At 38.2% G+C, this 57671-nt stretch carries 37 protein-coding genes (1 of these 37 cut by a window edge); 16 read left to right on the forward strand and 21 right to left on the reverse strand.

From position 1 onward, the window contains the following. From WG904_RS04925 to WG904_RS04960, 8 genes are all read left to right on the forward strand, one after another. Positions 1–134, forward strand: partial view of a glycoside hydrolase family 88 protein gene (locus WG904_RS04925; RefSeq protein ID WP_339578178.1) — the final stretch only. It extends 1057 nt beyond the left edge of the window; 134 of the gene's 1191 nt are visible here — the last part of the coding sequence; its start codon lies beyond the left edge, outside the window; the stop codon is at positions 132–134. A 10-nt stretch (positions 135–144) separates the two neighbouring features. Beyond that, positions 145–1710, forward strand: a complete 1566-nt coding sequence (locus WG904_RS04930; protein WP_339578179.1) for a GH39 family glycosyl hydrolase — start codon at positions 145–147, stop codon at positions 1708–1710. Positions 1711–1832: 122 nt separating this feature from the next. Then, complete coding sequence (locus tag WG904_RS04935; RefSeq protein WP_339578180.1) at positions 1833–4637, forward strand: SusC/RagA family TonB-linked outer membrane protein; 2805 nt, start codon at positions 1833–1835, stop codon at positions 4635–4637. 10 nt (positions 4638–4647) lie between these two features. Beyond that, positions 4648–6345: a RagB/SusD family nutrient uptake outer membrane protein gene (locus WG904_RS04940; RefSeq protein WP_339578181.1), complete on the forward strand. Its 1698-nt coding sequence runs from the start codon at positions 4648–4650 to the stop codon at positions 6343–6345. Positions 6346–6386: 41 nt separating this feature from the next. Further along, positions 6387–9461: a SusC/RagA family TonB-linked outer membrane protein gene (locus WG904_RS04945; RefSeq protein ID WP_339578182.1), complete on the forward strand. Its 3075-nt coding sequence runs from the start codon at positions 6387–6389 to the stop codon at positions 9459–9461. Between the two features lie 10 nt (positions 9462–9471). Then, positions 9472–11178, forward strand: a complete 1707-nt coding sequence (locus WG904_RS04950) for a RagB/SusD family nutrient uptake outer membrane protein (RefSeq protein ID WP_339578183.1) — start codon at positions 9472–9474, stop codon at positions 11176–11178. A gap of 107 nt (positions 11179–11285) precedes the next feature. Next, positions 11286–12767 carry a hypothetical protein gene (locus WG904_RS04955; protein ID WP_339578184.1) on the forward strand — a complete coding sequence of 494 codons (1482 nt, stop codon included), beginning with the start codon at positions 11286–11288 and terminating at the stop codon, positions 12765–12767. Between the two features lie 12 nt (positions 12768–12779). Further along, entirely contained in the window at positions 12780–14270 is a 1491-nt protein-coding gene (locus WG904_RS04960) for a hypothetical protein (protein WP_339578185.1), read from the forward strand. A 174-nt stretch (positions 14271–14444) separates the two neighbouring features. Here WG904_RS04960 and WG904_RS04965 read toward each other — a convergent pair whose 3' ends face one another. From WG904_RS04965 to fucP, 13 genes are all read right to left on the reverse strand, one after another. Continuing rightward, positions 14445–16859: a glycoside hydrolase family 3 N-terminal domain-containing protein gene (locus WG904_RS04965; RefSeq protein ID WP_339578186.1), complete on the reverse strand. Its 2415-nt coding sequence runs from the start codon at positions 16857–16859 to the stop codon at positions 14445–14447. A gap of 19 nt (positions 16860–16878) precedes the next feature. Continuing rightward, positions 16879–17952 (reverse strand): glycoside hydrolase family protein, encoded by a 1074-nt coding sequence (locus WG904_RS04970; protein ID WP_339578187.1) that lies wholly within the window; start codon positions 17950–17952, stop codon positions 16879–16881. Positions 17953–18064: 112 nt separating this feature from the next. Beyond that, positions 18065–19528, reverse strand: coding sequence for a glycosyl hydrolase family 28 protein (locus WG904_RS04975; protein ID WP_339578188.1), 1464 nt, complete (start codon positions 19526–19528; stop codon positions 18065–18067). 44 nt (positions 19529–19572) lie between these two features. Next, positions 19573–21627: a right-handed parallel beta-helix repeat-containing protein gene (locus WG904_RS04980; RefSeq protein ID WP_339578189.1), complete on the reverse strand. Its 2055-nt coding sequence runs from the start codon at positions 21625–21627 to the stop codon at positions 19573–19575. 115 nt (positions 21628–21742) lie between these two features. After that, positions 21743–23014, reverse strand: a complete 1272-nt coding sequence (locus WG904_RS04985; RefSeq protein ID WP_339578190.1) for an SGNH/GDSL hydrolase family protein — start codon at positions 23012–23014, stop codon at positions 21743–21745. 291 nt (positions 23015–23305) lie between these two features. After that, positions 23306–24850, reverse strand: a complete 1545-nt coding sequence (locus tag WG904_RS04990; protein WP_339578191.1) for a RagB/SusD family nutrient uptake outer membrane protein — start codon at positions 24848–24850, stop codon at positions 23306–23308. Positions 24851–24854: 4 nt separating this feature from the next. Next, a complete protein-coding gene (locus WG904_RS04995; RefSeq protein WP_339578192.1) occupies positions 24855–28214 on the reverse strand; it encodes a SusC/RagA family TonB-linked outer membrane protein in 3360 nt (1119 codons plus the stop codon). A gap of 184 nt (positions 28215–28398) precedes the next feature. After that, positions 28399–29517 (reverse strand): FecR family protein, encoded by a 1119-nt coding sequence (locus WG904_RS05000; RefSeq protein ID WP_339578193.1) that lies wholly within the window; start codon positions 29515–29517, stop codon positions 28399–28401. Positions 29518–29640: 123 nt separating this feature from the next. Then, positions 29641–30216: an RNA polymerase sigma-70 factor gene (locus WG904_RS05005; protein WP_339578194.1), complete on the reverse strand. Its 576-nt coding sequence runs from the start codon at positions 30214–30216 to the stop codon at positions 29641–29643. Between the two features lie 176 nt (positions 30217–30392). Continuing rightward, on the reverse strand, positions 30393–31181 hold the full coding sequence (locus tag WG904_RS05010) for an SDR family oxidoreductase (protein ID WP_339578195.1): 789 nt from the start codon (positions 31179–31181) through the stop codon (positions 30393–30395). Between the two features lie 175 nt (positions 31182–31356). Next, complete coding sequence (locus WG904_RS05015; protein WP_339578196.1) at positions 31357–32214, reverse strand: fumarylacetoacetate hydrolase family protein; 858 nt, start codon at positions 32212–32214, stop codon at positions 31357–31359. A gap of 14 nt (positions 32215–32228) precedes the next feature. Next, positions 32229–32990 carry an SDR family NAD(P)-dependent oxidoreductase gene (locus WG904_RS05020; RefSeq protein ID WP_339578197.1) on the reverse strand — a complete coding sequence of 254 codons (762 nt, stop codon included), beginning with the start codon at positions 32988–32990 and terminating at the stop codon, positions 32229–32231. A gap of 107 nt (positions 32991–33097) precedes the next feature. Then, positions 33098–34348 (reverse strand): L-fucose:H+ symporter permease, encoded by a 1251-nt coding sequence (gene fucP, locus WG904_RS05025; protein ID WP_339578198.1) that lies wholly within the window; start codon positions 34346–34348, stop codon positions 33098–33100. A 100-nt stretch (positions 34349–34448) separates the two neighbouring features. On the opposite strand from fucP, the gene WG904_RS05030 reads away from it, so the two are divergent. Beyond that, entirely contained in the window at positions 34449–35174 is a 726-nt protein-coding gene (locus WG904_RS05030; protein WP_339578199.1) for an IclR family transcriptional regulator, read from the forward strand. 124 nt (positions 35175–35298) lie between these two features. On the opposite strand, the gene WG904_RS05035 is transcribed toward WG904_RS05030, so the two are convergent. Both WG904_RS05035 and WG904_RS05040 read right to left on the reverse strand, forming a co-directional pair. Further along, complete coding sequence (locus WG904_RS05035) at positions 35299–37515, reverse strand: glycosyl hydrolase 115 family protein (RefSeq protein WP_339578200.1); 2217 nt, start codon at positions 37513–37515, stop codon at positions 35299–35301. Between the two features lie 2 nt (positions 37516–37517). Beyond that, a complete protein-coding gene (locus WG904_RS05040; protein WP_339578201.1) occupies positions 37518–38882 on the reverse strand; it encodes a polysaccharide lyase domain-containing protein in 1365 nt (454 codons plus the stop codon). A 143-nt stretch (positions 38883–39025) separates the two neighbouring features. On the opposite strand from WG904_RS05040, the gene uxuA reads away from it, so the two are divergent. Then, positions 39026–40210: a mannonate dehydratase gene (gene uxuA, locus WG904_RS05045; protein ID WP_339578202.1), complete on the forward strand. Its 1185-nt coding sequence runs from the start codon at positions 39026–39028 to the stop codon at positions 40208–40210. Continuing rightward, a complete protein-coding gene (locus WG904_RS05050; protein ID WP_339578203.1) occupies positions 40210–42354 on the forward strand; it encodes a glycosyl hydrolase 115 family protein in 2145 nt (714 codons plus the stop codon). Before uxuA ends, WG904_RS05050 begins: the two co-directional genes overlap by 1 nt. Before the next feature lie 55 nt (positions 42355–42409). On the opposite strand, the gene WG904_RS05055 is transcribed toward WG904_RS05050, so the two are convergent. Then, positions 42410–46591, reverse strand: a complete 4182-nt coding sequence (locus WG904_RS05055) for a hybrid sensor histidine kinase/response regulator transcription factor (RefSeq protein ID WP_339578204.1) — start codon at positions 46589–46591, stop codon at positions 42410–42412. A gap of 146 nt (positions 46592–46737) precedes the next feature. On the opposite strand from WG904_RS05055, the gene WG904_RS05060 reads away from it, so the two are divergent. Continuing rightward, on the forward strand, positions 46738–48177 hold the full coding sequence (locus WG904_RS05060; RefSeq protein ID WP_339578205.1) for a sialate O-acetylesterase: 1440 nt from the start codon (positions 46738–46740) through the stop codon (positions 48175–48177). A 91-nt stretch (positions 48178–48268) separates the two neighbouring features. After that, positions 48269–49084 (forward strand): SDR family oxidoreductase, encoded by an 816-nt coding sequence (locus tag WG904_RS05065; protein ID WP_339578206.1) that lies wholly within the window; start codon positions 48269–48271, stop codon positions 49082–49084. A 3-nt stretch (positions 49085–49087) separates the two neighbouring features. Here WG904_RS05065 and WG904_RS05070 read toward each other — a convergent pair whose 3' ends face one another. After that, the gene (locus tag WG904_RS05070) at positions 49088–49627 is read right to left on the reverse strand and encodes a DinB family protein (protein ID WP_339578207.1); all 540 of its coding nucleotides are present in this window, start codon (positions 49625–49627) and stop codon (positions 49088–49090) included. Between the two features lie 18 nt (positions 49628–49645). Next, a complete protein-coding gene (locus tag WG904_RS05075; protein WP_339578208.1) occupies positions 49646–51214 on the reverse strand; it encodes a hypothetical protein in 1569 nt (522 codons plus the stop codon). Positions 51215–51332: 118 nt separating this feature from the next. On the opposite strand from WG904_RS05075, the gene WG904_RS05080 reads away from it, so the two are divergent. Both WG904_RS05080 and WG904_RS05085 read left to right on the forward strand, forming a co-directional pair. Further along, the gene (locus WG904_RS05080) at positions 51333–52349 is read left to right on the forward strand and encodes a c-type cytochrome (RefSeq protein ID WP_339578209.1); all 1017 of its coding nucleotides are present in this window, start codon (positions 51333–51335) and stop codon (positions 52347–52349) included. A gap of 15 nt (positions 52350–52364) precedes the next feature. Then, on the forward strand, positions 52365–52814 hold the full coding sequence (locus tag WG904_RS05085; RefSeq protein WP_339578210.1) for a DsrE family protein: 450 nt from the start codon (positions 52365–52367) through the stop codon (positions 52812–52814). A gap of 10 nt (positions 52815–52824) precedes the next feature. On the opposite strand, the gene WG904_RS05090 is transcribed toward WG904_RS05085, so the two are convergent. From WG904_RS05090 to WG904_RS05100, 3 genes are all read right to left on the reverse strand, one after another. Beyond that, positions 52825–53235, reverse strand: a complete 411-nt coding sequence (locus WG904_RS05090) for a hypothetical protein (protein ID WP_339578211.1) — start codon at positions 53233–53235, stop codon at positions 52825–52827. Between the two features lie 138 nt (positions 53236–53373). Next, positions 53374–55509 (reverse strand): cation:proton antiporter, encoded by a 2136-nt coding sequence (locus WG904_RS05095; RefSeq protein ID WP_339578212.1) that lies wholly within the window; start codon positions 55507–55509, stop codon positions 53374–53376. Positions 55510–55515: 6 nt separating this feature from the next. After that, on the reverse strand, positions 55516–56100 hold the full coding sequence (locus WG904_RS05100) for a hypothetical protein (RefSeq protein WP_339578213.1): 585 nt from the start codon (positions 56098–56100) through the stop codon (positions 55516–55518). Positions 56101–56377: 277 nt separating this feature from the next. Here WG904_RS05100 and WG904_RS05105 point away from each other — a divergent pair, with 277 nt between their 5' ends. Next, positions 56378–57016 (forward strand): 3-keto-alpha-glucoside-1,2-lyase-like domain-containing protein, encoded by a 639-nt coding sequence (locus WG904_RS05105; protein ID WP_339578214.1) that lies wholly within the window; start codon positions 56378–56380, stop codon positions 57014–57016. Positions 57017–57671: the final 655 nt, after the last annotated feature.

The following is a 57671-nucleotide window of genomic DNA, read 5'->3' on the forward strand; positions in this document are numbered from 1 at the left end:
AAAATGGAGGCTTTATTTTAAAACATGGCGTTGGGCATTTACCACGTCCTGCTTTAGTAGATGTGCCTTTAACGTATGGCGATTATTACTTTGTAGAAGCCATGTTGAGGTATAAAAATTTAGGGAAAAAATAAATCAGCAGCCATGAAAATAATATCCATCATAAAAATAAGTTTAACCTACTCATTTTTGTTGGCCTCCGTATGGGTTCAGGCACAAAATATTCGGAACATTACTGCCAATGTAAACCTAATTGCGGGCAACAAAAGCAATGTTTACAACGAATGTATTGGAGCTGGCAGAGCAAATGAAGGATTACGTGCCGATTGGCAACAACAATTGGCCGCTATTCAAAAAGATGTGCATTTTAAATACATCCGATTTCATGGGTTATTGCACGACGATATGCGCGTATATGCTGAGGATAAAAAAACGGGGGCACCGATTTATAATTGGCAAAATATAGATCGCTTATATGATTACCTATTAAGCATTAAAATTAAGCCCTTTGTAGAATTCGGATTTATGCCAAGTGATTTAGCGGCGGGTACAAAAACCATTTTTTGGTGGAAAGCCAATGTGAGTAAGCCAAAATCTTACGAAAAATGGGATGCCCTCATCACCAAATTAGTACAACACTGGAAAGAGCGCTATGGCGAGGAGGAAGTAAAAACATGGTATTTCGAGGTTTGGAATGAACCCGATTTAAAGGGGTTTTTCGACGGCACACAGGCCGATTATTTCGAATTATATAATCATACGGCTAAAGCTGTAAAAAGCGTTTCGCCAGCCTATAGAGTGGGCGGTCCAGCTACTTCGGCCACAAAGTGGATAGGAGATTTTCTTGGTTATTGCGAAGCAAACAAATTACCCGTTGACTTTGTAACTACGCATGATTATGGAACCACATCGGTTTTAGACGAAATGGGCACCAAAAAACAACAATTAAAAAATATTAGGGATACTATTGCCAGGGATGTAACAAGTGTGCGAGGAATAATCAATGCCTCGGCCTATAAAAAAGCGGAACTTCACTTTACTGAATGGAATACCTCGCCATCGTCTCGCGACCCTATACACGATACCTATCAAAATGCCGCCTATATTTTGCATGTACTAAAGAAAGCATCGGCCTATAGCAACTCCATGTCGTATTGGACCTTTACCGATATTTTTGAAGAAGCTGGGCCAGGCCAAACCCCTTTTCATGGAGGTTTCGGATTAATGAATCTTCAAGACATTAAGAAGCCTAGTTATTATGCCTATAAGTTTATGGACGAACTGGGCAAAACCGAGTTAAAGAATGCCGACGAAAGCTCTTATGTGTGCAAATCTGCAAATGGTGTTCAAGCCTTAATTTGGGATTGGACACATCCCTATCAAAACTCGTACAACCAAGATTATTTTAGCAAAGAACAACCTTCTGTTCTAAAAGAAACCGTAAAGTTGAAAGTGGCAAATATTGCCAAAGGAAAATATAGCGTAGAGGTTTATAAGGTGGGCTATAAGCAAAATGATCCGTATTCTACATACTTAACGATGGGCAAACCTTCTCAAATTACAAAGGCCGAAGTTGAGAAATTTAAGATGCTTTCTTCGGGTTTACCGATTAGTAAAGCACTTGTAACTATTACCAATGGCACCTTTGAATACGAGTTGCCTCTACGGCAAAATGATGTGGTTTTTTTAAAGCTGATCAAGACAAACTAGAATAAAGACAAAAAGTGCTACTTAAGCCTAAAATTTATCGTGTAACGGGTACTTATGAACGATTAGACCTGTTAAAATAATAGGATTAAAGCATAATATTGAATATTGATAACCAAATATTTATGTGTAATTACTACTTAAAAAAGAAAATAGTAAGATCGCTTTTATTGCTCGGATTAGTTTCTGGAGCGAGCACTTCCTTTTCGCAAACCGTTAAGAAAGATCCGGTAGATAGTTTGGCTGGCAGAATATTTTTGTTGAATAAAACCCAACAAAAAAGCAACTTACTGCAATCAACAGCCACTGTTTATAACGATCAATTAATTAAAACTCCTGCCCCATCATTTTTGCAGGCTTTGCCCGGGAAATTATCTGGTTTATATACGCGTCAGCGTAGTGGGGTTCAAGACAACGACGACCCTTCTGGGGTGGTCGATTTTAGAATACGTGGTCAGGTTCCTTTAATCTTAATCGATGGTGTACCGAGAGATTTCAGTTCTATCGAACCCGAGTCTATCCAATCGATTACCGTAATGAAAGATGCGCTATCGTCTGTTATGTTCGGCCAACAGTCGTCAAATAACATCATTCAAGTCATCACCCGAAGGCCGCAGGAAAGCCCACTTCAACTATCCTTTACTGCACAACACGGTTTACAAGACCAGCTCGATAAAACGAAGACCGTTTCGGCAGCAGATTATGCAATTTTATACAATGAAGCACGAAATAATGACGGTTTAGCTCCGGTTTATACCGCCGCTGATATATTAGCCTATCAAAATGGCTCAGATCCTTTATTTCATCCAGATAACGACTATAAAAAGCTGTTCCTAAATAAGAATGCAACCCTCGATCGGTATAACATCAATATCAATAGCGGAAATCAAATCGCACGATTCTATGTAGCATTAGATTATCAAACCGAAGGCGGCTTCTTAAATACCGCCGATTTAAACCCATATAGCACTAATTCTGGAGTAGATAGGTATATTGTACGCTCTAACGTAAGTATCGATTTAACCAAAAATCTAAACGTAGGCTTAAATATTTTCGGTCGCATCCAAAATGCGAACCAACCCGGAACATCGACCGCCGACGTTTACCAATCCATTGCATACACCCCAAATAACGCCTACAGCATTTTTAATCCTAATGGATCATTAGGAGGTAACACAACATTCTCAGACAATATTTATGGCATGCTTAACAATGCCGGTTATTCGAAATCTACAGCAAGAGATTTAGCAGCAGACATAGAAATTACGCAAAAGTTAAATGCACTTACCCCTGGATTATGGATAAAAGGAAATATTTCTTACAACAATACGGTTGTGCAAACGGTAAACCGATCTAAATCATTTGCGGTATACGGTTTAAATATAGGTAGCGGAGCAGCGGTTTACTCGCAGATTGGAACCAACACCAATCAACCTAACACCTTAAACTTTAATGCTCGTAGAACCTATACCTATAGTAAATTAAGTTTAGGTTACGATAAAGCGTTTGGAGACCATACCCTAAACGTAGTGGCATTGGCCGACAACCAGGCCACAACTTTAGATTTAACCTTACCTTCTCAATACACCAACATTGCGGGTAATGCAACCTATAATTATCAAGAAAAATACTTCATAGAAGCAGCATTAAGCTATGGTGGCTATAATCGTTTTGCCCCAGGAAACAGGTATGGTCTATTTTATGGTGCAGGTTTAGGCTGGAATTTAGCAAAGGAAGATTTCCTAAAAGAATCGAGCTGGCTTAATGTGTTAAAGCCACGAGTAAGTTATGGCAAAACGGGTAATGCAAATGTAGGCTATTATGTTTACGATCAATATTATACCTATGGCGGAACCTCAGCCGCTTATTATTTTGGCGCAACACCAACCCTAGCCAGGTCGTATGCAGAACAAGCCTTGGCAAACCCGAACGCTACCTGGGAAAAAGCAAATAAGCTAAATGTAGGGTTCGACCTCGAAATCCTTGCGAATCGTTTAAAGATTACTTCAGAATACTTTAACGATACCTATTCAGATTTGATGCAAACGCGGGGAACATCAACCGCAATTATTGGCCAAACCTATCCAACCGAAAACGTTGGAAAAAATAGATATACCGGATTTGAGAATAACATTTCATGGAACGGAAAATCGGGTGCTGTTGGGTATTTTGTTTCGGGAAATGCATCACTATTAAAGTCTAAAGTACTTTATTCGGACGAGATTTTTCGTCAGTACAGCTATCAAAAAAGAACAGGCTTGCCCGTAGGTCAGGTATTTGGCTATGTGGCAGATGGATTTTTCCAATCGCAAGCTGATATTAATGCGAGTGCAAAAGTTGATGGATACACCCCTGTTCCTGGAGACATTAAATACAAAGATTTAAATGGCGATAACATTATCGATCAGTTTGATGCCACCGCATTAGGCACACAAAAGCCGATGATTTATTATGGATTAACTGCCGGATTTAATGTTAAAGGTTTCGATTTAAGTGTTTCCATTCAAGGAGTGGCGAATAAAGATATTGTGATTGGAAGTGGGGCGAATAACGTAGCCGACGGATTAATATACGAATTCCAAAGTAGTGGAAATGCGCAAGCATACGAACAAAATCTAAACCGGTGGACACCTTCGAATGCTGCAAAGGCAACCTATCCGCGTCTTTCTATCGGCGCCAATGCCAACAACCAAAGAGCATCGTCTTTTTGGGTGCAGCCGATGGATTATCTACGCTTACAAAATGTTGATTTAGGATATACCATTCCTGAAAAATTAACAGAAAAAATCAAATTAAGGGGTATTCGAATATTTGCAAATGCATTTAACCTCTATTCTTTTGATCAACTTAATTATAGCGATCCAGAAGGATATAATTCTATTTTTCCTATTCGCAGAACCTTTAATGTAGGTGTGAATGTTAAATTATAAAGCTAAGAACATGAGAAAATATAACTATTCATTACTCATACTTTTTTCTGCATCGCTACTTGTTTTTAGCTGCCAGAAAGCAGAAGATAGACCTTTCGAGAAAATTACGGAAGAGTACCTGTGGGATTCGAAAGACTCGCTAGGCACAAATGCCAGTTATTTTCTAAATAATATTTATGGCGACATCCCAACAGGCTATAATAGAATTGATGGCAATCTTTTAGATGCCGCAACCGACGATGCTGTGCCATCGGCTGATAATACAGCCATTGCTAGATTTACAAATGGCGGGTACTCTGCCACTACCAATGGCGACAATTCTTGGACAGACAACTATGCTAGCATAAGAAAATGCAATCTTTTTGTACAGAATTTCCCTAAAGTAAACCTAAAAGCAAGTCTGGTACAAGAGGGGGAATACTGGAAGGCCGAAAATCGTTTTCTGCGAGCATTATTTTATTTTGAATTAATTAAACGTTATGGCGGTGTGCCTTTATTAGGCGATAGGGTTTTAACCATTAACGACGATTTAAAGCTTCCTCGCAATAGCTACGACGAATGTGTTAACTATATCGTAAATGAATGCGATGCGATAAAAGACGAGCTAAGGGCAGATCCTGTAGCCTCGGGCGATTATGGTAGGATAACCAAAATGGTTGCACTAACCTTAAAAGCAAAAACATTGCTTTATGCAGCAAGCCCACTAAATAATCCAAGCAACGATATTGCAAAATGGAGAAAAGCTAAAAATGCTTTAGCCGATGTGATTAGACAAGCAGCCGTGGGTGGTTTTGGCTTAGAGCCTGTATTTGCGAATGTTTTTCTTACGCGCAAAAATACGGAAGTTATTTTTGCATACCAAAGAGCCGTAACGTTCGATGTAGAAACGAACAATGCTCCAATTGGCTATTTAAGTGGCAGTACCGCAAGTAGAGGTAGAACCAGCCCTACACAAGAATTGGTTGATGCCTTTACCACAAGCAAAGGATTGCCTATTACTACCGACCTAAAATCTACAGCCAACCCAATCGGTTACGACCCAAATAACCCTTACGCAAATAGAGATCCTCGCTTAGATAAAACGGTTTTTTATAATGGTGTAAGCTGGTTGAGCAGAGGTGTAGAAACTTTTAATGGCGGCAAAGACAGACCAGGCGGTTCGATAGTGCAAACTAAAACAGGGTACTACATGAGTAAGTTTATGGGGAATTTTGCTACAGGTACGGCTTACTCTAACCAGACGCACAACTTTCCTATTTTTCGATTTGCCGATGTACTGTTAATGTTTGCCGAAGCGAAAAATGAGGTAGATGGCCCAGGCGCACCTACCGATTCAGTATACAATTATATAAGAGCAGTACGAGCGCGAGGGGGAATTATTGAAGGTACAGCTCCAGATACCTACGGGGTATCGAGTACGTTAACCACAGCCCAGATGAGAAATTTAATTCGTGCCGACCGTAGAGTAGAAATGGCTTTCGAGGAACAACGTTTCTGGGATGTAAGACGATGGAAAATTGCAGAAACCATTTATAATAAACCATTACATGGCATGCGGATTACGAAAGTTGGTTCGGCTTTAAACTATCAAGTTGAAGAATTGGGCACACCATTTCAGTTTATTGCGCCACGCATGTATAGATATGCCATTCCATACAGTGAAATTTCAAAAAACACTAACCTAACACAAAACGAAGGATATCAATAATAAGCCTTAAATGGGTTATTAAAACTCTAAATGATACAGATATGAAGAAATTAATACAGCTTATCCTACTAACATGTTGTTTGATTCCAAGCATTGCTTTTGCACAAACAATTATTCGTGGTACGGTTAAAGATAATATGGGTCCCCTTCCGGGAGTAGGTGTGCAAGAAAAGGATGTTAAAGGAAACGGAAGTACGACGAACGAGAAAGGTGAGTTTCAGCTTACGCTAAGAGGAACATCCAATACCCTCATCCTTACCTCAATTGGTTTCATTACACAAGAGGTTAACGTAGCTGGAAAAACAAATATCATCGTTACGCTCAAAGAAGATCTGAAAGGTTTAGATCAAGTGGTGATTGTTGGTTTTGGAACCACAAAAAAGATTACGAATACCGGAGCAATTAGCACCATCTCAGCAGCAGACATACGATCTACACCTACTCCCAATATCCAAAATACATTAGCGGGTAGAGCACCTGGCTTTATCTCTCAACAACGCTCCGGTCAGCCCGGAAAAACAGGAGCAGAATTTTACATACGTGGTGTTAACTCATTATCTGCAGAATCGCAAAAGCCCTTAATTATAGTCGACGATGTTGAATATACCTACGATCAGGTAGCGCAAATAGATGCCAATGAAATTGAATCGTTTACCATTTTAAAAGATGCTTCTACTACATCTGTTTATGGTATTAAAGGCGCAAACGGTGTTTTAGTAATCACCACTAGAAGAGGGAAAATTGGCAAGCCACAAGTAAATTTTAATACCGAATCGGGCTTACAATCGGCAGTTCATGAACCAAATTTTTTAAATGCCTATCAAGTGGCTACGTTAAGGAACGAAGCGCTAAAAAATGATGGCCTTGCACCAGATTTCACAGAAGCTGATTTAGAACATTGGCGCACTGGCGATGATCCATATGGCCACCCCGATGTAGACTGGTACCATACCATATTCAGAAAACACGCGTATCAACTCAGAAACAATGTAGATATTTCTGGTGGAAGCGAGAAAATAAAATATTTTGTATCGGCAGGTCAATTTTATCAAACGGGTTCACTAAATAATTTTAGCACTGGCGGATACGAGGCGCCAAATAATAACTATGCCTATCAGCGCTATACCTTCCGCTCTAACTTAGATATGCAGGCTACCAAAGACTTAAAATTGCGGTTAGATGTAACAGGAAGAATTGGCAATACGACCGAGCCACATATTGCCACATCCCCTTTGAGTACGGTATACAGTTTTCAGCGACTTCCACCGTATGCCGAGCCCATTTCCAATCCAGATGGCAGTTATCCTTGGGCATTTAGATCTAGAAATACGTTTTATGAAACCAGTTTAATTGGTCGTTTAGCGCTACAGGGATATGATAAAACCTACAGAAATGAATTTAATATTTTATTTGGCGCTGATCATCGATTAGATTTCATTACCAAAGGATTGTCGATTTCTGGACGAATTGCCTATGCAGGCGATATTACATACGACAGAAGTTTATCTCGTAATAACATTCCTGCTTTTTATTATAACCCTGTAACAAATACGTACACTATTCATAGCAATGGCTTATATCGATTAGAACCCCTTACCTTATCCAGTACCGCTGCAAATAGCATTTCCAATAAAACCATAAATAGTTTAGCAAAAATAGATTTCGACAGAACATTTGGCAGTCACCATACCTATGGCTTTGTACTTTACAATTTAAACAAAGCCATTATTGCGAACGCACCTTCGTCTTCTTCTCCCTTTCAAGAGTATGCTCCCGTATCGTCACAAGGCTATACATTTAAAGCAGGATATGATTACAAGCAGCGTTATCTCATCGACTTTAGCGGAGCCTACAATGGCACCAGTCAATTCGTTGGCAAAAAAACCAAAGGATTTTTCCCTGCCGTATCTGCCGGATGGAACATTGCTGAAGAACCTTTTATAAAAGACAACTTCAAATTTATAGATCTTTTAAAATTACGAGGGTCGTGGGGGATGACCGGTTCAGATGTAACCAGAGGGAACACCTATAAAACCGAACAAGTGTATACCTCGAGTACAGGTTATAATTTCGGAGAAACCAGTAATTCATTTACGGGCATAGCGGAGGGAAGTTTAGGAAACTTAGACATTACCTGGGAGAAATCGCGTAAAACAGATATTGGTATCGATGCTCAGTTATTTAGTGGTAAATTAAGTTTAACTGCAGATTATTTTAACGATTATCGGTATGATCAGCTTTTTGTTAAAGACGATGTGTTAAAGATTATTGGTGTTACCCTACCCACCACAAATACTGCAATTACGAGAAACAAAGGTTATGATGGGCAGATTTCTTACCGAAACAAAATTGGCTCATTTAATTACAATGGTGGATTTACATTTTCGGTTGCTAAAAATAAAATCCTTTTTCAAGGAGAAGCAACGCCTAGGTATCCCTATTTAGCAAAAACTGGCTTACCAATAGGACAAGGTTTTGGTTACAATGTGCTAGGCTTCTTCCAAAATCAAGCAGAGGTAGACAGTTACCCTCACTTAGCCAATGTAAAACCTGGCGATTTAAAATACGAAGATATCAATGGCGATGGTGCTATAGATCAGCAAGATTACAGAGCCATTGGTAAACCAAATTTACCCCAAACGGTATTGGGTGCTACCGCTGGCTTCGAATTCAAAGGTTTTAGTTTAAGCGTTTTATTTCAAGGTAGTTTTGATTATAGCTATCGTATTGCCGTAGCGGGTGTTATTCCTTTCCAAGGCAATTTACAAGAATCGGCATTGGGCCGATGGACACCAGATAATCCTGTAAATGCAACTTTCCCACGTTTAAGCAGTGATTTAGCTGGCCCGAGCAGTCCATCAAACTTATCTAACTTTTGGCTAATTGATGCAAAATACGTAAGGCTTAAATCGGTCGATCTGGGATACCGAATACCTAAAAAATGGCTTAATGGTTTAAAAATAGCGAGTGCTAGAGTATATTTAAGTGGTTATGATTTATATACATGGTCTAACTTCAGTTTATATTCTCAAGACCCAGAGATCGCCAGTTTGGGCAGTGCAGGTACGTATCCGGTACAAAAAGTATATAATTTAGGGCTACAGGTTGGATTTTAATTTAATGATGATGAAAAATAAACTATTTTTTGCCGCAATTTTTACCATTGTAATGCTGGCGGCATGCGAAAAGGGAGGGGTGTTAGACCAGGTAAAAACCACAGATTTAAATGAAGAAACTACCTTCGCTGATAGTGCTCGAACGATGCAATTTTTAACTCGAATATATGCTGATATTGGTTTTAGTGCTGATCCGAAGCGATTTGCAGATTTAGGAAGTAGCGTGGGTATTTATGCCCTAGGCGATGAAGTTGAATATTCATTACAGAGTGCCAGTGCTTTTAATGTTATCTTCCAAACGGGAGCAGTAAGTGCGCTGAATATACCAACCGATGCGTGGAATACCAGCTATGCCAATATTAGGCGCGTAAATGTATATTTAAGTCACCTGCCAACCACTCCTCTTTCGGCAGCTTTACGTGCAAGAACGGCTGGCGAAGCACGATTTTTAAGAGCTTGGTATTATTTCATTTTATTAAAGCATTATGGTGGCATTCCCATTGTTGGCGATGTGGTTTACACGGCTACCGATATTGTACCTGGCAAACGTGCCACATTTGAAGAATGTGTAAATTACATCGAATCAGAATGTGACAAGGCGGCTGCAGCGCTTCCTTTAGCACATACCACATTAGATTATGGTCGCATTACCAAAGGGGCGGCAATGGCCTTAAAATCGAGATTATTGTTATATGCAGCAAGTCCGTTATTTAATGGGAGAACAGATAATATGGAAGGAGTTTTGGCCTATCCAACGGCTGATCCGAGTAGATGGGCTAAAGCAGCGCAGGCAGCGAAAGATGTAATGGACATCAACCAATATCAACTTTTGGATTTAACCACAAAACCAGGATACGGCTTTCAACGCGTATTTGTAACCCGTAAAAATTCGGAATACATTTTAGCCGTTATGGCAGCCAACAATAGAACCTTAGAAGCGATTTGGGACCCTGCCACCCGAACAGGTTCAGGGAGTGCTATGCCTTATTTAGAATTGGCAGAAGCATTTGGAATGAATAATGGCAAGCCCATAACCGATCCAACGTCGGGTTACGACCCAGCAAATCCTTACCTGAACAGAGATCCACGATTTAATTGGTCGATCATGTTTAATGGTGGGGTACGATTAGATGTCAGTAAAAATCCATCAGCTCAAGTATTCACTTATGTAACTGCAGCTCAAGATGGATTCCCAATAACAAAAACAGGGTATTACTTACGAAAAATGTTAGACGATAATACCATTGCCAGTTCAACATCATCAGCCACTGAGCGTTGTTTCCCTTTAATTCGCTATGCCGAAATCTTGTTAAACTATGCAGAAGCAAGTAACGAAGCGGGCAATACTTCAATTGCTTACGATCAAATCAAAGCCATCAGAAAACGTGCGGGCATACAGGCCGGAACTGATGCGAACTATGGTTTAGCGACTGGATTAACCAAAGATGCGATGCGAATTGTGATCCAAAACGAAAGACGGGTTGAACTGGCCATCGAAGAGCACCGCTATTGGGATGTGCGAAGATGGAAAATTGCAGAAAATGTAGCCAATAAAACTTTACATGGAACAAAGATCACCAAAGTTGGTACAGCCTATACCTACGAAACTGTTGATATCCGCACACCGGTATTTACAGCGCCTAAATGGTATTTATGGCCTATTCCACAAGGAGAGGTAAATAAATCTGCCGATCTTTTGCAAAATCCAGGTTGGTAATAATTATTAAAATTTAGCTTATAAAACCATCATGACTTTGCCAATCACATACACCAATGAGTAAATCAGGAAAGCTTTATAACCATTAAAAAACAAACTTTATACATATGAAAATATCAAGTATTGCAGCAATGATAGTGATGGGCTTCATGCTTAATTCTTGTCAAAAAGAACCCATAAACCCTGCACCAACTAATGTAGGTACTATTCGTTTTGAAGCAAATGCATATACCATAGAAAATAATACGATAGACCCTTTAACCATCGTATTGCCATTGTCGTTGCCCTTAGAGCAAGATGCTACCGTAATGGTTTCTGTTGATAATTCGAGTACCATTGCTGCGAGCGAATACACGATTACCCCGGCAATTCCAGCAAATGGCATTATGCTTAGTTTACCTAAAGGCTCAACAGAGGTTTCATTTAAAGTAAATTCATTAAATAACTTTGAAGGGGAAAAAACGCTTGCTTTAAAGTTGAGCTCAGCAACAGGTGGCTTAACTGTTTCGAATACCAATGCTAACGCAACCATCAATATAAAAGGCAATCCGATTATCTTGCCCGAAATAAAAACATCTACCTCAGGTTTAGCTTTTGGAAGTGTAGTTACTTCAACCACATCCATCTCTCAATCTTACACGCTAACGGGTGTTAAACTGAGTGCAAATGTAACCATTACAGCTTCTACGAATTTCCAAGTATCCTTAGATAACAGCAATTTTGCAAGCACGGTTACTGTTCCATTTGCTACTGCAAATGCAGCACCGCTTACCATTTATGCAAGATTTAATGCCACAACAGGCACAAATCAATCTATTTCTGGAACAATTACCCACTCGTCGGGGACAGTACCAGATAATACAATTACCGTGAGTGGTGTAGAATACGGCGTTGCGGCCCCTGGGGTACTCATTAAGAAGGAAGACTTTGCTTATGGAAGTACCGCTGATGCGTTAACTACGGCAAGTAGTGCGGCATGGGTGGCATTTTCGGCAGCGGGCTCAAATCCTATTCAATATTTACCAACTGGCTTAACCTATTTAGGTTATATAGGTTCTGGTGTAGGTGGATCATTATCGATGGAAAACCAATCGAAATCTAGTGAAGATGCAGGATTAAGTTTTACTGCACAATCGAGTGGGGCAATTTATGCTGCACAGTTGATCAATGTTTCTTCAGCACCCACATCAGCTACTTTCTTCTCTTCTTTTGCTACTGGTGCCGAAGGAGCCTCAGCCGTTTATTACAATCGTGTGTACATTAAATCTGCCGGTTCACAATATTCATTAGGAACGAGCAGAAATGCAAGCACAACACCAGCTTATGCGGCAACGAACTTAGATTATGGAACAACATACTTAGTGGTCCATAAATATGAATTTGATACAGGATTAAGTAGCATGTATGTGCTAAGTGGCCCGCCTACAGCAATCGAACCTCCTACACCAACGGCATCTTCTTCTGGAGGGGCGGCAGATCCTGCCTCTTTAACAAGGTATTTGATTAGACAAGATACGGCTAATCCACTAAAAGTTACTGTAGATGGTATTCGAATTGCCACATCATGGAAAGAAGCAGTTGGACTATAACTAAATAATATGATGATTACATTTAAAAAGAATATTATAGGCCTCTTGGCCATTGCCTCATTAGGTTTGGGTTGCGTAAAAAACAATCCACAACCTACTATACCCGAAATGCCCACCTTAACGGGTTCCACTTCCGGAACGGCATCGTCGGTAATAACTGTTGATGCGGGTGTAACACAGGGAAATGTAATGCGTTTTGAGCAATCGAATGTACATTCGACCACTGCAGCATTACCGGGAGAAAAAACAAGAGCATGGCTGCAACAAATGAACCATAAAACCATTAGAACATGGTTGGCATTGAGAACAATTAATAACGAGGGACAAAATTACAAATACGATAGTGGTGTTCCCGTAGAAACCTCTTTGGCCTTTTATTCTACCTGTGCAGATTCCTTGCTGATTGCCCTAACAGCGTATACACCAACCGCAAGTTCGCCTTTGCCTGGCAATGGCAAAGGAATCTTATTTCAAAATTTTATCAAGCAACAAATCGTTTATTATAAAACAAAGTTTCCTAAAATTAAATACATTCAGGCAGGTAACGAGCCCGATTATAATGGTGAAACCGCAGCGAGCTATTACGAAGTATATAAAGATTATTATAAAGCAGTAAATGCAGCCAATGCAGAATTAGGCTTGGCCGGCAACAACACCATTCGATTAAGCAATGCGGCCTTTACCAGTACTACTAATTTCTTTTCTGGTACAATGGATTATGCCAATCAGTTTCTTGCTTTATATGCTGCCGATACCAATCCAGAGAAACGATTAGATTTTTTTAGTATCAACTGCTATACCGAACAAACCAACCCTAAATTATTTGAGACGGTAAAACCACAAATTACAGCTGCTTTAAACGCGAAAGGAATTACCCCTCGTCAGGTTTTTGTAACCGAATACGGCCTTGTTGGAGGTACTTTTATACCTGCAGCATGGGTTCAATCCCAGATTATAACGGCATGGGCTCCTGCACAATTGGCAAAGGCTTTTTATTTATATGAAGGCGGCGCTGATAGAGTATTTAATTGGGCGATTGCTCATGGCGATATTTTGCATAAAAGTGAGCTAGCCGATTTAACAAATGCCTATCCGAATCCTTATGGTTATGCGCTCATGTTTGGAAAGGAATTATCAGATCGGGTAACACGAATTAAAGCCACATCTACCAAATTATCGGAAAAAGGCTTAGGCATAAATGCCATTGCATCGATGGGAAATGGTAAAGGAATGGCTATTTTGGTATGGAATTATAACTACACAAATTTTACCCCTGATCAAGAAATTAAGGTCCAAATCAATAATATTCCCCAAGCTTTATTCACAGGAAAAATAAACGCAACGGTATACATGATTGATTCAAAAAACAACAACATCTATACCAATCCAAATGCCAAATCGTTAAGCGAAACCAGCACAAATTCATATGATTATGCGAAAAATCTATCCATTCCTTTACAGTTAGAGGGAAATTCAGCCGCGTTGATTTTGTTAAACCCTTAATGGTTTGGTTGCCCCTTTCTTTTGAATACCAAGGAAGCAAAAGTCGAAGCTAAACCCCAAATTAGTGCATCCCTTTTGGACGGGAGATTTAGAAATGTGACTCAGATAGGCACGATAAAGCCGTAAATGGTAAAAGTAGTACGAACTCCTCTTTCACGATAAGTATGATTAAAATTATTTTGTCAGTTCAAATCCTCCCTTAATACGGATATCTTGAGAGCTTGCGCCCACCATAACCTCAAACTTACCTGGCTCCACTGTCCAGTTCATGTTTTTATCGAGCAATTGCAGGTCTTCGGGCTTTAGCGTGAATTTGACAGTCTTTTTTTCATTAGGTAACAGGGTTATGCGTTCAAACCCTCTTAATTGAATATCATAGACAGTAACACTACTCACTAAATCTGTAAAATACAGCTGCACTATCTCATCTCCCTTAAGCTTACCTGTATTGGTAATGTCTACTGAGATTTCAATTTGTTGCCGTGTTTTTCCAACTTCCGGAGTAATCTTGAGATTATCATACTTGAATGTTGTATAACTCAATCCGTGTCCGAAGGGATATAGCTCACCAACTACAGAGGTGTTACCTACCCCATTCGGCCCGGATGATGGCTGCCCTAACTGGGAACTTGGTTTATATGGGAAATTTAGTTCTAACTGTCCTACCGCCCTCGGAAAAGTGATGGGAAGTTTGCCCCCAGGATTGTATTCGCCGAAAATGGTTTGAGCTATTGCTGCAGGTCCTTTTAAATTTGGAAACCAAGCTTCTAAAATTGCTGGCAAATATTGGTTTTCCCAGTTAATTGTTAAAGGCCGTCCATTTATCAAAACAAGCACAATCGGCTTTCCTGTAGCTTGAAGCGCTTGCAGCAATTGAAATTGTCTTCCTGGAAGACCCAGACTAGTTCTGGAACGACTCTCCCCACAGCGAAGTTCATCCTCGCCCATAACCGCTATAATGACATCCGACTTTTTTGCTTTCTCTACTGCTTCATCAATTAATTTTTGTTCGGATTTAGATAATGGCATGGGTATTATTTCACTTTCCGGCCAGGCATCATCTACCACGTTACATCCCAGCGCAAAATCCACAGAAGATTTGTTGCCCACATATTTTTGAATGCCTTCGAATACGTTTTCGATATCCAAGTTTTGCGGACCATAGCGACTAACGTATACCGACTTATCTACCGACAATGGACCTGTTATCAGGATTTTGTTAATAGCGTTTAAATTCAGAGGCAACAGATCATTTTTGTTTTTTAGGAGAACCAGAGATTGCCTAGCCATCTCTAGCACAAATTCATCTGTATTTTGAGCAACTATTTTGTCAGCAGCTTGTGGATCTTTCACAAATGGCTCATCGAACAGTCCCAATTCGAATTTCACGCGTAAGACATCCCGAACATTGCGGTCGAGTACACTCATTGAAAGCTCGCCATCTTTAATCAATTCCCTAAGTGGCAAAATGTAATCTTCAGGAGGTGTAAAATGAGTTCTAACATTCAGGCCAGCCTCGGCAACTTGTAGAACAGCCTCTTTATAATTTTCTGATACATGATGCTTTGAGCTAACAAATTCTACCGCTTCACTATCCGAAACGACATACCCTCTGAAACCATAGGTATTACGTAGTAATTCAGTTAAAAAGTAATAACTAGCGCTCACGGGCACACCATCCCAATCGTTATAACTAGACATTACTCCTTTTGGATGTGCAGCTGCTATTACCTTTTTAAAGGGATACAAATACAGCTGATGAAGTTCCCTTGGAGCAACATGTGGATCTGTTCGAACTCTGCCGTCACGCCCTCCTTTGGGCACACTGTAAACAGCATAATGTTTAAGTGTAGCGGCCACGCCCTGGGATTGAATGCCTTTTACCATATTGATACCCAACTCAGAAACCAAATAGGGGTCTTCACTATAGCATTCCACTACTCTCCCCCATCTCGGATCACGAGCTAGGTCTAGTATGGGTGCGTAAATATTTGTGTAACCCAATGCTTTTCCTTCTTTACCAACAATCGCCCCAGCCTGCCTTACCAGTTCTTTATTCCAGGTACTACCTATAGCGACTGGCGATGGTAATGGTGTGGCTTTCTCATGATTTAATCCATGAATGCCCTCGTTACTAAAATCAACAGGAATGCCCAATCTTGTTTCTTCAATAAACCATCGTTGCACAGTGTTTATGGCTTTTGCATGTTTACTATAAGGATAGGAAAATTGGGTTGCCTTTAACCCATTCAAGTGTTCGTCTATATTTGCAATACCATCTTTCCAGATTTCATTCTTCCAATTTATAGTGGGCAGCTCATCTTTTAAAACGCGCTTATAACCATAAAGTGTTGCGCACTGATTCGTTTTTTCATTAGCATTCATTTGATTCAACAAATCATCGATTCTATCATTAATATCAGCCTTAGGGTTTTCGTAAATATCCTTTACACCGTTCTTATTAAAATCAATCCAACCTGTATGATAGATATTTTTATTTTGGGCTTGAGCGAGTATAAAATTTACGCAAAATATCCAACTTAAAAACAACTTTCTCAGCTGCTGCTTTTTACTATTATCTAATGCCATACTTTGAGTTCTTATTTTACTACCGCTTTAAAGGTCTAACCATATTAAAGATTTTGCCTTCTGGATTATGGCATGCAAAAAAAACGTGGGTGGGCTTGCCGTCTTGAATCAATACTTGAGGCCTTTCTAGGTTTTTCATCTTAACTCTTGTCCCATCCGAAAGGTTTATTGTTTTGCTATAAGCTGAAGGTTCATCCGCAGTTTTCCAGATAATACCGTCTTTAGATGAAGCCATAAATCCAGCGCCTGCTTCGCCGGTTATAGATGCATTTATACATTTAGCTAACATCTGATACTTTTTCCCATCATACCAAATGTATGGATCTTCCACATCTGAATCCACGGGTGTGAATTTGATTCTGTTATCCTTACCCACTCTTTTATACTCACCTAAATAATTATCTGCTTTAGCTACTCCAAATTGCAACGTCCTATTATTATTACGTTGAGGGTAAGGCACTGGGGCACTTTTATACACCAAAATAACACTTCCATCCTCATGTATAAATGGCGCAGGATTACTAGTGATTGCTCCATCCCAATGACCAGGTCGAGGTAGAAGAATAGGTTTATCCCTTCGTTCGAAAGGGCCTGTTGGAGTGTCTGATATTGCAAGACCAATTCGCTTATTATTCCACGCCGTTTCGTAGTCTTTCCTAGATGGAATCGAATCAACAGGCTTATCAAAATCGTAGGTAACTCCAATATAGTACAGTACATATTTTCCATCATGGTACTGAATGGTAGGATTGTGAGTCATCATTCCGTCCCAATGTTCTTTTCCTCTTGAAGGTAAAACAACTGACTTAAATTTATATGGCCCCTCTGGCAGATCCGAAACAGCCACAACCACTTCTGAATTCGTCACCCATGCCGACATAGAGAGTTTCAGAGGCCACCTACTCGCATACATATAATATTTGCCATCACCTCCCTTAATCACAGAACCACCCCACACAATATAGCCATCCATTTTAAATGCGCCTTCTACAGGCGAAACATCCCAATTCTCATAAAAAGGATTATTGCTTTTTTGAGCTTTACAAGCACAAGGAAAAAATAAAGAGGTTACTATACCTAGAAAAAGTAACATACATAATTTAAAATGTTTTGAATAAGTTTTCATCATAACAATATATTTCGTTTAAATCTTAGAAGTGGGAATCAATTATTATTGGGGGTAATCTTCTGTGGCATGATACCATTTACTTTTCATTTAAGCCTTTAAGATCTGACTGCACGATAACTTTACCTGCTTTATCCTTAATTTTAGCCAAAAAATTTTCATTAATTTCAATACTACCTGATGTTTTTAAAGTGATTTCCTTATTTTCTACAGTATTTTCGAGCAAGGTCATTTCACCTTTAGCATTAAACACCGTATTAGAAATACTAATACGTGTTGGAAAGTATTCTTTCATAGCGTTATTGGAACGAAATTTTATCCCAGTTTTTCCAAGACTAGAATTGGTTATGGTGATGGCATCTATCGGAGTATCGATACCCATAAATTCACGTTCCCCATCATGTAATACGCTAACATTGTCAAAAGTAAGTTGTCTTTGCATCGGTATTTGCGCTCCTGGATAATAAGAACGGCTCCACTTACTGTTGTCAAAATGGATGGAAAAACTTGTTCGCGGTTTTTCTAGATAAATATCCCTAAAGGTAACATTTCTAACTCCAGCAATGTATTGCACATCATCTTGCACCAACACCCATTTAATACCATCAAGCTCTTTTACCCCTTTAGTATGGGTTGGACGTGTTAATGACTTATAATTTTTTCCGTCGGGTGAGTTATCTTGCAGGGTTCCATCGACGCGATAGACTCTGCCATTAGAAACCACAGCATCGGCATTTTGTACTTCCATTCCCTTATTCCAATTGACCCATCCTCCGGCAAGTATCCTACAAAAATAACCTGTAAGCTTTTGATCTCCCGCAAGATCTCTGCACTTTTCAATCACACCATTTTCTATCCAGCCCAATTCGGGGTTGGAAGTTGCATAATCATGGGCATTTAAGGCTATTGCATCATCTACGGTCTCTATCACCGCATTAGAAATGGTAAACCTATTTCCCCGGCCGAGGTGAATTCCATCCTTGCCTCCCTTCAAGATTACATTATCAATAGTAAGATCCTCAAAAGTGCACACATGAATTCCAAACTGTTGTTGCATAATATCACGACACCTAAATCCTTCAATCTTTAAGTCTTTAACATAGAAAAAGGCAATTTGTCCTCTCAATCCAAATACTTCATTAAATCTCAAATCCATTCCATTCACACTCACTTGTAAGTCTTTGATTGTAATGTGTTCATCATAGGTTTTGGTCAGGGCACCTTTATTGAGAATAACATGCGTAAACCTGCCTACTTCATCAACTTTTTGGAGTATTACACCATTGCCAAATTCCAACGTAGTATTGCTACCAATGTAAGTGGTGCCGGCCATCTTGTATATGCCCGGCTTGCTTACTATGATGGTTCCTGATTGATCTACTGCCTTTTGAAAGGCCTTTACATTATCTAAACCAGTGGCATTTGGAGAGAAACCGTAATCTGCTGCATTGATATACCCTCCGTGTTGCGCTTTAGACATTGTACAAGCCAAACAAAAAAATGCAGGCAAGAATAATCTTTTAAGTGTTTTTATTATTATCATTTTCTTATTTACTAATTTTCTGTTTCTTTTCGCATCCAGCCTGATTAATTAGTGTAAGTCATGCTTTGGTTATAAGAAGTAAATTTGATCGGATCTGGCAACTTCCCTTTTTCCAAAATGGGTAGTCCATTCCATATTTTGAACTTGTTTTGTCCTTTCTTTAGCATTTGAAAAGGTCCAGCAACGGCATTTCCATCTTGAGCTATCTTATTACCTAAATAATCAAAGTCTATCCTTTCATGGTTTTTAGAGCCTATTGCTTTGGGATCATAAGGAATGTCTAATACAAGTTCATATTTTTGCCTATTGTACTGAACATTAGCACCTTCTTTTAATACACTATGGGTATCATTTGCTAAATTATGTGCTTTCCAAAATGTTCTCCATTCTTCAAAAGTTAACGGAATTCTTCCTTTGAGCCCCCCTTTTGCATATTTAATTCCCTTTACGTTAATTTCTTTTTCGACCAAATCCATAAACTCTCGATCTGACCAAGGAGAAGGGTCATTTGAGGCTTTGTTGATCATAAAAACACGGTCATTAGGCTTTGCTTCATATACATTAAAGTCTAGGCGCTGGTCACCTCCAAGATGTGAAGGGTAGTCGATATCTATGACTTTCGGATTATTAATAAAAAGGTTGTTATAGAATGAATGATGATAAGTTCTTGTTCGCTCGGATACCTGTTGAATAATCACGCCTTGTCCAAATTTATCTTGGTCTTCGGTATTGGCAATCAGGTTGTGCATAAAAGTTCCTCCAGAAGCATCATGAATATATATTGGATTTTCCTTATTTTCAATGATGATGTTATTATCTACAAAAAGCATATCATATCCATAGTCACTCATTTCTAGAAAAAGTCCTGCACGCCCATTATTGAGCAGCACATTTCGTGTGATACGAGAATTAGGAAACTTATTATCTAACCAAATGCCATAAGTTAGATAATTGTCGGCCACGTAGTTGTTTTGAATAATTCCATTCGAGATATTGTGGCATTTAATGCCTGCTTGCTCCCATCTTTTTACACCCAGGAAATTCATCGTATTGTTATACATAACCACGTTATCACGAATTATCAAATTGGATGAACTATTTGAAAGAATACCTCCTGATCCGTTTTCAAGGATGTAATTGAGTTCTATCAAATTATCATGAGCTGCCTGAGACTTGCCGTTTTGATCTACATGACCAGCATCCAATGCAAATGTCTTTGCATAACGAATCACATTTTTACGAATGACCCAATGATGTCCAATTTCCAAACCTAAAGCGCCCCGTTGCCCCCACTTGGGGGTACTCCAAAAATTAGTGGGATAATTGTTTCCACAATGTTCCATAATGAACCCTTGAACAACGATATAGCCTAATCCTCTACTTATCGGAGCAAAAATTCTTCGCCTTGTCGTAATTTCTACCTCTTGATCTTGTGGTTTGATGTTTCCAAAATAAATCTGGATTTCTCCAGAATCGGGGTTGTAGTGCCATGTATTGTTTTTAAGCTCGTTAAAAAAGGGGACTTCTTGATATAATTTTCCATTTACAAAAACTTGTCCACAAGTATAAACTAGTGTAGAATCAGCCAATTTATTTCCTCTTTCCCATTCTCTTTTGCCTTCACGTTGGTAAGGAGTAGATGATAAGGTCACCTTGAATGGATTATAATCATCTATATAGTCTGATTGGATATCATTAAATAATTTATCCTCAGGCACCGCCGCATAAATTCCTTTTCCCTTTGCCTTCCAACTGGGAGACCATAATTCTGAACCTCGTATAATTACAGCTTTATTAGGTTCGGCCATATATACAATAGGAGCACCTACTTTCCCCCCACGTACCGGAGCAACACGCTCCCTATAAATTCCTTCACGTACTAAAATAGTATCTCCTGGCATCGCGAAAAATGAGGCTCTATTTATGGTTTTAAATGGCCTAGTTGAAGTTCCTTGATTTGCATCAGATCCTTTTGGGGAAACAAAATAGGTGCTTGAGTGGGCTTTTGATATTACTAGAAGTACCATTAAAAAAATGGAAGTGTTTGTAAAAGCCATATTTCTTAATTGGAAAATGCCTCTTAATTTTATTTTAATCATTTTGTATTTCGCTTTACTTACATGGTCAACATCTATATCTTTGTATAAATGCAGCTAAAGAAATTCCCATAGAGGGATAGTTGAGATAGGGATGAGGATTCCCATTTTCATCTTACTATTCTATTAAATCACCATCTATTAATATTCTGGCGAGATACCAATTCTTGTCTTCATAATTTTTTTCCATATCCATTTTCCGACCATTTTTAGCCAAAATTGCGCTCTTATCTATTTTTTTATCTAACACCTGTATGGTAACGTTATGTGTACCTTCTTCTAAATTATTCAAAGTTTTATAGCTCATACGCCAGTAGTTGCAATACATATCAAAGCGATCAAACGTCCATTTCTTGCCATCAATGGTGAGGAGAATAGTACCTGATCCAGGTCCCATTAAATCATAAAAACCGAGTGATCTCCCTCTAAACTGGAAGGATATCGAATCTCCTGGACGGCCTACACCTATTGTACCAAAATATTTGGAAAATCCCTTGAAAACAGGGTCATTCTTAATATTGATGGGTATTAATATATGATTCGAATCAACTTCTGTCCAACTTACCATGCGAGTATCAACTAAAGGGTTTGGCATTAGGGATGGAACTAATTTATGCGGAGTGATTTCCATAGTGGACTTAGTTTTCATGCTGCTGAACGCTTCAGCAAACACTTCACTGTAAACTTTATGACCCGAATCTGGATATGGATGAACCCCATCTGGACTAAAAACAGCAATGGTATCTTTTACAGATTTATTGCCCTTAAATAGTAATTGACCGTTTGAGACTCTTCTAACTACTTCTGGACCAAAATTGATTGATGGTATTTGATAATGATTGGCAATTTTCTCCATGGTAGCTATTGATTTAGGGAGTTTACCATTAAGATAGTCTTCTAAGAAGTCTTCCTTGATGGTATAAACAAAACAGATGTCTGTGGCTGGATCTTGATTCCAGATTTGGCGAACGATGCCTTCCATCGACTTAGTAATCTCCTGTTCATTAGTTGAGGCGTCATTTACCGCAAACTCTACAAAGACCAAATCAGGATGGTATTTTAGCACTTGATCTTTAAGTCTGTAAACGCCAAAAGGGGAGCCTGTGCCACCAATTGCTGCATTAATCTCAACAACTTTGGTCTTAGGGAAATTTTCACTCATCCAATTTCGTGATAAAATTCGCCAGCCCGGTTGAGCGGTAATACTACCTCCCAAATAGGCTACCTTAACCGTATCTCGGTTTTTTAATTTATAAAATGTGTTTTTGACTCCATTGCGTTCTTTCAATTCGAACGAGTGGAAAGCATGGCTTCTTAAATCAAATCCTAAAAGGGAGATGAGAAAAAAGATGAGGAATAACCCATAAGAAGGGTTCAATTTATTTTTCATTTTGTTTAAAGTTTCATTTTTTAAACCCTCAATTTTTTTGAAGGAATTGATTGAAATCTTGAATTTGTATAAAACACGTTGATCTACAAGATGTATAGGGAAGATTTTTTAAAACTTTCAGCACATAGCAACAATTAAGCAACTAAATACTGATTTTAAAACACGATTTTTACCCTTTAAAATTAAGTTAAATCATTTTTGTACTCTTCTTTTAAAAGTTCAAATCATAAGAGAACCGCAAAAGAATGAGGGTTTAGTTACAACTCTCTTTGACTTTTATGATTAACAAATTTACCATCCCACATTTTGATCCCATTCAGGATTAAGGTTTAATTCATCAAGTGGAATCGGCATTAGCATGTGATATTCACGTACATTCTTCGACTTATGCATACCAGTAGTCGCATCTGGAAAGGACTGTAATTTTTGCATAAAAGTTCCCCATCTAATTAAGTCCATTCTTCTTTGTCCTTCAAAAGCTAGTTCAAAAGCCCTTTCGTTCTCGATGGATTGTTTAAAGGATGTATAGTCTAGCCCTCCCAAATCAGGTAGGGCTACGCCATCGTTTTTATGATCAACAGGTCTTGCCCGATACCTTACCGCATTTATTGCAGCATATGCTTCTTGCGTTGGAGCCTTGTTTATTTCATTCAAGGCTTCAGCCAACATCAATAGCACTTCTGAATATCTATAGATTGGGTTATTTTGAGCAGTTCTAGAAGTGAAAAATCCAATACCAAGAACTTTTCTGTATTTATTGATATAGGGACGGCTCGATACTCCATTGGGAGACGGAACAAATGTATATCCTGAGAAACTTCCCGAACCAATAGACCAATCACGTCTGGTATCTAATGCATCAAAGCTATTATAAAACTGACTTGTGGTTCTCATGTTTCCAAAGCCTCCAGCTGAAGTACTACTGTAAGGAGGTGCTGTCATTGCCGTAGGAAGCGTAGATCCATAGGCTGGCATAGAAAAATCAATTTCCCAAATAGATTCCTTATTGTAAATATCTAAATAGTAATCTTTAAAAACATTCGTATAATCTGGATCCAGTTTATAAATACCCATATTAATTATTTCGAGACAGATATCTCTTACATTTGTCCAATGATTGGGATCACCGGGAACCATGTTACCCTTTGAGGACCTCCTCCAGCCCGCCATGTACATATGGAGTCTGGCTTTCATCATCTTAACAGCACCCAAAGTTACATTTCCACCACGATTATGGACCGCAAATTGCGCTGGATATCTTTTCATAATAGTCTCTGATTCATTAAGATCTTGAAGAATGAATGTTCTGATTTCATCGACACTTGCACGTGGAACATTTACTTCATCAACCCCATTAGTTTTATGTTTTCTAAGAGGAGCGTCTCCAAAATGATTGGAGACTTCTAAGTAAAAATATGCCCTTAATGCCTGTGCTTCTGCAATAATTTGATCACCACCAGCAAAGTTTTTTTCAGTTACATTATCAATTACAGAATTGCAAATATCTATTCCTTTATAAAGATCTGTCCAAACTGATTTGGGAAAGCCATCTGCTGAGCTCCTTTGAAAATCTTGGTAGAGACCGTAACTATTGGAAAGACTAGCACCAAAGGAACCAAAATCTGTATCGGAAAGAGTATTAAGTAAATAAGCATATCCAATAATATTGGCGTTTTGAAATACCCTATAAGCACCATTTAAAGCAATTCTACCATCTGCTGCTTTAGCTGGAAAATTTTCATCACTTAGAAAAGAGTAAGGTTTCTCTTCAAGATAATCTTTACAAGAAAAGAGAAGAGAAACTATTAATATGAGTATGATTTTTCTAATTTTCATAATATTAAAAAGTTAAGTTAATTCCTATTGTGAAGGATTTTTGATTAGGATAATTCGTTAAATCCACACCAGGAGTTAACATACTGTGAGATATCGAAGATTCAGGATCATAACCTGAATAATTTGAAAAGGTCAATAGATTCTCTCCAGATATAAACATTCTACACCTCTCTATACCGAGGGATTTAATTAACTTTGAAGGGAGAGCATATCCCATCGTAAGATTTTTTAATCGCACAAATGATCCATCCTCAACTAACCAACTACTAATGTTGTTGTATTCTATACCTTGTTTATCCCAAGCCCAATTATCATTCGTTGGATTTTCTGGAGTCCAAGCATTCATTATTTCTTTTAACCCCCCAGCTAAATAGCCAGGTCTCCATAAAAAACTCTTATTTGCATTTAAAATTTCATTCCCAAGACTATAAGTAAATACCGCTGCTAAGTCAAAATTCTTATATACAATTTTATTTGTAAATCCACCAAAAACATCAGGCAATCCATTGCCAAGAATTGTTCTATCATATTTGGAATCAATAACTCCATCAGGTACTCCATTAGGTCCGTTAATATCTCTATACCTAGGTCCACCCACACTTCCAGAACCTCCAAATTGTGGTAGATTATTTACTTCATCTTGATTTTGATTTACACCATCATATACATAACCATACATAGAACCAAGAGCCTCACCTACTTTTACAATAAAAATTGATGTTTTATGAGACCAACTGCCGGTAAAAAATTGATCTGTTTCCGAAAGCTTTAGAACCTTTGTTGAAGGAAAGGAGATGTTAAACGCACTGGTCCAACTAAAATTTTTACTATTAAAAATTACACCTCTTAAATCAAATTCATAACCGGTGGATTGGATATCGCCAATGTTCGATACATAAGTTGAATACCCAGAATTAATTGGAATTGGTGCATTGAGTAGTAGATCCTGAGATTTCTTTCTATAATAATCGGCAGTAATATTTAGCCGTCCTTTAAAAAAACCCATGTCAATTCCTAAATCAAGCTGTTCATTTTGCTCCCACTTTAAGTTCTTATTAGCCATTGAACCCGGCATCAAACCCAATACTAATGCTCCATTATTTGAGACATTTGCGGTACTATAAGTACCTAAAGAGCGATAATTTCCTATTGAATTATTTCCTGTCACCCCATAACTTGTCCTTAATTTCAATTCAGAAAAAATATTTAACCCTTTAATAAATGATTCATTAGAAGCTTTCCACGCAAAAGCGAACGAAGGAAATGTCCCCCATTTATTATCTTTTCCAAGATTAGAAGAACCATCACGTCTCAAAGAAGCAGAAAGAATATATCTGTCTTTATAAGTGTAATTAACTCTACCAAATAAACTGGCAATTGAACTTTTTTCCCTACTCGATGAAGGATTAAAGATATCTACACCTAAGCCTATATTATTATAGCCTAAATTTTCAATGGGGAAATTTTGAGACTTAACAGAAAAGCCTTCATCCATCCTGGACTGAGCACTAAAACCTAGAAGAGTTTCAATGTTATGATCAGCAAAACCAATCTTATAATTAGCTGTTTGTTCAAATAGCCAAGAATTGCTCTCTCCATGGCTGATATTAGCTATCCCATTATAATTACGTCCGATACCAACATCAGAGGGTAAATAGGATTGATTTTCTGCACTACTTTTACTTAAAGAACCACTAGCCCTCAAGGTAAATCCTTTAAATGGCTTAAAATCAAGATAGTTGATGGTACGAAATGTTAGTGTTTTTTTCAGCGCATCATTTCCTGTAATCCATCTTAATGGATTAGTTGTGGTTTGTCCCGTTCCTACATCTGGATCAACATAGTTCACCAAATCATCTGCAGGACCTCCAGGAATATATGGACGAGCTCTTAATATAAAAACTCCAGCACTTTCTTCTCCACTTAGTGAAGGCCCATTTCGACCGTCTGTAGCATATGAAATGTTTACACCTGCCGTTAGTTTATCATTTATGTCGGTCTCTAGTCTTAATCTAGAATTTAATCTTGAATAGTCTGATCCAATAGCAATTCCATCTTGTTTAACATAACTAAGAGATGCTGCATACTTTGTATTCTTACTCCCTCCTGTGATTTGCAGATCGTGCATTGGCATTTTAGCGGTTCTATAAATATTATCCTGCCAATCAACAGCCGTTGAATCTATCCATTGATTAGGGTTTGCAAATTGATCTCTTTTATCCAAAGGTGCTAAAACCTGCTGTATTTTGGCGTAATCAACAATATTGATAGTTTCAAGTTTCTTGATAATAGTTGACATTGTTTGCCTTGCTGTATATGAGATGTTAATCTTACCATTTTTGGAACCAGATTTTGTAGTTATTATTACCACCCCATTTGAAGCCCTAGCTCCATAAATAGCTCCGGCAGAAGCATCCTTTAAAATATCTATCGAAGCAATATCTTGTGGATTCAAATCCAGGTTATCTCCTCCTAATTGAGGAAAACCATCTATCACATATAAAGGCTCATTTGAAGCAGATATAGAAGATCCTCCTCGAATTAATATAGTGCTAGCCTCACCAGGTCTACCTTCAGAAGCAGTTACCTGAACACCGGCAGCTAATCCTTGCAATGCACCATTAATAGAAGGTGTGTTAACTCTTTCAATAGATTCAGAACTTATTGAAGCTACAGAGCCAGTGAGGTCTTTTCTTTTTACACTGCCATAGCCAATTACTACAACCTGATCTAAACCAGTAGTGGATTCCTCAAGGACAATTTTAAGAGTTGTTTGATTACTTACAACAACTTCTTTTGTTGCGAAACCAATATAGGAGATAACTATTACAGCATTTTCATTCGCTACAGTTAACGAGAATTTACCCTCTTCATTCGTTTGCACTGAGTTTTTTGTGCCTTTTTCAACGATATTAACTCCTGGAAGCAAAATGCCCTTTGAGTCGGTTACAACACCTGTAATCTTCTTATCCTCTGCATTTTTCAAAGCTACTATCGGTTTTTCCTTAATTATAATAGCATTGTTTTGTGTTAATGTAATTTCGAGATTACCTTGAGTTAAAATAGAGTTCAGCAAGTTATTTGTCGTAATACTACCCTTTGCTACTTTTATTTTGGGGAAATTCTTAAATATTCCCTCCTCATAGAAAAATTTATACTCTGTTTGTTTCATGATGAGGTCAAATACCTCATCAACAGACAATAATTGTTCTTTCTCTAATTTGACCTTAGCATTTTGAGATACAACAAGATTAGGTGTAAAAGAGAAAATAGTTAAACAGAATAAAAATATGAATGCTTTCATAATAATAAGTGTTACCTTTTTTCCGATTGGAAAATAGCGTATTGTAATTTTTTTATTCATAAATTTGGTTTTATTGGTTAGTTAAATAATTAATAAAGATTCTAAGAGGATAGAGCTGAATACTTTCCACGGTTATGCTCTGTCCTCCTTTTTTGTTTATTTCATACGTTATTTTTAGGTTAACACTTGGTTTAAATATTTTATTAAAAGGAAATTTCTGTCGGTGATATTTTTAAAAAATTGACTATTTAATAAATATTGTTCTATTTTTTATTTCATAACTTTTAATTGTAGTCGATTTCATAATTGATAAAATCTCTTCGATATCCTGATCCCTACTCAAAGTACCTTTGAATTTTACATTTTCTAAATCCTTATTCTTAAAGACGACATCTACATTATACCATCTTGAGATCACTTTCATTATTTCTTTTAATGACATTTCCTTAAAAGTAAATAGTCCCTTAACCCATGAAATTTCCGGATTAACGTCTACAGTCTTAATCGTAATATTTCCGGATTTTAAATTTAGATTCGACTGCTGATTTGGCAATAAATTATGTTTAATAATACCATTGTCTAAAATAACCTTACCTTCAACCAAAGTGGTATATAGGTTGGAATCGCCTTTGTAGGCCTTAATATTAAATTGAGTACCAACAACTTTCACTACTTGAAATTGATTTAAAACTTTAAAATTGTCACCTCCATGGGCTGTACTGGGTGAAACCTCAAAATAAGCTTCACCATAGACCAGTTCAACGGCTCGGGTCTCGCCTGGAATAAAACTAACAGGGAACTTTAATTGGGACTCAGAATTTAACCATACCTTTGTTCCGTCGGATAACTTAATAAAGAACTTACCCCCTCTTGGAATAGTTAAATAGTTGTAAACAATTTTACTAGATTTTTCACTATTAGACCTGTACTCGATGTTTTCGCCGCTACTTTTAGCGTTTTCTGTCTGATAAGCACTTCCTTTTCCTAATGCGAATTCAGACCCATCCTCTAATGTTAAAATTGCTTTATCGCTACCAGGATGAATATCAATAGGCATGGTGTTATTTTTAGCGACTTGGTCTTTCCCCTTATCTTTAATTGCATAAAAGACACCAGCCACTAAGAAAAGAAGTATGGAAGCAGCAATTGAAAGTCGCTTGAAAATTTTTACGCCCCTTTTTGGCTTTATTTCAGCCAGAAGACGATTTAACATTGCATCCTTGATGGCCTTTTCACTGTCAGGAAACTCGGCGCTTCTATCTGCTTTTTTCCTATACCATTCCAATAGAGTTTTCCGCTCCTCGTCACTAGCTACTCCTTCTCTATACCTTTTTATTAGGTAGTAAATAGTATTTATATTCAAAACTGTTTATAATTTGGTTGTTATTATATAGGTACCCCAAACAAGATCCATCCCTACATCTATTGAAAAATAATTTCAATTTCTCACTAATAAGAAGACCGTTTTAGTAGGTGTTATTAAATATTACAGATGGAAAAGAATGAGATATAACATCCAATGTTCTTTTAATTCATTGCGTATAAATTTCAGTGCTCTAGTAAGATTAGCTTCTACTCCTTTTTCTGAAATGTTCATTTTTTCAGCTATTTCATTATTTTTCAGGCCATCAATACGACTGAAAGAAAAAACCAGACGGCATTTTTCTGGCATCTCCTCTACAATGTGATTGATATATTCGTTTAAAAATAACGCATCCATTGCAGCGTCCTCATAATGAACATCTTGAAATATATAATTCTTGTTTAAAAGCTCGGATTTTCGATACTCTCTTTGATGAAATTTAAAAACACTGAACTTTATGGCAGTTGCCAGATAAGCTGAAATATTCTGAATCTCCAAAGTTGCTCTTCTTTCCCACAGGGAGATAAATACCTCATGGACCATATCTTCTGCTTGAGCGCTCTGACTACTGTGGTTCCAAGCGATAAGCAACATTTTTTTCCAATAACGTTCATAAATTTCCGTAAAAGCATGATGATCATCTCTTTTTAAAGAAGATGCAAGCTGTTCATCAGAATATGCTTTGTACTTTGACATCATTTTTTAAAGTCTTATTTTAAAATAAGGTAAATTCACTAAGTTTGTATTTAGCAGTTCCCCATTATTTAAATGAATTATCGGCATAAATCTAACCAAAAAACTTAAGCTTCTCGGTCTATGCCACCGAGCGCCAAACGCTAGGCGTTGGAAACTCAATTCGCTCTTTATATTATAATTTAAGCATTTGCTAAAGCTCGGTCCAAGTGCACATAACCTCCGTCTACGTGTAAAATCTGACCAGTAGTATGGCTAGACTTTTCGCTCAACAAAAAGGCTACTGTATTGCCTATTTCTTCAATGCTTGTCATTCGGTTTTCAAAAGGAATGTTAGCGGTAATCTTTTCCAACATTTTTTTAGGGTTCTTTAATGTAGTAATCCAATTCTCGTACTGAGGCGTCCAGCATTCTGCTACAACAATAGCGTTCACCCTTATTCCATATTTTAGAAGTTCAACTGCCCATTCTCTGGTAAGTGCATTTCTTCCGCCGTTTGCTGCAGCATAAGCAGAAGTATTTCCTTGTCCGGTTTCGGCAGTCTTGGAAGAAATATTTACAATATTGCCTTTAGATTTTTTTAGTTCAGGTAAAGCATAATGAGCCATTAAGTAATAATGCAAGAGGTTTCTATGTAAGCTTAAGATGAAATCTTCATAATTTCCATTTTCCAATCCTACACCATCATTTAATCCTGCATTATTTACTAATGCATCAATTTTTCCAAATCGCATACTTACCGAATTAACAGCTTCTTCACACTGCTTAGGATCTGTTAATTCTGCTTCCACACCAAAAGCTTTTCCTCCTAATTTCTCTATTCTATCAATCGCTTTTTGATTATCCTCTTGTTTACGACCAACAATTACGGCGACTGCTTCTTCATTTGCAATTGTTTGCGCAATTCCAAAACCTATTCCCTTTGCACCACCTGTAATAATGATGACTTTATCTTTTAACTGTAAATTCATAATATGTTATTCTAATTGGTACCGGTAAATTGCATCCCAGCTCACTCTTGTCCTGTCAACATTGACCTAGAATTAAAGCCCATTGTTGCTCAGAGAATTTCTAAAAGTGAAAATAAGTCTTCACGCATAAAATTATCCATTGACGCCACTATTGCATCAGAAATACTGATGGGTATCAACCTTTAGCATAAGCTATTACTGTTTGCCTTGCTTCACCCAAACCATCAATTCCTAACTCAAGTACATCACCTTCCTTTAAATAACGTGGCGGCTGAAATCCAAGACCCACACCATGAGGTGTGCCGGTAGAAATGACATCGCCCGGCAAAAGCGTCATAAACTCACTTATGTAACTAATAATACTAGGAATGTTAAAAATAAAATCATCGGTATTTCCGTTTTGAACCATTTTACCATTCAGCTTTAACCAAAGACGTAGGTTATGGGGGTCGGCAATCTCGTCCTTTGTAACCATCCAAGGGCCAAGTGGTGCAAATGTATCGCAACCTTTTCCCTTTGCCCATTGCCCACCCCTTTCCAGTTGAAATGCCCGCTCGCTAACATCATTATGTAAAACATAACCTGCCACATAGTCCATTGCTCTATCCTTAGGAACGTAGCTGGCTTTGCTACCCATAACAATTGCCAATTCAACTTCCCAATCGGTTTTAAGAGAATTCTTCGGAAGCATAATCGAATCGTTTGGCCCTACTATTGAAGTGGATGACTTTAAAAATATAATCGGTTCGGATGGAACTTGTGCACTGGTTTCTTTAGCATGCCTTGCATAATTTAAACCGACACAAACAATTTTTGAAGGTCGTCCAATTGGCGGGCCTAATCTTTCATCTTCTCTAATTATTGGCAAGCTACCTTTGCTCAGTTCTATGAAAGTAGTTAACCTACGTAAACCATTATTGTCAAAGAACTTCTCATCGTAGTCTTCGCCAAAAGCAGACGTATCATATTTTCTTCCCCCAATTACAACACCTGTTTTCTCGTTTCCAGTTACTCCATATCTGATTAGTTTCATCGTCTGTTTACATCTTAATTGTTTAACTTTATAAATCCTCCATCAATTGGATAATCACAACCTGTAATAAACCCAGCTTCTTCAGAACATAGGTATAAGGCCAATGCTGCTACTTCTTCAGGTTTTCCCATTCTGCCAATGGGTTGGCTTTTAGAAAGCTTTTCGAAGATTTCTTCCTGATGGTCTGGATAATTTTTGGTGATGAAACCATCTACAAATGGGGTATGAATTCTTGCCGGAGATATACTATTGGAACGTATACCATCTGCCATATAATCTCTAGCAACAGACATGCTCATGGCATAAATTGCACCTTTACTCATCGAATAAGCAAACCGATCACAGATCCCGACCAAAGAAGCTATCGATGCGGTACTCAAAATCACACCACCCCCCTGATTTTGCATGAGTGGTAAAACCGCATAAAAGCAGTTGTATGCTCCTTTCACATTTACCTGGTAGACCTTATCGAAATCCGCTTCTTCGGTAGATGCTGCTTTCCCGATATGTGCTATACCTGCATTGTTAATAAGAATGTCGATTTTACCGATTTTTTTAAAAATCTCTTTAACTTGCTTTTGGTTTGCCACATCACAGTTATAAGCATATGAATAACCGAAAGCATTAATTTCATTAACGGTTTCATCTGCAGAATTTTTATTCAGCTCAAGAATATGCACCACAGCTCCTTGTCTAGCAAATAAAATAGAGATGGCTTTTCCAATGCCACTTCCACCTCCTGTTATTACCGCCGACTTTCCTTTTAAACTAAACACGCTACTATTTTTATTTATTAATTATAAATTCGCACCCTGTTCCAAGAAATAAAATCATCCCGATTCAATTTTATTGCCTTTGGAATCAATTCTCCATTAATTATATTTCATCTTGCTTTTACCTCTTTATGCCCTATAACTCCAAATAAAAAGATAACCAGAAAACAAGCTAGTGGGACAATATAACCCATTTGTATATTCTGCGTAACATCGCTAATATAACCGAATAGCGGAGGCAAGATTGCACCACCAACGATTGACATGATGATTAAACTGCTCCCAAATTTTGTATCACCTCCTAAATTTTTAATCCCTAAAGAGAATATAGTGGGAAACATAATAGACATGAAAAACGCTATGCCAATAATGAGATAAACGGCAATAACACCTGATATAAACATCGCCATAAACGATAAAATGGCGCAAATGAGACTGTAAATAACCAAAAGTTTAACTGGCGATATAAACCTCATAAAAAATGTTCCTACGAAACGTCCAACCATGAATGCCATACCCACTCCAAAACCTGCGTAAGTTGCTGCTTCCATTTCGTTTATTCCAGTTGCTTTTGTAGCATAAAGGATGAAAAAACTAAACACACAAACCTGAGCACCCACATAAAAAAACTGTGCCGCAACTGCCCAACTTAAATGGCGATGCTTCAAAGCTTGAAACACATTACTTACTGATGAAATGCCGCTACCTTCTTTAATTTCAGGTAATCTCATAAAATAAAAGACGATCGTAATAAGAAGGATTATGCTTCCCAAAACGAAATAAGGCATTTTCACGCTTGATGCTTCAGCTGCCAAGGCCACCTCTCTTGAATACGCGGTCATCGCCCCCAACGTATCACTTGAATTCCCTTTAGTAAGGATGATCTTTGCCCCAATAATTGGAGCTAATGTGGCGGCTAGTCCGTTAAATGATTGTGCTAAATTTAATCTCTGTACTGCTTTTTCGGGCGGACCTAAAAGTGAAGCATACGGGTTTGCCGCTGCCTCTAATAGGGTTAACCCGCAGGCAATTACAAATAGAGACAGTAAAAAAAAAGTGTATAATTGTGTATCTGCAGCAGGAATAATTAAATAAGAACCGATCGCAAAAAGCAATAATCCCATTAGAATTCCCACTTTATAACCGTACCTCTTCATAAGGGCACCCGCAGGTAATGCCATTAAAAAATAAGCTATAAAAACAGCAGAATCTACCAACGATGCCTGTAAAGTAGATAAGCTAAATGCTTTTTTAAGATGGGGAATTAATATGGGATCTAAATTATGTACAAAACCCCACATAAAAAATAGTGAGATGATCATAATAAAAGCGAATTTGCTTGATGCTTTATTTTCAGCCATTAGGTGAGGAAATACTTACATTCAAAGAAAATAATTATTTTATTATAAATCAAAAACTTTATATTATGGAGTTTTTAATTTATTAATTCTACCTTTGAGTATGATTCAAGTTTTAAATAGGGCAATCGACATCCTCGAATATGTAGCTGAAAATGGCGATGAGCCCAAATTGATGGGAAAAATTGCTAAGGATTCTAATCTGAACTTAGGCACCTGCTCCAATATTGTAAAAACTTTAGTAGAGAGGAGGGTTTTAAAAAAGGCAGAACATGAAAAAGGGTATATCATAGGCGATCTGATTTCGGAAGTCAACAATGGAAGCTTAGGTTATAAAGCTTTAATGATCCAAGCTATCCCAGTTTTAAATAAGGTTACAAATGAAATAAACGAAAACAGTTTAGTTGCCATCCTAAAGAATGACAAAAGACAGGTTATTGTCAATAAATTCAGTAATCATCTGATTCAGGCCACCACACCCGAAGAAAAAATGGCTTATGACTCTTCAACAGGAAGGTTGCTCATCGCGTTCTTACCAGACAGAGACATCCAGTTTTACCTAAAAAAACATGGTTTACCACCTAAAGAAGTTTGGCAAAAAGCGGCATCAAGAATTGGATTTTTTGATCAGATAGAATTGATTAGAAATCAGAAATTTGCACTAATTGAAGATAGTGTTCAAGTTGTTGGTATTGCGGTTCCAATATATAAAAATAACAAAGTCATAGCTAGTTTCAGTATCTATCTGCCCTCTTTTAGGTTCAATCAGGAAGTTAAATCTAAAATGATCGAATTTGCAATCGAGGCTGGCAAACTTTTGTCTAGTTAGCTGCCTTTTGGTTTACTAACTTTATCAGTTCAATCGCTCTAATCCATTTTCTACGTATCGATTGATCTGTTGAATACAAAGAGTGGCCTACCTAAGATTGCGCTCCATTGCATTTTGTGATACCCTAATACGTTGCTTTAATCTTCTCGGCTTCCTCCAAGTAAGTGCTCCAAAGCTTGGCCCCTTCAATGTTATGGCCAATGGCAACTCGTTGTCTTATTGGCGATTCCGATCCCCCATTAGTAATAAATTCTCTTAGTTGCGTATAGGAACGGTGAATATTAAATGGAGAAATGGTTGTTCTGATCCAAGTTGGAATATACCATTTGTCGAACGGTGGCCGTTCTGCCCTTAAAATCTCTACTTCTAATTTCTCTAATGGAAGCATCGCCTCAGCAATTAAATTCCATGCTATATGATCATCCGGTGAGTCTAATGCCTTTAACAAGAGTAAAGCGGCTTGTGTTGGGCGTTGATCTACACGTAAACCAAAAACCACATGTTCGAAAAAGAATTGCTGTTGTGCTCTGGTTAAGGTTGGGAGCAGCTTATCAATAGTTTCAAATGCCGCTTCAAATTTAGCATTTCTACTTTTGAGTACTGCTAATTTGGCCGGGTCTAGACCATTGGTGGGCTTATTTGCAAACCTCGCATGTAAATTATCTAAAATTAACTCGAACTGTGTTGCGCCAAAATACGTTTTTTCTGAGCTGTCGATGAGCGCATAATAATCTTGATAAGCACGCAAAAGATCCTCATTTTCTCCGAAATATTCCCTCGTCCACCACTTTAAATAGGCCTGATCAGGTAAAGGTTGATTGAGCACAGCTGGTGCATTCCAACAAATATCGGCAATCATCCTTGCTTCCATTACATGTTCCCGAAACTCAGATACATTTACCAACATAAACGCTGTAGCGTTCGCATCTACTATACGCTTAAATTGTTCAACTACCCTCGTAGGTGTAACCACATGCGTTCCTTGCTTGGTAGGTGCGCCACCATAGTAGGCCAGATGATAATAAACACCATGCTTCCACCTGTCTTTCCCTGTTGGTAAATCTCTCATTATGCCATCGTTATTATCAGGCCACACTAAAATTACATCTTCGGGTACGTTAAAATCATCAGGGTGTTTTCTGTATTTCTCTAACATCTCGGTATACAAGGTGAAATGAAATACAGGAGTTTCATGCGTTTGCGTGAGTTCTTTTACCGTTTTTACCTGTGCATCTATTGCCTCTCTAAACACGTTGGCTTGTTCCTTTTCGGGAGTATCTTTCGGAAATTCGTACGCATGATCATCGGTTCCACGCAAACCAACTGGCCAAACCGCTTGTATTTCTTTGTTTTCTTCAACACCACCTCGCCAATACTTGATCATATTTTCTTTTTTTGCGAACCAATCCCATTCTGTGCTCACTCCTCTTGTTTCTGCCAAATGAAACCGTTCAATTCCGAATGGATTTGAAAGTAAAATATCGTAATGATGCGAAGTATAAAATAGTCCCCAATCGCTTGCGCATTTTTGAACTTCATACCGTCTATGTACACGTACATACGGTGCAACCATATTCATACGCAAACGTAAAGCCGTTTCAAAAAACCGTTGATACCATATTAAAGGCACATCGCCTATGCGTAAAGGATAACCATACCTGTCGAACGGACGAGGCAGCACATCTTCATCATCATGAAAAAAACCACGGTATTTTATGGTTGGAGAATCAGCAAAATAATCTAGTTTCACTACCGTTAATTTAGCGTGTTTTTCAGGCTCATAACCCGTCCATAAATAAAGTGGGTCTACACCTAAGCGTTCGCTTAAGGTATAGACAGCATAAGCCGTTCCTCTAAAATCGGAACCCACTAACCAAACTGTATCGTTTAAGGCAAGGATATGAAACGCCTCCCTTTTGTTATTTAACTGTGATGATTTTATTTCTTCTGGAAGTGTTATATTACCAAAAGTGGTTAAAATTATTGCCTTTTGATTTGCACTTTTTGTATCGTTTATTTTAGGTTCATTACCGCAAATCTTATGTAAATCATTTGCTAAAAATTTAGCGGCTTGTTGTACTGCAGAATTTTCATTTTTAGCAACTACGATTTCGCAACGACTAATGTCGATGTCTCCCAATTTTGCTTCGCCGTTTCTAAGCCACGAACCTCTAATTCTTCCAGCTATTTTTACTTCGGCTTTGCTATCAGCACTTTTATAAAATGTCCTTTTTGCGGTTGGCGATGCGAAGAGTTCAGGCAACCCAATCGTTAACAAGCTTAAGGTGGCAGCACCGTTTTTTAGGAAATTTTTTCTCGAAATTTTATTCTTTTCGCTCATATTTAATTTGACGGAAAATCATATGCACCTATACTCGGTTTCTTTGAGAGTGGGTACCCATCTAAATCGGATGTATACCCTAATTTTAAGCCCTTTCCTCTTGCTGGTGAATTTGGCTGTAATCGGAAATTCCTATTTTCAACATCTAAAAATAAGGGATTGGCTACACGATCTCCTACTCCAGCGCTAATGCCTATGGGATTTGAATTTTCTCCTCCGAAATAAAGATTATTGCTTCGCTGTTGTTCGCCAACGGCAACTCTAACATGTCCTAAAACTGGTTTAACTGGACCAAAAACACCTAAATCGGATGCCAAATAGAAAATATTGTTCTTTACTGTTAAAAATGTTAATTCTGGATTAAATGTCCAAAAAATATACCGATCTACATTTGGCTCACGGGTTCGAATTACAGTGTTGTTAAATACATTAACTTTATATCCACCACCCCCAATAAACTGGTTCCGATCATCACTTAAATTATAGGCAACGGTAATGCTATCCACTCCACGGGCTGCAATCTCTAAAAAGCCATGGTTATTTCTCGAGGTGTTATGATGGATATTAATGTTATTGGCTTTAAAATTATCATCCACACCATCGAGTTCAATTACGCCCCCATCAGAACCATAAGGACCGCCATAAGCGCCATAGTTTTCGACCCTGTTGTAAGCGATTTCATTATTCCCCGACACTATCATAATGGCAATTGGGCCCCAAGAATAGGCCATCATTGTGCTGGCATCGTGCAAATAATTGTGGGTAACTAAATTGTTCTTGCCTTTAACTTTTATACCAACTGGGGTGTTAAAAAATTCGCAATTTTTAACCACATTGTGATGTGTGTTTAACGCTAAATACACAGCACCTAGCTTCTGTACATTTTTTGTGGTTTTATCTGAACCTGGTGGATTCGTATTATTATGGAAATAGAATCCATCTATAATGATATAGTTTCCCTCTATTCTAAAAATATTACCACTTAAAACGGTCCAATCGGGGTTTGTAAACGCAGGGGCAGTACCTGCACCATACTTTTCGAAAATAGGAGTTAATGCTGTTCGAGGAGTTTTAATAATTACATCGGCTCCTACGCTATAGGTTGAGAAAACGATGGGTTTATCGGAGGTGCCGGAACTTGTAAATACGAAACCGCCCCTATAGCTCGATCCCTTTGCAAAGAGAATACTATCGCCAGGCAAAAATTTATGTTTTTCGAGGTTAACTAAGCTTTTCCAAGGCAACTCTTTTGTGTTACCAGCATTGATATCGTTACCTACTTTATTGTTGATGTAATAGTTAGTTGCATTTGTGTTTTTAAAAAAGAGCATTAATGGCACACACAGATAAAGCATTGATTTCGTCATACTACATTTTGTTGGTTAATAAAGATATGGGAGTATTTTCTATGCCATTCAGTTATTTCGTGCAAATGTGCAGGTTGATTGTTACTACAGCTGTCTTAGTAATATTATCTTATTAAATTGCAACATAAACCAACAAAATTAGCATGCAAGATTTAGCTCAAACCTTTCGCTGGTTCGGCCCGAATGATGAAGTAACCTTAGCCGATATTGCACAAACCGGAGCAACTGGAATTGTTACCGCCCTACATCATATTCCTTGTGGTGATGAATGGCCTTTAGAAGAAATTCAGAAACGCAAAAAAATAATTGAAGATGCAGGGTTAACCTGGTCAGTCGTAGAAAGCGTTAACATTCACGAGAGCATTAAAATTGGAGCGCAAGAACGCGATAAATACATCGAAATTTATATCAAATCCTTAAAAAACTTGGCAGCACACGGATTAAATGTGGTGTGTTATAACTTTATGCCTGTTTTAGATTGGACTCGTACCCATTTAGACTATCGATTGAAAAATAATGCGAGTGCTTTACGCTTCGATGCCATTGCGTTGGCCGCGTTCGATTTGTACATTCTAGAGCGTGAAGAAGCCTTTAGAATCAATTCGCCAGCACAGCAGGCCGAAGCAAAAAATTACTTAGAAAGTTTACCCGCAAGCGAAATAAAAACCTTAACCAATACCATTATGGCCGGTCTGCCCGGAACGGATGAAGTGTTTACTGTTGAGGAATTTAGGCAGCATTTACAGCGTTATTCAAAAGTTGATGCACAGAAACTCAAAGAAAATTTATCTTATTTCTTAAATGCCATTATCCCTTCGGCACAAGAAGCAGGAATAAAAATGTGCATTCACCCCGACGACCCACCGTTCCCTATTTTAGGCTTGCCACGCGTGGTTTCAACAGAAGCCGACTTGGCAGATGTAGTAGCTTTTGCACCCTCAACAAGCAACGGAATTACTTTCTGTACAGGCTCTTTAGGAGCTAATGCTGCAAACGATTTACCTGGAATTATTGAGCGTTTAGGTGCGAATATCCACTTTGTCCACCTAAGAAATGTTCAGCGCGAGGCGGATGGAAGTTTCCATGAAGCAGAACATTTAAGTGGGAGCACCGACATGTATGCCGTGATGAAAAACATTATTTTAGAACAGAAAAAACGTGAAAAAGCAGGTAGAACTGATGTTGCCATTCCGATGCGTCCAGATCATGGACATAAAATTTTAGACGATTGGCACAGAAATACCTACCCCGGATATTCAATTATTGGGCGCTTAAAAGGTTTGGCAGAATTACGTGGACTCGAACTCGGCATTAAACGCTCGTTATAATGTTAGACAAAAAATGCGTCATATTGTTACTGCTTTGCAGCCTAAATTGGAATACCTCTTTTGCGCAACAAATTGATGATCGTCCTGCTGTTAGCGTTACTGCAACCACTACCATTTTAATTGATTCGGCTGAAAGTGGCCCGATAATAAGAGCAGTCCAAGATTTAGTTAGAGACCTTAATAAGGTTTTTGGTACAGCTCCAAAAGTTATTCATACGTTAGCCGAAGTCAACAAAAATGTTCCGCTTATCGTAGTGTCTTGCAAAGGCATTTCTACCCTACCTTTTCGTACTTCGAAAATCAATGAATTCGAGTCGCATTTAATAACCACTACAAATGCCAATGGAATAAAAGCAGTAGTTTTACAAGGCGCCGATATGAGGGGAACGATATATGCCATTTATTCCTTCTCTGAAAAATATTTAGAAATTCCACCCTTGTGGATTTGGGCATCATATGAACCAATTAAGAAAGCAAAAATCTTAATTCCAGAAAAAACATACCTTTATTTTCCCTCTCCAAGCGTAAAGTGGAGAGCGTGGTTCCCAAACGATAAAGATTTACTATCGCCTTGGCAAGCAAAAAATGCAGAAAATTACGATGCAATTTTCGAAACCATGCTCCGCTTAAAACTGAATACCAGAGAAGGATATTTGATCGACCTCGGAGGCTGGAATACGCCATATACCGCAAGTAAAGAAGCCTTATACGTAAGAGACCGTGGATTAAAAATCAGCTTTACGCATACCGCTCCATTTGGCGCTACGTTTACAAATTGGGAAAGGTATTGGACAACTACTAGGCACTTAAAGAAAGCACCCCCTTTACTGCTTAAAAACGTAGATGCATTGAAAGAATTTTGGACCTACCATATCGAAACCATTAAACGTGCAAAGCTAGACGTAATTTGGCAAATCGGATTTAGGGGTTTGGGCGATAAGCCCTTTTGGCGCAAAACATTTGTCGATGCGGTTGATGAACCCACCGAAGATAAAGATCGAGCAGCCATCATCAATTCGATGTTGGCACTGCAAATCGCTTTACTTAAAAAAGAAACCGGCGAAGCCAATCCATTAATGAAGTTAACCATTTATAACGAAGCGTCCGACTTTTTAGCCAAAGGTTTATTGAATTTACCTGATGAGCCCAACCTAATCCTCAATTATGCCAATGTACGGGGCGATCATTATCCGCCAGAAGAAATGCAAAATTTTGATCAAAAACTTGCTCAAAAACCAATTGGTTATTATTTAAATTTTCAATTTACAGGAACTGGATCCCATTTAGTTCCAGGCGAAGGTCCTTGGAAAATGGAACAGAGCTATCGATATATCGCTCAAAAAATTAAAAAACCCGTAGCATTCTCGGTGGTAAATACCGGAAATGTCCGTGAACATTGTTTAGAGCTGAGTGCCAATGCTGCAATGATGTGGAATTACGCTTCGTACCAAACCGATGCTTTTCTTAAATCGTATTGTGAAACCTATTATGGGAAAATGCATGCCGATGAAATAGCTAAATTATACAAGGATTATTACTACGCCTTTTGGTTGCCACGCAAAAGCGACATACCAGGATTCGATAGGCAATATGTGTTTCAAGATTTGAGATATGCTAAAGGTTTAACACAACTTATCACCTTATGGGATTGGCCCTATTTGGCGAATCCTTTTAATGATAAAAACAAAGGCATTGGTGGTGCAATGGCAACAGATGGCAAACAGTTTAGTATTGTTCCGGCCGATAATAATGCAAAAAACCAAGTCGACGCTGCTATTATTGGAACACAAAATTCTGCAAAAAACTTCGAGTTAGTACTAAGCAAAGCGGATGCACTTTATCAAAAATTACCCGTTAAAGAAAAGCTGTTTTTTAATGATGAGTTACGTATTCCAGTTCAATTTATGAAAGAAGCGAATACTGCATTTTACAACCTGGTAGAGGGCTATAGAGATAAGCAATTAGGCAAAGGTACGGCAGCGAAAATGCATGTGCTGAGCGCCTTCGAATCTATCCGGCTTTTAAAAGGAATTAAAGCAAAAAGCAATCACGATCGGTTTAGCGCTTGGTCTGTTCCAGAAAAAAATTTCGGAATTGACAGCATTCAGAATAATCTTTCGAACTTATTAAAAAAATTAAATTAGTTGCATATTTTACCACATCGACACATAGCTATGTGCCGATGTGGTTAACCGAAGCCTATTTTCCCTTTTCGTTAGCATTACTGGCAAACTCTTTTGGTGTAAATCCAAACTCTTCTTTAAAGCATCTTCTAAAATAATCGATGTCTAGAAAACCTACCATGTAGGCTACTTCATTTACGTTTAATTTATTCTGCTCTAACAATTGCGCAGCCCTTTTTAAACGCACACTACGAATAAATTCAACAGCGGTTTGATTGGTTAAGGCTTTAATTTTTCGATACAACGTAACTCTGCTCATGCCTGCTTCTTTTCCCAGTTCTTCTACACTTAAGCTGGGCTCGGCAATGTTCTTTTCTATGAAATTCATAATGCGATCTAGGAATTTTTCGTCAGGCGAAGTGATGGCCACGTTTTTAGGTTGTAACGTAATTTCTTTACGGTAACGGTCGCGCAATTTTTGCCTAGAGTCTAATAAATTCCAAACTCTCGCTTCTAAAATGGTTAAGTTAAACGGTTTGGTAATGTAATCGTCGGCACCTGTTTCTAACCCTTCGATATTAAAAATAAGTGGTGTACGAGCGGTTAATAAAATAACGGGGACATGGCTGGTTCTTGCGTCTGTCTTTAATTTGCTACATAAGGTTATCCCATCCATTTCTGGCATCATTACATCGCTAATGATCATATCGGGAACCAACTCTAGTGCTTTCTCCAAACCAATAAGCCCATTAGCAGCGGTATGAATGTCGAATTCATTTTCGAAATGCGACGATACAAAATCCAATACCTCTGGATTATCTTCTACTACCAATAAGATTAGCTTTTCCTTATCTGCAGCGCTTAAAACGTGTTGTTTTCTTTTCTCGATGGCAAGTCTCGATGCTGCCGAAATTTCGGCCTCGCGATAGCCTTCAATGTTCTCACTATCTTTATAATTGGCAATGATATCATCCTCTGATAAGTGATTTCTTCCGATAGGCAAGGTAATCGAAAACACCGTTTTTCCATCTTGTTTTGGCGTAGCCACCGTACTCTCTACCTGAATTTTCCCTTTATGCAACTCTACCAAGCCTTTCGAAAATGCAAGGCCGATTCCCGTTCCAGAAGCATTAATTCCTTTATCATCAAAATGGTTAAATTGTTCGAATATTTTATCTATTTGGTGAGGAGCAATACCTATTCCATTATCTTCTATTTCTAGGATTAAAAATTCAGCAGGAAGTAGGTGGTGAGGCCGAATGCGAACGGTAACTTGCCCACCTTCATTAGTAAACTTCAAGGCATTAGACAACACGTTATAAACCACTTTCTCTAATTTATCGCGGTCAAACCAAAGGCGAATACGCTGTTGTTCGGTTATCAACTTTAAGCGAATTCTGCGGTGGTTAGCATACGATTCGAAGGCCATTACAATTTCTTTCACAAAACGTACAATGTTTCCTTCAGCAGCTTGCAACGTCATATTGCCTGAATCAAACTTTCTAAAATCGAGCAACTGATTAATTAAACGAACCAATCTTTCCCCATTTCGCTGAATAAGGCGAAGTTGATTTTGGGTTTTATTGTTCCCCTCGTTTACACTGATCAGTTTATCAATTGGCGCTAGAATTAACGTTAATGGTGTTTTAATCTCATGAGAAATATTGGTAAAGAAACTTAACTTTCGCTGTGCGAGCTCTTGATCTTTTTCATGGCTCCTATTTTGGAAATCAAGTTCTTGCGTAAGTTTACTTGTTTTAACCAGATAATAATAAATAAAGTAGAGTACAGAGCTAATTCCCAAAAAGTATAATGCATAAGCCCACCATGTTTTCCACCAAGGTGGTAAAACTATTATACGAATGGCTTTAATTTCGTTGGTCCAAATGCCGTCATTATTGGCTGCCTTAACCTCAAAAGTATAGGCCCCTGCATCTAAATTGGTATATGTTGCTGTTCGCTGATTGCCCACCATGTGCCAATCATCATCGTAAAAACCTTTTAACTTATATTGGTATTGGTTCTTTTCTGGGTTGATAAAATTGAGGGCTGCGAATTTAAAGGTGATAAAAGCTTGGTCGTAGCTAAGTGTAATGGTATCGGTTTCTCCGATAGGTTTCTTTAAGGGCGAATTTTCCTCACCAATTGGTACATCATTGTTTTTGATCAAGAAATCGGTTATTACCACCTTAGGTTTAAACGTATTGTAGATAATCTTATCCGGGAAAAAAGAGGTTAGACCGTTAATTCCACCAAAAAATAATTCACCGTTTGCACCAGTTTCGGCAGCGTTAGAGGTAAACTGATTGCTTTGCAAGCCGTCCTCAACCGTATAATTCATTATGGTTAATTCATTTTTGCTAAAAGGAAATTTAAACACCTTAAAAATAATTTTCGATAGGCCTTTATTTGTACTTACCCATAAATTTCCACTTTTATCTTCTCGAATAGCATGAATAACGGCGTTCGAAAGCCCTAGATTAGTAGAAATAGCGTAAAAGCGTTTAGAAGACTTATCGTAATAGCTTAGTCCACCCCCTTCTGTACCTACCCACAATCTATTTTTCGAATCGCTAAATAAGGATAAAATGGTGTTATGTTGAATGCTATAGACATCATCTTTATGATGCAAAAACTGTGTAAAATTATTAGATCGGGCATTGTAGTAGTTTAAGCCTCGCTCGGTTCCTACCCATAAATTATCATCCACATCTTTCAAGATAGAAAGCACAATATCACCGCTAATGCTGTTTTTATTTTTAGCATCATGAAAATAACTGGTAATTTTTCCTTTAGGGTCTCTAAACTTGAGCCCTCGGCCATCCGTTCCCAGCCATAATCCATTAGCGGCAACCACTAAGGCATACACCTGCTTATTCTCGGGCTTATCGTCATTAACCGTAATTTCATAATTGGTAATTCTGCCCGATTTAACATCTAAATAACTCAGGCCATCATACGTTCCAATCCATAAATTACCTTTTTCATCTTTTGCTAATGATTTTACAATGTTCTGCTGAACACTGTTGATGGTATAGTTTTTAGTAATCGATTTTTTTCGGTCGATATAATTAAGCCCACCGCCCTCAGTACCCACCCAAAGTGCACCATTGTCGCTCAAGACAGAACTTACCACACGGTGTGTTAAACCTACTCTACTGCCCGATTGTTGCCCTAAATACGAAAAGTTATTTCCGCCAGAAGAGAAAAAATTTAAGCCGCCAGCATAGGTTCCAATCCAAATGTTTCCGGCTCGGTCTCGTAGAATAGTACGAACCGAATTATGGCTTATGGCTTTTGCGTCGTAAGGATTATACTTATAATTAGTAAAGGTATTTGTACTGGTGTTTAAAATGCTTAACCCATCTCTTGTACCGATCCACATTTCTGTAGGCGAATAGGAAAAAAGGGTCCGTACAATATTTACGGGTAAGCTATTTTCATTATTCAGATCGTGTTGGTAATGAACGGTCTGGTTAGCCCCTAAATCGTATCGAAAAAGACCAGCACCTTCCGTTCCGAACCATAGCTCACCATTTTTACTTTGTCTGATAGCGCGTACATTTCCCTTCCTCAGTTGCATGTTCTTTTCGAGTGCCAAAGGCAGATTCAGGGTATTTTTTGTAGCAGGGTCAATCCGCTTTAAATCATTTCCGATACTTACCCAAAGCGTTTTGCTCTCATCTTCAAAAATGGTCTGCACCCGATTGCTTACTGCAATGTTTTGTACATCGGTTTTTATGGTATAATTCACTACTTTTTTGGCGGCATAGTCGTAGCGTTTTAATCCTCCAAAGGTGCCAATCCATAAATTACCGCTGCTATCATAAAATATTGCTGAAATAAAATCATTAGACCCTGTTTCGGTATTGCTTCCTGTGCTAATTCTTTTAAACGTTTCGGTATGTTTATCATAAAGATTTAAGCCATCAGAAGTGCCAATCCAAAAATTTCCTTTCGGATCTTCGAGCATTGCGTTTATTTGACTGTGACTTAAGCTTTTTGGATTATTATTTTCGTGCTTAAAAATAGTAAAATCGTAGCCGTCGTACTTATTTAACCCATCTTCTGTTCCCACCCAAATAAACCCTGTTTTGTCTTGCATGACGCAAAAAACGGTGTTTTGCGAAAGGCCTTCGTTTATGGTTAAATGTTTAAAGTTTAATTGATTTTGGGCATAAGAAGAGCTTACTCCTATTGATAGTAGTAAGAATAAAGAAAGGGCAATGCCGAAAAGCGGTTTTAACTTGTCGCTCAAAATTGAAGGTTTAAATTTGGGTAGCTAAATATACTAAAAATTCGCCCATAATGGCAGTATTAACGTTTTAGCCGCTATTTCTGATACATTTGTCATGTGGTTCGGCCTCAATTAAACTTACCTTTATTTATCAAAGCGTATATCTTATGAGCTTACCTAAAATTAGTTACCTCCTTCTTTTTTCAATCTTTTATACCTCATTCTGTTTTGCTAAAGTCTCGTTGCCGAGCATTTTTAGCAACCACATGGTTTTACAGCAGAAAAGCAAGGCTGCTTTATGGGGTAAAGCAAAATCAAATGCTACAGTTATCATCATCCCTTCATGGGATAAAAAAACCTATACCCTAAAAACAAATGATGATGGAAATTGGAAAGTAAATATAGCTACACCAACAGCGGGAGGGCCCTTCGAGATCAGCTTTGATGATGGAGAAAAGCTAAAGTTAAATGATATTTTAATTGGCGAAGTTTGGGTATGTTCGGGTCAGTCGAACATGGAGATGCCCTTAAGAGGCAATTCCTCTCCAATTCTAAATGCTTCCGAAATTATCATGAATGCCGATAACTCGAAGTTGAGATTATTTAGAGTTGGTAGAGCCACATCAGCAGCACCTGTAGCCGATTTAAAAGGGAACTGGATGCCTTCTACTTCAGAAACTGCTCGCGAGTATAGTGCCTTAGCTTTTCAATATGGACAAATTTTACAGAAGAAGTTAAACGTTCCGGTAGGGATTATTTTATCGACTGTTGGTGGCACTACCGTGGAAGCGTGGATGAGTAATGGTAGCCTAAAAGATTTTCCAGAAGTTAAAATTTTATCTAGTTTAACAGAAGTTAAAGATCAGCATAAATATGCTACCACACTTTTTAATGCAATGATTGCTCCACTTGTTGGCTATGGCGTTAAAGGCTTCTTATGGTTTCAAGGCGAATCGAACCGACACAATCCTGAACGCTATGAGCTCTATTTTCCGGCAATGGTGGCCGACTGGAGAAAACAATGGGGATTAGGTGAATTGGCCTTTTACTATGTGCAAATTGCACCTTACGATGGCAAGGATAAAACCCGTAGCGGTCCAAGATTGCGCGAAGCGCAGCTAAAAGATTCGAAGATTATCCCAAATAGCGGAATGATTTCGGCACTCGATGTGGGGATGGATAACGACATCCATTTTATGGATAAAACTACGTTAGCGCAACGTGCTTCGTATTGGGCGTTAGGACAAACGTATGGCATTAAAGGCATAGCCTATAAATCTCCAGAGTTAAGTAGGATGAAAATTGATAGCGAAAAAGCGGTGTTGACATTTGATAATGCCCCCTATTTAACCTCGTATAGGAAGCCATTAACCTTATTCGAAATTGCGGGAGAGGATAAGGTTTTTTATCCAGCAACGGCAACGCTTAAAGCAAACCAGGTTACTGTACAGAGTGATAAAGTAACGAAACCTGTGGCGGTAAGATATGCATACAAAGAATTTGTGAAGGCAGAATTATACAATAATGATGGTTTACCGGCATCGTCGTTCAGAACAGATACGTGGAAATTGCCACATGAAACACATCAAAACAAATTGAATAGATAAAAAGTAAATTATAAATGCTAATTTAACCACATAGATACATAGGCTAGATAGGTATGTTTTCTATGTGCCTATAGGGTAAAAAAATAAAATAATGAATAATAATTTCTCTTTAAAAGACAAAGTAATTGTTGTAACAGGCGGGACAGGAATAATTGGAAAATCGTTTATAAAAGGCATCACCGAAGCAGGTGGAACAGTTGGGATTTTAGGCAGAAATGAAAAGGTTGCTAACGAAAGGGCCAATGAGATCCTTAAAAATGGAGGAAAGGCTATTGCCTTAATTGCAGATGTGCTGGATGAAAAAGCATTGGAAAGGGCCAAGGATAAAGTTTTAGCTGCTTTTGGTAGAATTGATGGCTTAGTGAATGCCGCAGGCGGAAATATTCCAGAAGCCATTATCATGAAAGATGATGATATTTTCGGAATGAACATAGATGGGATGCGAAAGGCAATGGAACTTAATTTATGGGGAACGTTAATTCCTACACAGATTTTCGGTAAAGCGATGCTTGATGCTGGAACCGGCAGCATTGTAAACATCTCTTCTATGAGCTCAAAGCGAGTAATTACTCGAGTTTTAGGCTACAGCATGGGCAAGGCCGCGATTGATTGTTATACGCAATGGTTTGCCGTAGAATTAGCCAATCGATTTGGTGATAAAATAAGGATGAATGCGATTGCACCTGGGTTCTTTTTAACTGAACAAAATAGGGCGCTATTAACCAATACCGATGGCTCGTACACAGACCGCGGTAATTTAGTACTTAAGCAAACGCCATTTAAACGTTTTGGCAATACCGATGAATTAATTGGCGCTTTGCAATGGCTATTGAGTGATGCATCGGCGTTTGTGACGGGAACGGTGATTAATGTTGATGGGGGGTTTTTTGTAAACAGCGGGGTTTAAGCTTTACCAACCCACATAATCAGGCGGCTTGATGCCATTTAGACGAAGATATACAATAATCTGACCAACATGATGCGCTTGATGATCATGGAGTAACACCAAAATCTGTCGCTTAGATTTAGGACCAGCGAAAAATTTAACTTTTGTGTTTAAATCGGCGCTAGCCAGGCTTAATTGAGCAGACAACCCTTTATTATATGCTGCACTTAGTAGGGCTATAACTTCCTTTTTTGTTTTGGTAACGGTATCTTTTTTAGTAATTTCTGGTGAGGCACCCAAGTAACTCGTAGATAGCCATTCGATATTTTGGGCAATATGCAGTAATTGCTCTCTAAAAGACATCTCTTCTGGAACTGGTTTAAAGCTATATTTATTTTCTGGCATCAACTCAGCCATTTTTAGGGCATACGTTTTGGCATTCGCCCATTTTTCTATTAATTGCACTTGTAAACTATCCCTCGATTGGGAAAAAACAAGGTTTGGTAAAATTATCAAACAGCCAACCATTACAAATATCCTTACTCTCATTACATGTGTTTTCATCTTATTTAACAGTTAAACTTATGGGACGAGTTGTTTTTGTAAGACATTCCCTAGTTTGTCATAAGTAATTAACAAAGCAGGCTTTTCTTTATTATAGGGTATTTTTATGCTTTCCCCAGCAGGTACAAGCGCTGTAAAATAAGGAATATTTTGCCAATAATCTTTATCGTTCTTCATTTCTTCCTTATAAAATAAACTTATTTGCACCTCATTCCCAAAACGATTTTGATAGTTAAATTTTTCTTTCCAAAGTGATGGCTGTTCTAAATTGTTATTTAAAAGAAAATAATCTACAGATGCACTATTCTTAATTCCATTTAGTTCACTTTTACTAAGCAGTTGATAATTAGCTATGCTGTTCTTCCGGTAAAGATTAAAATGGGTTTGGCTAATGGTTAAGGGATTGATGTGATAAAGTTCTTTAAAGCGAGCGGCCATCCATTTTCTACCAGTAGATGTGGGGTCCTCTAAAATGTGATCAATACCTGCAATAACCACTACTTTAGCCTGTTCATTAACACCAATTGTTTTGCCGTATAGGTTTTCGGCCTGCCCCAATTCTCTGTCTTTACTTGTATTCTCGTTTTCATACGCTACAAAACGGAAACCGAGGGCTTTTGCTTCACGCAACAAATTTCCGTAAGTCTGTTCCCGCGTATAGAAGCCCGTTTTTAAGGTAGGATAAGCCCCAGGCTCATTCAATAAGCTATCGTAAGGTGCAGATAGTGCTTCCAGAGCCAAATGTGTATACCCAACAGACCTAAGCTTAGGCAATATAGCCAAAATAAAAGAGCGATGATTGGGATAGAAATGATTTTCATTGATCATCACCACATTGGTTAATTTAGCTTTGGCTATGATGGTATCCAACATGGCGTCTTCAACTACTAAATTCTTTTTAATGATGCTTACAATACTATCATTAGGTTTAAAAGAACCTTCGATCTGATGAATTAATTTTTCATAAAAAGGATTGTTGCCTAAAAATGAAGAAAATGTTAATTGCATCTGTAATTCTAAGCTATTGCCTTGATTTTTAGGCATTGGAAACTGCCTAATCTCTGTAAGGGCTTTCAAGAAGGTATTAGACGACATCGACTTATTTACGATCGACATTACTGAACCAGTATCTTTCATATAATCGGAACCAGATTTTAGGCTCCCGTATATCTTTTTCAAATCTGCTTTTAGGGAGGCTCCCTCAGGGTTATTCGCATGAATTCCTAAAAAATGCAGGTTAAATTGGTTGATAAGAGTATCTGCTATTATTTTATTCTTTTGGGGTTTCTCCTTCTTACTTCCAATAGTTACTAAAAATTGATACGATGGGTCGGTGGTTTTTCCATACACCAAAATAGGATTAGTTGTTTTGATCCCTTTTAATTTCAGATCGTGTTTGATCAACGGCTCAGCAATCACATAAGTAATATCTGCAGGCGTTGTAATATGCAATTGCAATGAGTCGTTTAAGATATGTGTATTAAAATTCTGAAGATATCTATTATATGCTGTTAAATTGCTTATTTTAGTTTTACATGCACATACACAACACAATAAAATAGAAAAAAGCAAGAAATTCCTTTTCATCATATTCAAAATTAAGTTAAAATTAAATCGATTAAAAATCTGATCCTTTTAATTTTGTGGGAATTAGTGAAAAAGAAGGCTAATTTATTCTAAATTTGATTCCTACAAGACTACAAAAATGACCGTTAAGGAAAATAAAAAGGTAGAGAAAGGAATCGTCTATACGTCTAGGATAACCGCCACAATTTCTATCCTCTTTGTAGTTTGTGGAATCGTTTTCTGCATTTCATTCTTCTGGACGGGTAATTCTCCTTCGAACTTGGTAACCAACAATAAATTGCCAGCTACCGGCTGGTCGGCTCCCGATGATTCTTCGATTCCTAACGGAGAGGATGGAGAAATGATTCGTTATGGAAAAGACCTTATTATACATACTGGTAGGTATTTTGGCCCGAATGGATCGGTAGCGAAAATTTCTAATGGCATGAATTGCCAGAACTGCCATTTAAAGGGGGGCACAAAGATTTTTGCAAATAATTATTCCGTCTTCCTATCCGGCTACCCAAAAGTGAGTGCCCGATCGGGTAGAAACGACCCACCTTCTGAACGAATTGCTGATTGCTTTGAGCGCAGCCTAAATGGAACTGCTCCTAATTCTGAGGGAAAAGAGGTAAAGGCGATGCTTGCCTATATGAAATGGGTGGGTGAAGGCGTAAAAAAGGGAGAAAAAGTTTTCGGCACTTCCAGCCAAAAGCTAATGTACTTGAAGAGGGCTGCAGACCCGGTAAAGGGAGAGCTTGTGTATTTACAAAAATGCACAAGTTGTCATGGTACAAGTGGAGAAGGTGTGCTTTCGGCTAATAAAGACGAATATACTTATCCTCCCTTATGGGGGTTACATAGTTATAACGATGGTGCAGGACTTTTCCGTTTAAGTAACTTTGCAGGGTTTGTGAAAAACAATATGCCTTTTGGCACAAGTTATCCAAATGCTCAGCTTAGCGATGAAGAGGCTTGGGATGTGGCAGCATTTGTAAATTCCCAACCCCGCCCACATAAAGATCAAAGCAAAGATTACCCAGACTTGAATAAAAAACCTGTAGATTCGCCCTTTGGACCTTATGCAGATTCATTTACGGAAAAGCAACATAAATTTGGCCCTTTTGCAGAAATCGCAGCATTTCAAAAAAAATAAAAACCATATTTACAGATGAATAAATTATCCTTACTTTTTTTCCTATTCCTAGGGTTCGGACAAGTGGCATTTGCACAGCAAGCACCAGAACCTTTCATCGGCGCAAAAGCAACACGTAAAAACTACAAAGCGCTTTACATCCTTAATAGTGGGGACGAGAAAAAAATTACGAGTACACTACGCAACTTAAAGAATGCATTAGACGACCCAAGGTTGAAAGGCAAATTGGATGTGGAACTAATTGCCTTTGGAGATGGTTTTGTGGTGTATAAGAAGGACGGTGCTTTTGAAAAAACACTCTTAGCGCTGAAAGAGAGAGGCGTAATTTTGGCTCAGTGCGAGAATACCATCCGCGAGCGCAAGATAGAAAAAGATAGCCTGTTTAATTTCATTAGCTATGTACCGAGTGGCAATGGTGAAATTATTATCCGACAATACCAAGGATGGGCAATGGTGCACCCTTAGGGAAGGAAAGTTAGTTGGCCACCATGTTGGCTGCGCGTAACCTAAAAAAGGAAATTGTAGAGAAAGATGCCAACAATACCCATACATATTGGTCTAGGGGGCAGATAACCTCATCCCAGTCGTTACTAAAAGCATTGAGATATTTTGTATAGCTTGCATTGTTATTTATATTTCCGCCGTTGTAGAGCCTACAGTGCGCCTGATTTCCGGTACGGACGAATTCGCAAGGTGTGGTCTTCACACCCGATGTTCGGTAAAAATATTTATTTCCTTTGGCAGTATTTGCAGTATAGAGCACGCCACCTACATAGCATCCCCTACCAATCTGGGCACGGGTGCTGAAAGAAATCGACATCAGTACAAATAAGAAACAAAGCTTAATCAAAACTGTATTCTGCAGCAAAAAATTGATTTTGTTCATAATTATTATAATTAGGATTTAAACTTCTAACACATAACAATACCAGCCAAAAATAGAAAATATAATTTAGATGACGAATATTCCTGAAACATCTAAAAAGATTAGGTTGAAGTATTCGTTAAATTGGCTACGGGGGCATTACTTAAAAATCTTTTTGAAAACATTCATTAAACCGACCCGTGTAGTATCAGGGTAAACTTTAACCGGCCTATCCTGCATCTTAGAAGGAGCCTCTAAAGGGTTTTGTTTTGGATAGAGGATCATGTAGCTGTTCTGTTTAAAATAACCAGTTAGGTAGCCTGGGAGCTTTTCAAGATAAGCGTTATGAGACAAGTGTCCTACTCTTGAGGTCACGATTACAAACAAATCATTAATTTTTAGTTTTCCACTAAAAATCAGAAAATCCTCCCAATTGGAAAATTCATTAAAAGTCATTGGTGCTGGTGCTTCACGTTTTTCTTTGGCGTGCTTTAACTCGGTAATGGTTTCATTGCATGCATAAAATGCAATCGGCAGGCCCGAAGCCTTTGCAAAGGTATCTAGCTTTGCAAACCAATGTAAAAATCCCGCTTCAAATTCTGCATTTGCTGGCACCACCACAACAAGCCTTTTTAGTGTATTAAAAGGCTGTACCGGCCTGTAGATATAGATGGTTTCTAATATACGATTAAAAATATCCTCGGCAGTAGGCCCGAAAAAATGCTGTTCATCGAAATTATGGTGCATCCCTATCAGCACATCCGTAATTTTGTGTTCCATAATCGAATGGATAATTCCGTTGCTGATGCTGCTGTCGAATCGCGAAAGGGGAATTAACGTATTCTCTGTAGCGGTTGCGTGTTTGAGTGCAGTATCCATTATTTTCTTACCGATCGCAGTTTTGTTGCCGTTAGGCAGATTTTCATCGTTCACATATAGCGCATATACTGGCACGTCGGTTTTTTTTTGTCTAAACATAAGTCCCACATCTACAAGCTCGGCAATGGTTTGGGGATAGGCCAGAGATATCAAGATTCTTTCATTACTGTTTGAATCTGTACCACTACTGCCCAACTGTTTTATGGCAATACGTTTTGAAGATCGTTCAACCGCAAAGGAACTAATGGTACAGGTAGCAAGGATCATCAATATCGCGCCATTCAGTATGTCCTCATCCAAAAGTCTCACGGGGTCTCCGGAAGCGGTTTCGGATAAGATAATATTGTATCCTACAAGCACAATCGCAAGCGTAGCCCCAACCCTCGCATTGCTCAGCCCAAAGATTAGCCCACGTTCATCTTTGGATAACCTGAAGGTTTTTTGCGTAACCAGCGCTGCTATATATTTTGAGATCACTGCAATTACAATCATAACTACTGCGACCTTGATTGCGCCTAGCCCTTTAAAAAGTACACTTACATCGACCAGCATCCCTACGCTGATTAAGAAGAATGGGATAAAAAATGCATTGCCAACGAACTCTATTCGGTTCATCAAGGGTGATACATGTGGTATAAAACGGTTAAGCGCAAGCCCTGCCAAAAAGGCCCCAATAATTGGCTCCAATCCGGCTACCTCCGCAAGAAAGGCACCCAGAAAAACCATGGCAAGCACAAAGATGTATTGGGAGACGTGGTCATCAAACTTTTTGAAGAACCATCTTGCAATGAGCGGAAAAATAAAAAATACGATACAGCCAAATACCAAACAGCCTACAGCAAGCTTAATCCAAAAAGACGGCCCAATGTTACCCCTTGTCATTCCCGTTACCGTTGCTAGAACCAGAAGCGAAAGAATGTCTGTGATAATGGTACCTCCAACTGTTAATGTTACCGCTCTGATCCTAGATATGCCGTATTTACTCACGATCGGGTAAGCGAGCAGGGTATGGGTAGACAGCATCGCTCCTAGCAATAGTGCTGGCATCCATCCAAAATCTAATAAGAAAAAGGCGGCTAGGCAACCCAATACTAATGGAAAAATAAAGGTTAACAAGCCAAAGGTTGCGCTATGTAGCCTAGTCTTTTTAAATTCATCCATATCGATCTCAAGACCTGCAACGAACATAATGTAAAGTAGTCCCACAGTTCCGAATAATACGATGCCAGCATCCCTTTGCAAAAGGTTAAAGCCATATGGGCCTATTACTACTCCAGCTATGATGAGACCGATGATGTATGGGATCTTTAATTTGTTAAATAAAATTGGTGAGAAAAGGATGATGAACAGCACTAGGGAAAATACAATGACAGGATTTGTCAACGGCAGTGAAAAATCAGTATTTAATAGAACCATATGATGTTATATTTTTTCGGCCTTTAGGCCAAATACGGTTCGACATTCGTTTTCTTCTTTGCTGATCGTCCGGTGTCCAGTCATCAATTCGTCACGCCCACCTTCTGGAGCCAGCGTTACGTCGAGATGAATCTTTAGCTCCGGCTGGTCGGCCGTTAGCTCTATGGCATTTTTACTAAAAATACCATTATATGTTCTAATAAATTTCTTTTTGGCGTAAGCTTTAACAACAACCCTATTATTTTCATAGGTGATATTCCACTGTTCGGTTTTTGTATCGCCCACGGCATATCCAGTACAGGTGGTTTCAGTGCACTGCATGGTTACTTTCCATGCGCCTACAATATTTGCATTATATACCCCATTGCTGTCTGTTAAATTGTTTGCGCTGTCTAATTGCAGCATCCTTGTCATAAGCAGCTTTTCACTGGCTTTGAGTTGCTGCTCACGTCGCGCAACTTCACTCTCCCTGCGCTCGATGCTACGTTCACGATCGTCCAATCGTTTTTTATCTTGTTCGCCTGTACAACCGGAGATGATAAGAAGGGTCAATAGACAGATAGTAATGAAGTATTTTAAGTTAGATAACATCTATATAATTTTAGGTGAAATATATTTAACAATTAGAAGGCCTAATTGTTGCTTTATTGCCGGGAAGCTTTATGATGGTAATCTTATTTAACATGGCAAAGCATTAAAGAACATAAAAATAAGCATTTTGAATTGTCTAAAAGACACCGATTTCAAACTTTCCTGATCGCTTCAACTTTTAAATTCATAAATAGTAATCAAACCTATATTGCAAACTTTAAACTAATTTGCTAGTTTTACTAAAGCTTTCACTTCTACCCGTTTAAAATCCTTAACCATGAAACACTTCAAAATATTGTTCATTCTGACTTACTTTTCTTTCTCAATGGCGTGGTCTCAGGAATCAAAATCACTGCAATCAGCATATATCTCTTACAATCGTACCGTTGAACAGATTACAGAAAACGAAAATTCGATCATCAGACTAAGTGAAGGTACCGGAGCCGGTGTAGCTTGGGTAAAAGATTTACTCTTTTCTGAGGGCACTATTGAGTTTGATGCAAAAGGCCGTGATTTAATGCAAAAAAGTTTTATTGGGATTGCTTTCCATGGTATAGACAATCAGACTTATGAATCGGTCTATTTTCGCCCCTTCAATTTCCAGTCTACTGATTTGGTTCGTAGGATCCATGCTGTACAATACTCATTTGAGCCAAAGTTCGGATTTCAACAACTCCGTAATACGCACAAGGACAAATATGAATCAGGTATCAATTCCCCAACTGTGAAAGCAACAGATTGGTTCCATGTTAAGATTGAAGTGAAAGAGAATAGAATTAAAGTTTTTTTGAACGGAGGCCAAATGCCCTGCCTAGAGGTTCCAACACTTAATCCAAATTCTTCTGGTAAAAAAATTGGCTTTTGGGTCGGCAATAACTCGAACGGAGATTTTGCTAACTTGAAAATATCGAAGTAGTTAAAGATCATTTGCAATGAAAGCAATCATTACTATCCTTCTCCTCATCTCGGGCTGCTAGAATATGGACACTTTTAATATTCCCATTAAAGGAAAATCTAATAGATAATTCAAGAAGTGGATCGAATCTGAAAATTTAAAGACTAAATGCTAAATTGTTAATCAAGCGGGCGCATTCTGCAGAAGGCATCTTCACTAATCCTTTTTAGTATCGATCAATTGCAGCCAAAACCATATGCTATCCTTTCTCAAAACTCGTCCAATATCTATTTAGATGCTAATTACTCTTCTCGATCTACTTAAAAGAACATGGTCAAGAGGTCACCTACGAACAAGCCGAATTGATATTGGACTTCATGTACAAATTTGGTCAAATAGCAATTGATCAATATGTATTTAAAGACGAAAAAGGTGATGAGAATCGAACTGCCTCAGAATAGCTGTTAATGCCCTTTCTAGCTCAGATTTTTAAAATTACTCCGAAATTCAAGTTTCTAGCTAAAATTTATCGAACCCAAAAATGGGCGATTTTGCCAGTCACATCTCGCTAATAAACAGAAGCTTATGCTGTAAAAAAATAACGGGAATAAAGTTTTTCAAACTCTATTCCCTCTAAGTGGTCTCAAAGACACCAATTTCAAACTATTTTTTGGAA

Source organism: Pedobacter anseongensis, from assembly GCF_037482965.1.
In the GTDB taxonomy this organism is placed as follows: Bacteria; Bacteroidota; Bacteroidia; order Sphingobacteriales; family Sphingobacteriaceae; genus Pedobacter; species Pedobacter anseongensis.

Bases quoted from the DNA above. Each gene is read 5' to 3' on its own strand.
- WG904_RS05035 (WP_339578200.1), bottom strand. From the start codon at position 37,515: ATGAGCGAAAAGAATAAAATTTCGAGAAAAAATTTCCTAAAAAACGGT.
- WG904_RS04940 (WP_339578181.1), top strand. From the start codon at position 4,648: ATGAGAAAATATAACTATTCATTACTCATACTTTTTTCTGCATCGCTA.
- WG904_RS04950 (WP_339578183.1), top strand. From the start codon at position 9,472: ATGAAAAATAAACTATTTTTTGCCGCAATTTTTACCATTGTAATGCTG.
- WG904_RS04985 (WP_339578190.1), bottom strand. From the start codon at position 23,014: ATGAAAAATAAATTGAACCCTTCTTATGGGTTATTCCTCATCTTTTTT.
- WG904_RS05010 (WP_339578195.1), bottom strand. From the start codon at position 31,181: ATGAATTTACAGTTAAAAGATAAAGTCATCATTATTACAGGTGGTGCA.
- WG904_RS04960 (WP_339578185.1), top strand. From the start codon at position 12,780: ATGATTACATTTAAAAAGAATATTATAGGCCTCTTGGCCATTGCCTCA.
- WG904_RS05090 (WP_339578211.1), bottom strand. From the start codon at position 53,235: ATGAACAAAATCAATTTTTTGCTGCAGAATACAGTTTTGATTAAGCTT.
- WG904_RS04995 (WP_339578192.1), bottom strand. From the start codon at position 28,214: ATGAATAAAAAAATTACAATACGCTATTTTCCAATCGGAAAAAAGGTA.
- WG904_RS05100 (WP_339578213.1), bottom strand. From the start codon at position 56,100: ATGTTATCTAACTTAAAATACTTCATTACTATCTGTCTATTGACCCTT.
- WG904_RS05105 (WP_339578214.1), top strand. From the start codon at position 56,378: ATGAAACACTTCAAAATATTGTTCATTCTGACTTACTTTTCTTTCTCA.
- WG904_RS05030 (WP_339578199.1), top strand. From the start codon at position 34,449: ATGATTCAAGTTTTAAATAGGGCAATCGACATCCTCGAATATGTAGCT.
- WG904_RS04945 (WP_339578182.1), top strand. From the start codon at position 6,387: ATGAAGAAATTAATACAGCTTATCCTACTAACATGTTGTTTGATTCCA.
- fucP (WP_339578198.1), bottom strand. From the start codon at position 34,348: ATGGCTGAAAATAAAGCATCAAGCAAATTCGCTTTTATTATGATCATC.
- WG904_RS05065 (WP_339578206.1), top strand. From the start codon at position 48,269: ATGAATAATAATTTCTCTTTAAAAGACAAAGTAATTGTTGTAACAGGC.
- WG904_RS05060 (WP_339578205.1), top strand. From the start codon at position 46,738: ATGAGCTTACCTAAAATTAGTTACCTCCTTCTTTTTTCAATCTTTTAT.
- WG904_RS05095 (WP_339578212.1), bottom strand. From the start codon at position 55,509: ATGGTTCTATTAAATACTGATTTTTCACTGCCGTTGACAAATCCTGTC.
- WG904_RS04955 (WP_339578184.1), top strand. From the start codon at position 11,286: ATGAAAATATCAAGTATTGCAGCAATGATAGTGATGGGCTTCATGCTT.
- WG904_RS05070 (WP_339578207.1), bottom strand. From the start codon at position 49,627: ATGAAAACACATGTAATGAGAGTAAGGATATTTGTAATGGTTGGCTGT.
- WG904_RS05005 (WP_339578194.1), bottom strand. From the start codon at position 30,216: ATGATGTCAAAGTACAAAGCATATTCTGATGAACAGCTTGCATCTTCT.
- WG904_RS04930 (WP_339578179.1), top strand. From the start codon at position 145: ATGAAAATAATATCCATCATAAAAATAAGTTTAACCTACTCATTTTTG.
- WG904_RS05050 (WP_339578203.1), top strand. From the start codon at position 40,210: ATGTTAGACAAAAAATGCGTCATATTGTTACTGCTTTGCAGCCTAAAT.
- WG904_RS05015 (WP_339578196.1), bottom strand. From the start codon at position 32,214: ATGAAACTAATCAGATATGGAGTAACTGGAAACGAGAAAACAGGTGTT.
- WG904_RS05075 (WP_339578208.1), bottom strand. From the start codon at position 51,214: ATGAAAAGGAATTTCTTGCTTTTTTCTATTTTATTGTGTTGTGTATGT.
- WG904_RS04935 (WP_339578180.1), top strand. From the start codon at position 1,833: ATGTGTAATTACTACTTAAAAAAGAAAATAGTAAGATCGCTTTTATTG.
- WG904_RS05080 (WP_339578209.1), top strand. From the start codon at position 51,333: ATGACCGTTAAGGAAAATAAAAAGGTAGAGAAAGGAATCGTCTATACG.
- WG904_RS04975 (WP_339578188.1), bottom strand. From the start codon at position 19,528: ATGATAATAATAAAAACACTTAAAAGATTATTCTTGCCTGCATTTTTT.
- WG904_RS04965 (WP_339578186.1), bottom strand. From the start codon at position 16,859: ATGGCATTAGATAATAGTAAAAAGCAGCAGCTGAGAAAGTTGTTTTTA.
- uxuA (WP_339578202.1), top strand. From the start codon at position 39,026: ATGCAAGATTTAGCTCAAACCTTTCGCTGGTTCGGCCCGAATGATGAA.
- WG904_RS04980 (WP_339578189.1), bottom strand. From the start codon at position 21,627: ATGATTAAAATAAAATTAAGAGGCATTTTCCAATTAAGAAATATGGCT.
- WG904_RS04970 (WP_339578187.1), bottom strand. From the start codon at position 17,952: ATGTTACTTTTTCTAGGTATAGTAACCTCTTTATTTTTTCCTTGTGCT.
- WG904_RS05040 (WP_339578201.1), bottom strand. From the start codon at position 38,882: ATGACGAAATCAATGCTTTATCTGTGTGTGCCATTAATGCTCTTTTTT.
- WG904_RS05085 (WP_339578210.1), top strand. From the start codon at position 52,365: ATGAATAAATTATCCTTACTTTTTTTCCTATTCCTAGGGTTCGGACAA.
- WG904_RS04990 (WP_339578191.1), bottom strand. From the start codon at position 24,850: ATGAAAATTAGAAAAATCATACTCATATTAATAGTTTCTCTTCTCTTT.